This is a genomic window from Adhaeribacter terreus, from assembly GCF_042657365.1.
Lineage (GTDB): Bacteria > Bacteroidota > Bacteroidia > Cytophagales > Hymenobacteraceae > Adhaeribacter_A > Adhaeribacter_A terreus.
Window position 1 is genome coordinate 57,672 of record NZ_JBHSKT010000006.1, and the last position, 57,671, is coordinate 115,342.

Below are 57,671 nucleotides of genomic sequence, written 5' to 3' on the forward strand. Positions count from 1 at the left end.
GCAATAACCAGCCCGGCGGCTAAACTCAGGTACAAATGGATGTCGCGGAAAAAGTTTTTCATGGTAGTTTTTAAGGCAAAAAGGGTAGCGTTTTCAGTGAAAAAACCCGGGCTCTGCCAAGCAAAGGTCCCGGGTTTGTGTGAGAGTAAAAACCGTTAGAATTTATATGAAAGCGTGGTTACGAACTGGCGCGGCACGATCGGGTTTACGCTGTAATTTTCGTGCACCAGGTAATTCAGTTCGTTGGTAATATTCGAAACTTTAGCCAGCAAGGAAATTTGCTTATAAGTATAACCGGCAGTAAGATCGAAAGTTGTGAAGCTGCTAACCGGGATCAGGCGGCTGAATTTCTGTGTCTGCCCAACGGTGTTGTTCCAGCCGGCATTACGTTTGCCGGTGTAGAAGCCAGAAACGCCCACTTTCAGACCTTTTAATTTTTCGTTGCTGAAAGTATAAAATAAGCTGGCGTTACCGGTGTGAGCAGGATTGCTAACCAGGCGTTCGCCTTCTTTGTAACTGCCTTTGGTATCTGGAGTTTTGGTGTAGCGCATGAAGTTATAGCTGTAACCCGCCAGAAAATTCAGGCCCGGCAATAAGGTACCGTTCAGATCGATTTCAGCGCCGTCGGAAGTGGTCTGGCCGGTAAATTCTTTTATGGTAGTAAGTGAATTTTCGTTGCCGTCTTTATCGAAGCGGGCCATTTGTGCCAGATCGTTGTTAATGATGCGGTACAAGGTAAAGTTTGCAGATAAGCGGCCTTTTATCAGGTCATTCTTCACGCCTACTTCGTACTGATCTATGATAGATGGTTTCAGGTTGTTGCCGTAAATATCGGTGCCGGTGTTGGTAGCGAAGTTATTGGAATAGCTGGCGAATAAAGAAGTTGCCGTGCTTGGCTGGTAAACTACTCCTACGCGCGGCGAAAAGGCTTTGTCGTATTTGGCTTTCGCGCCTTCGGTAATGGTATCTTTTTCAAGGTCGTAAATTTTGGCAACTGCTGCTTCCTGGTAAGACCAACGCAGACCGGCCAGCACTTTAAGTTTTTCCGAAACCGAGATCAGGTCCTGGGCAAAAATTCCGAAGCGGGTTGTAGGTGTTTCGGTACGGGTAATATTGTTGGTTTGCGGCAGATCGGTGCGCGGCGTAAATTTATTCGGGTCTAAGGTATTAACGGTATCGTAAACGCCACTTTTGCTCAATCCATCTATCGTAAACGCGTTGGTAATGTTCATATATCGTTCAGCATCGGCGCCGGCCAGGAAAGTATGTTTAAACGAACCGGTATTGAATGCACCGGTCAGATTCAGCTGGCTGTTGTAGTAGTTTTCAGCAAGTTTTGAGCGGGTAAGTTTGCGTCCCCAGTCGCCGTTTGCTAGTGCCTGAATACGTTCGGTAGAGAAATAATTGCGGTCGAAATCCTGGCGGGCTACCAAAAAGTTCAGTTTCCAGGTTTCTGTAATGTGGTGGTTTACTGTTAAGGAAGCGTTAGTTTGATCTACGTTATTATAAGCCCACGGCGTGTTGAAGGTAGCTGAACGCGGAGCCACCGTATTCAGAACGGTATCGGCCAGGGAACCAACGCCAAAATCCGGCGTAAGATCGTGCTTCATATAATCGGCCTGCAATAAAATTTCGGTGCGGTCGCTGAGTTTATAAAGCAGCGACGGATTTACATAGATCTTTTTAGATTCTACATCTTTGCGGAAGCTCTCAGCAGTTTCGTAAGTACCAATTACGCGGAAAGCCAGTTTTTTACTGATCGGACCATAAATATCGGCCATTGGTTTATATAAGCTATAACTGCCGGCACGCATCGAAATTTCACCGCCGTATTCAAATTTAGGCTGCTTAGTAACCATGTTAATTACCGCGCCACCGCTTACGTTGCCATAAAGCAAAGCCGCGCTGCCTTTCAATACTTCTACTTTCTCTAAGGTGCTGGCTTCCGGAATTACGGCTGAATTGGAGCGGGCACCGTTTTTCATGATGTTGTTGGCGCCTAAATTGTAACCACGGGCAAAAAACGTTTCGGAAGTAGTGCCGCGGGAAGTGCCCAAAGCCACACCGTTCACGTTTTTAATTACATCGCTTAGTTTGGAGGCTTGTTGTTCGGTTATTACTTCAGTACCAATTACGGCCATGCTTTGCGGCATATCCATGGGGCGCACCGCCATTTTACCAACCGAAACCGGACGGTCGTTCTGGCTGCGGCGGGCGATGATCTGCACTTCCGATAACTTCTGGCTGTTTTCCGATAAGGTAAAATCGAGCTCCGTTACTTTTCCGGCCTCTACCGCTACCGTTTTTTCCTGGGTTTGTAAACCTACCAGGCTGGTAATAAGCGTGTAGTTACCAGGCTTTACATTTTTGATCGTGTAGGTACCGTTTTCGGCAGAAGCAGTTCCTTTTCCGGCTTCCTTTAAATAGATATTTACAAAACCGGCTGGTTCACCTTCGCTGGTTGCAATGCGGCCCTGAATGCTTCCGGTCTGTGCAAATGCGGAAACAGAGAACAAAAAGAGACAAACCAGCAGGCTGGCAGCAAACGGAAAGAGACGGTTAGATGGGTAAAAGTGCAACATTGGTAAGAGCTTTATATTGATTAATTTTATTTAGACTTATTTTAAATAATGGCAAATCTACACCACTATTTAGATACATTCCAAATAAAATTTCAAATAAAATTTCGGAAAAGCAGCAACATAAACCGTGTCGCCTTATAGCATAGTATATTTAAGTTTCTGAAATTCAGTTAAGCTATAAACCGCTTTTGAAATCCTATGTTTTCAGCCCGAAAAAGTATTGGGTAGAATCCTGTAGGAAACTGATAAGGAAAAAGAGTCTTGGAAAATGAGGAAGGCTGAACAACATTCCCGGCGGAAAACCTTGCGGGGTACAAAAGAGTAAAGAACAACAATCTGCCGGCAGCCCTTGGTTTTTGGGCCTGAAACCCTACCGTTTTCCGGCAATTGCAAATGTATATACCAAAACAATTTTATGAAGACCTTATATTTAATGCGCCACGCCAAATCGAGCTGGGATTTTCCGGAACTGAACGACCACGACCGCCCGTTGAACAAGCGGGGGCGGCAGGATGGGCCTTTAATGGGCCAGCAACTACTTTCCCGCGACACCAGCCCCGATCTTATTTTATCGAGTACGGCGGTACGCGCCATAACTACCGCCACTTTAGTAGCCAAAGAACTCGATTACGACCGCGAAAAAATACAGGCCCAGGAAAGCATTTACAAAGCCGGCCGCAACGAACTGATCAAGATCATACAGCACGTACCCGACGAAATCAACAGTTTGCTGATCATCGGCCATAACCCGATTCTATCGGAAGTAGCCAATAAATTATCGCCGGAAGCTTTGCCTGATATGCCTACTGCCGGCGTGGTGGCGCTGGAATTTAACTGCAACTCGTGGCTCGATATCAGCGGCGATAAAAGCAAACTGCTCTTCAACGATTTTCCGAAAAATTATAAACAAAAGAATAAAGAGAAAGACAAGGATAAGAAAAAGGACAAGGAAGAAAAGGAACAAGCCGGTGAATAGTTTTCTTCCGGAAGCTTCCGAAATGTTTTGAGCCTTCCTGTTTTTTCAGCTTGTGGCAAACCTATTTGCAAAACTCCCAACTCCTCTTTGTAAGGCAGAAGTTGGGAGTTTTGCATAATATACCTGCTAAAATATTTCTTCCTGTTTTCTGAAAACCTGTACCAATGAAAGTAAAAAGAACTCCATGGCGCTTTTACCCAGACGTTTGCCCAACATCATAATCCTGAAAAATTGCAGAACCAGCAAACCCGGATCCGGACAAAAAACCATTGGCTTTGGAGCCGGTTATTAAAATAAATCCGCATATTGCACTTTATTTCATTTCAGGATCCTACGCTTACGCATGCCTTTAAGAGAAGAATTTGAATTGTCGGGAAACTGGCTGTTCCGGAGAAGAAGCTGGTTGCCGCTCGTTCTTTATGTTTTTGCATTGTGCATTATGTTGCTTTACCCGGAAGATACACACCGCAGTATCAGCCATACTAACTGGGGTTTATTCTGCCTGGGCATTTCGTTTCTGGGTTTAGTGGTGCGGGCCATTACCATTGGCTTTACGCCCAAAGGCACTTCGGGCCGCAATACCGAGAAACAGGTTGCCGATACGCTGAACCGCACGGGCATTTACTCGGTAGTGAGGCACCCGCTTTATTTAGGCAATTTTCTGATGTGGCTGGGTTTGTTCCTTTACATTGGTTTGTGGTGGTTTGTACTGATCTGCTGCCTGGCCTACTGGCTTTACTACGAACGCATCATGTATGCCGAAGAAGAATTTCTGCGCAAAACCTACGGCGCCGAATACGAAACCTGGGCCGAACGCACGCCGGCTTTTCTGCCTGCGCTTACGGGTTGGGTTTCCAGCCCGGCCAGTTTTTCTTTTAAAAATGTGCTGAAACGCGAATACAACGGTTTGTTTGCCATGTTCTTTTCGTTTGCGGCGCTTAATGCCATCAGCTATTTTATGTCCGACGGCCTTTTTTACATGGATCCGGTCTGGCAATTGCTTTTGCTGCTTTGCACCGGCCTGTTTGTGTTGCTGCGTTTCCTACGGAAGAATACTAAATTGCTGGATGAGCCGGGACGGTAATTTTGGTTGTTGGTTGTTGGTTGCTGGTTGTTCGTTGTTGGTTTTTCCCTTTAAAACGATAGCGTTTTCTGCTTAAAAACTACTTGATTGAAAAAAGCCGCGCCGGAAAAATTCCGGAGCGGCTTTTTAGTTTTCAGGGCGGAAAGCTTAGCGTTTTTACAGAAGTTACTGATTCATTGCCCATTATTTTAGTTTACAGTTGTTATAAAACTACTATATTTAGATTCAGAAACTAAAGCCGGCTAATATGAAAACTTCTGCCTTCCCGAAGCTGCTTTTCTTATTGCTGACTGGCATTTTATTGCATCTTAATGCCAAGGCCCAGAAAGAAGCCAATGTATGGTATTTTGGGAATAATTTTTCCAGCCCTGCTAACAGTAATGCCAATGTTTGCCCAGGCCTTAGCTTTAACAGCAACCCGCCCCTAGTACTTCATAACGGGCAAGCCAGAGGACAATTCGGATTTGCTTCTATGTGCGATGCCGCCGGCAACTTACTTTTCTATGCAGGAGGATCAACTAACGGCAGCGGTTATAGATTATTCGATCGCCGACACCAGGCTATGCCTAACAGCATTGCTGCTACTGCCGGCGCCTGGACTACTTCACCTATTGTTCCTTGGCCAGGACAGCCACAAAAGTACTTTTACTTTGGGGAAACGGGGGGGAGTTTCCGGCATAAGGCTTGTTTAGTAGTAGATATGACTTTAAACGGAGGCTTTGGCGATGTGAGTTCCTCGAGTACCTCTCTTCCTTATGGTACTAATTATAGCGATCCTTTTGCTGTGCAGCATCGCAACAACCGCGATTTTTGGATTATTTTTTATAATAGCATCAACTTTAATTTTAATGCTCACCTTATTTCACCAACTGGTTTAAATCAAACGCCAGTTATCAGTTCCCCGGTATTCCCGCCAGGAGTTCTTCGGCCCTATGGTCTTATTAAAATTTCTCCGGATGGCAAAACAATTGCTTTGGTGCTTAATAACTCACCGTTGGTATTGCCACACATTTATCAAATACGGCTCTTCAATTTCGATGCAGTTACCGGCAACATAACATATAAAGGTGCGCTACCCGATTCCCTCGCCAAAAGTGTAGAATTCTCACCAGACGGGTCGAAGTTATATTCTGTGCGTGTAAAATCTGGCTTACCAACTGCTCCATATCCTACGTTGGTACAATATGATTTAGATGCCGGCAGCCCTGCAGCTATTTACAACAGTGCCGTCAATCTTTATCAATCTAATTTAACTGCCTTATATAACTTACAGGTTGGTCCCGATGGCAAAATCTATATAACTTCAGGAAACCCTTTAACGCCAACCAGTAGGGTAGGCCGATATATGAGTGTGTTCAACCGCCCTAATTTAAAAGGAATTGCATGTCGGTTTATACCGAACATGTTGGATTTAGATCCCAATAATACCGGAAACTATGATGGAGGCATAGATCCCCCTACTTTTGTACAAAGCTATTTTTACCGCCCCAAGATCACAATGCAGCAAACCTGTTTCGGCGATACGGCTTTCTTTGCCTTAGGCAACCCGGCTTACGTAGATTCGGTGGAATGGAACTTCGGCGATCCGGCTTCGGGCGTGCAGAATACCAGCACCTTGTTCAACCCCAAGCATTTTTACGCCACGCCCGGCCCCAAACAAGTACAGGCCATTGTGCATTTCAACTTCTATTCCGATACGCTCAGCCAAACCATTTACATACCCGCTACTATTGTAAAACCCAACCTGGGCAACGATACTACTTTGTGCATGGGCGATACGTTGAGGTTAAACGCTTACCAACCGGGTGCCAGCTATGAATGGCAGGATTCCATCAACACCGATTCGGTTTACGTGGTTACCAAGCCGGGCACGTACTGGGTTTCGATTTCCAACGGCTGCGGCACTTTAGGCGATTCTATTGTGGTAAACTTTAACAGTCCGCTGAGCTTAAGCTTGCCTGCTGATACTACGCTTTGCCCCGGAGAAATATTGACTTTGCAGGTAAATGCCACCGGCGGGAATTTGCTGTGGTCTGATTCTACTTCGGCCGCTACGTTTACCGTTTCTAAGCCCGGAACCTATTGGGCCGAACTCAGCAATGCCTGCGGCAGCTGGCGCGATTCTATCACGGTAAATTATATTCCGGTAGTAAAAAATAACTGGCTGCCGAAAGATACTATTCTTTGCAGCACCGGGCCATTTGAAATTAAGGGAAGTAACCCGGCCGCTTTGAGTTACCGCTGGCAGGATGGCACTACTGCTCCAACCTTCACCGCACAAACTTCCGGCACGTATTGGCTCGAAATTACCACGACCTGCACCACCGTACGGGATTCCATTCTGGTTACGATCAATAAGCTGCCAACTTCAAGCTTCAGCGATACCACCATCTGCAACGGCGACAGTTTCAGGCTTACCGCACCAAAAGCTTTAAGCTATCGCTGGAGCACCGGCGATATTGCGCAAAGCATTAGCATTTCCAAAGCCGGCATATATAAAGTAGAACTGGAAACCGTACCGAATTGCTTCTTCTCCGATTCTTTAGAAGTAAAAACCGAACGCTGCTTTAAAACCGCTTTCATTCCCAACATCGTTACGCCGAATAACGATAAGCTCAACGATAAATTCGAACCTAAAGGACTGGAAGCCGGCGAATACGAACTCAGTATTTACCACCGTTGGGGAACGTTAATTTACCAGCAACAAAACTACACCAATCAATGGCCGGATAAAAAACTCAGCGATGGCACGTATTACTATTTGCTAAGAAACAAACTAACCGGCAAAACCTATAAAGGCTGGGTGGAAGTAGCGCAGTAGTTGATTGTAAGTAAAACAAAGTCCCCCTTTGGAGGGGTAGGGAGGAATACACATTTCTGATCAACTATTGTAAAATCAGGTAATATAAAGATCCTCCCCCAGCCCCCTCCAAAGGGGACAAAAACTTACTTTGGTTTTTCAATCTAAAACGGTAGCGTTTTCAAAATAAGAACCTTTGCTCCGGAACTTGCAAAATTGTAATATTCCGCTAAAGCCAACAATAAACTGCCTTCGTTTTCCCTTCGGGGTAGGTTCGGTGTTACTTGGGTGTTGTTCGGTGCTCCGGACATAAAAAAAGGGCAGTGCTGCCCTTTTTAAAAATTGTATAAAACCAATAAAACAAATATTAAAAAGCTGCCCAAAAAATTAATCCGGAGCAGCTTTTTAGTTTGTAGCTCAGAAAGCCTAGCGTTTCAGCATAAGTTTTTTGGGCACTACAAAATATAATTCGGCCTGGGCATAAGGAGCACTGCCGGCATCGGTTTCTATGAGGGTAACTTTGCGTTTGCTGCCTTCTTCAAAGGTATCGTAAGAGAGGTTCAGGCGGTAGCCGCCTTCCATGCTGAACCAGATAAAATCGTAGATCTCGCGTTCCCAGCGCAGTTTCAGTTTAATATTCTGGTGGCGCAACTCAACCGTTTTCAGGTCGCGGGCCGCAAACTCAGAATCAGCTCCGGTAAAAGGCGGCTTATCTACTTTAATTACGTAGCTGTAACCTTCCAGATTATAACCGGTGTAGAAATAAGAACTTTCGGAACTGCGGTAGCGGAAATTCACGTTCGCCGGAAAGATCGATTCTACGCCCCAATCCGGATTGTTGAAGGTGCGGTTGTAGAGGATAGCCGGATAAACCGAGAAACGCCCGAACGTGTAGCCCGCCTGCGCCCCGATTCCCCAGCTGAAGTTTTTGCTTTTTTTCCAGCCATACATTAATTCAGCAGTAGTGCGCAAATAATCAGAAACGTTCAGCTCATCGGAAGTATAATCTCCATTCAGCTGCCCTTTCACGCGCACGACCCAGTAATTATTATAATCTACCGGGTGCAATACGGCCAGCTGCGCACTTAAAGATTTCAGGCCTTTGTCCTGCAAGTTCCGGTGAAAAGCGTAATCGGTATTATAGCCTTCCTGGTTTTTAAAATTAAACTCTTCGCGCTCATAGCCTACACCCAGCACCATTTTTAAGTGCGGCCGGTTCCAGACCGGAATGTAGCCTTTTACTTCGGCTATGTTGCTGTGTTTAATCTGGGCATCGCGGTTGCCTACGGGTAACTCGTTGGTGCCTTTGGAGTTGAAATCGTAACCGAATGTGCGGTCGTAGCGGAAAACCAGGAAGCGGCCGCGTGGTGTGCCTTCTACGGAAGGGTTGGCGTATTCTTTATCCTGCCGGCTGGTGTCCTGCGCCATTGGTTCGTCCTGGGCAGAAGTGCCCAGGCTTAAGAACAGGCCCAGCACGGCAAAAAAAACACCGTAAAATTTTTTCATAGTCTTATTAGTTTTTGGGTAAAAAATGCTACCGTTTTTACAAAAAAAAAGCGGCAGGTCCATCAGCATTTGATACTGAACCTGCCGCATAAAGTTTAGGAAAAACCTGTTTGTTTTCGGTTAAAGGGGCAAAAATCAATAAAGGAAACCGAATGTAAGGTTAAACAACCCTTCTTCGCCTCTTGAATACGTGCCCACCACAACGAGTTTTCGCATTACTTCCAGCCACATACCGCCACCATAACCGGTATGCAGGTCGCTCAACAGTTTCTTATTGGTATCTGTATCGGCAAAAACGCGGCCCATATCATACAAACCTACGGCACCAATGCGGCCCGGGAACAGGTAGAAATTAAATTTGAACATTTCCACGCGCAGCTCTACGTTCTGGTAAAGGGCACTACGGCCGGCAAAACGCGTACGACGGTAGCCGCGCAGGTTGGTAGTGCCGCCCAGCGTGTTGGCCTGGTAAAAGTGGTAATCGCCCCAGTTATGCGCGCCGCCCAAACGGTAGGCTGCCGTAAGCTGGAAAGGCAACGTAGGGCTGAAATATGCAACCAGTTCCGAACCATAACGGGTTACGCGGCGTCCGCTTTCATCGAGTTGCCAATTCATGGAAAGGTTGTTCAGCCACCGGATACCCAGGCGCGGATTCACTTCGTTGGTTACCGACTCAATATCGCCGAAGCCACGCCAGCCCAAAAACCGGTTCCGCTGAAAATCGTCAGGGGTGGCCTGCGCTTCAGAATAGGCTGGACTTACAGCTTCCTGCAACACATACTCGCCAGATTTGTCGTCTATCTTGAACAGGTCTATCTGCGGGCCAATACCCACTTTAAAGAAGCTGAAAAGATCGCTGTTAAGGGTTGGCGAGAACAGGAACCGGGAGAAACGCACGCGGTAAAAATCGATGTCGTTATCCTGGTTGAATTCGGTATTGTTGCCGATACCAAAATAATTATAAAGCAATTGCGGGCCGAAATATGCCGCTAAAACCCCGATATCGTATTTATCCATCACTGCCTGCTTAAACTCGCCGGTATAGCGAATATTAAAGCCTCCGGAAGCCGGTGCATAATTAGCCGCAAAAGTTTGTTCGGAAGCAAAAGGCGTTTTCCGGAAGCGGTAATTGCGGTACTTTATCCCACCCCCAATATAAACCCGGTCGTCTTCGTTATATCCCAGAAATAATTTCGGCGCAAATTCCGGGATCTTATAAGTATCGCGGTCCAGGTTGTTCACTTCCTTAAAGGGCTCGGTATTGTCTTTAGTTTCGGAGCCGAAAGCGAACACGTTGTCTTTTTCGGTGTCATACACTACCGTTTTCTTTTTCAGGCCGCCAACTTTAGAATTATCGGTAATGCTATCGGGGTCGTTGCCGCCAATAATGCGCACCATAATGCCTTTACGGGCTTTGCCGGTAACTTCAAAAATATCGCGGCCATCCAGACCATACAACCTGATCTCTTTGGTTTCGCGGCTATGGAACGTACGCTGGTAAATAATGCCGCGCTCGGTGCCCTGCTTGGTTATTTTATGGATTATTACTTCGGTACGCTGGTTATCGAGGCGTTTAACTTCGAATTTCTCGTGTTTATCGGTGCCTACAATATCTACTTCCCGGGCCAGAACTTTATAATAATCCATGGCCACTTTTGGCAGCAGATCGCGGCGCGATTTCAGTTTAGCAGCAATTTCGGGACCGGAAAGCGGGTACACTTCCGGCGGCAGGTCGCGCACCGCTTCTTCTATTTCTGCGTCCGAAATACTGTTCTTCATTTCAGTAGCAATGGCCAGCCATTCTTCTCTGTCCACGCTCGAAAGAAAGTTCCGGTCGTTGTTGAGTGCGCTTAAATTCAGGCCAATATAATCGCCGTAATCGTAGCCAAAATTCTGAATATTACGGATAGCCCATTTGCGACTTACCATATACGGAATAAAACCATCGGCCTTAAAGAAAGCTACGTCACGGTCTTCGGGCACAGGCGTGAAAATGCGAGCCTTATCGGTTTTCTGTTCTTTCCAGCGCCACTGTCCCTGGTGCCGGTCCCAGTCGCCAACCAGCATATCGAACAGGCGGGCACGGGCAAATTCCTTTTCATCTACATAATTGTCGTTATCGTCGCGCAGGCGTTGCAGCACTTTTTCGGTACCCACCAGGTTTTGCGCATAACCCAAACTAGCTACGCTCTCCTGACTTTCGTTCGGGTCTTCTTCCAGGAAAGCAATGGTGTTGCTGAAGTCTGCAATGTAACGTTTCAGAGCCGGATCGGAAGGGATGAAAACCAGTTTCGGATTGGTATGCAATACCCCGGCAGCATCGGCCAGTTTCGGAATTATTAACGAACCGTATGGATGCTGCGCCGAGATCTGATCCTGCACCACATCTTTTATTACCGTTTCGCGCAGATCACCAGGCAAGGCTTTGGCCGGATCTTTATTTACCGAACGCAACTGAAACAACTGTCCTTCTTCGTTGCGCAGTTTTAACGATTTGGTTTGCTTGCCGCCACCGGTTTTGTAAGGCGTTAAGCCACCTTGTTCAGTAGATAAATTCAGCAATGGCATTTTTACGGGCGTAACCCATTCATCGCGGTAGTGCAGGCCAAGCCAGAACGAACGGGTTTTTCCGGCTTCGTAATCGGGGTTGGCAGGCAGGGTAATAACGCTGTCAGAAAAATCGCGGGCGGGCAGATCGAGTTCAGCAATAGTCTGAGTTTTCTTGGCATAAAGCGGGTAACGGAACATGAGTTCGCCGGTATTGCCATCGCCTTTCGGTTCCCAGAATTCGACCCAGACCTCGCCGGTATTGTAATAATTAACCTTGGCCCACCCTTTCTCCTTATGCGAAAATAAAGCATTGCCTTTGGCACGTAAGTGCTGCACTTTGCAACCCGAACCGCTTAAAATGTGGTGGAGGTTTTTATGCTTGTAATACTGAATATTATGTTCGTGGCCGGCGGCGTAAATAATATTATCGTACTTCTCGAAAATATTAAGCAGGTTCTGAATATACGCTTTGTAAGACGGGTGAAAAATATCCTGGCTCACGCCGCCGAAGCGCCGAGCAATAGGGTAAATTGAACCGATTATCGGCAGCGGTATAAGCGCCCATTTATGCACAATGGAAACCGGGAAAATATGATCGAGCAGGGTAAAATAACCGCCATGCACCCCGTCGGAAAACATGGGATGGTGCGCAACAACCAGAATATTGCTGCCCTGATTCTTCTTGATAATATCTTCTATTTGCACATATACGTCGGTTTCGTTCACGGCATTACAACCGGTATTACCGCCGTATGGCCGGTCTTCGTTTTGCAGCCACCACTGCGAGTTAAGCGCTATTATTACAATATCGTCCTGGATCTTAACTTCGAAAGGACCCGGGCAACCGTTATCTGGCACGAAAAAATCGCCACCTGTTACAAACGCAGAGTCCTTCAGGTATTCTTCCACATATTCTTCCTGCCGTTTTACAGCGTCCCAGCCACCTTTTAAACCCTGTTTCCAGTCGTGGTTGCCGGGTATCATGTATTTTTCGCCACGGTAATCTTTCAGAATATCGAGCTGGGTGTTTAAGCGGCGTTCCGAGATTTTACGGTCGTAGGCATCAGGTTCAGGCATACCGTAACTATACACGTTATCGCCCAGAAAAATGGCGGTGCTGTTAGAATCGGCCACTTCCAGTTGCTTGCGCATGAGCGTGAGCGTAGGTTCGCGTGGTTTGTCTTTGGGCGCACCCACATCACCGATCAGGAAAACGGAATGTTTGATCTGCAGACTATCGGGCGGGGTTAAGGTTTTCCAGTTCGAAACTTCAGATTTATAATTAGGCGGGGGATTTAAGCCCGCACAACCGGCTGTAAAAACCAGCACAAAAAAATGGCAAAATAACGCGTAGTATTTATTTTTCATGGAAATGACTTTCGGCGGCAATAAATTCATATCAGGGAATTGGGCGGCAGTTTTGATGCTAAAAAAGATACCGTTTTAAGAATATAGCATATTGGACGTATAAAGGCTCCTAAATGTTTTCGGAAACCAGAGCGAAAACACAAACGAAGACCTGCGCCTGAAGGTTAAGTTAAAAAGCCGTATAGTAGCCAGCTTATTACTTTTCAGGCTTCAAACCATAGCATTTTTTGAATTAAACCTTCACCGGCCTATTAGCGTTGAACGCTGTACGGGAATTTTAAGAACTGCCTTGCTGAACCAAACCCAAAACCGCCGTTTCCCGCCTTTATTCCCTAAAAGTTTACTATGAACGACACCGAAATTCTGAACAGAGCCAGCGCCTTCGTTTTCCAGCTCTTCCAGGAGAAACTTTCGAAAAAACTGGTTTTTCACACCTATAAACACACCTCCGAAACGGTAAACGAAGCCCGCCTGCTAGGCCAGGCGCACAACCTGCCGCCGGACCAAATGGAAATGCTGCTGCTGGCGGCCTGGCTCCACGATACCGGTTATGTAGATACGTACGAAGGGCATGAAGAAAACAGTGCGCGCCTGGCTACTGCATTTTTACGCGAACAAAACTACCCGGAAGATCGCATTGCCAAAATTGCCTCCTGCATCAGAGAATCGCGGATTGAAGATAATGGCACCGAATTGCTGGCCAATATTCTGCTGGATGCCGACCTTGCTCATTTGGGAAAAGAGAGTTTTGAAGGTTCGGCCGAACTACTGCGCGTGGAATGGGAAATTTTTTTGAACCGCTTTTACTCCGATTTTGAATGGGCGCAGCATCAGCTCGAATTTCTGCAGCGCCATGCTTTCCGGACCAAACCGGCGCAGGAACGCTTTGAAGCGCAACGTGAAATAAACATTCAGCGGCAACGCGAAAAGCTGAAGAAAACTTCTAAAAAACAAAAAGAGACCCAGATAAAAAGCCAGGATACATTTGCCCAACCCAAGCGCGGCATTGAAACCATGTTCCGAAGCATGTATACCAACCACATGGAACTGAGCGCCATGGCCGATAATAAAGCCAACATGATGATAAGCCTGAACGCTATTATTATGTCGGTAATTATTACGTATCTGGGTGCCAAAACTTCTATGCTCGGAGCGCAGTTCACCAAAAACCCGATCTTACTGGTACCGGTGGGCAGTTTGCTCTTAGCTACGTTGGGGTCGGTAATTTTTGCTATTATGAGCGCGCAGCCCGAGGTTACCAGCTTTGCCGTGAAACCGCAGAAAGTAATTAACCGCAAAATAAACATGCTTTTCTTCGGCAATTTTACGCGCATTGCCCTGGAAGATTTCCAGAATTCGATCCACGAAATTATGCGCGATAAAAACACGCTCTACAACAACATGATAACTGATATTTATTACCTGGGCGAAGTGCTGAAAAAGAAATACGCGCTGCTCCGGGTTTCGTACACCATTTTCATGTTCGGCCTTATTTTAACCGTACTCTCGTTTATTGTAGCTATGGTTTATAAGATCTGAGGTTTGGAATGCAAGAATAAAAATCGTTTGAAAACGGTAGGGTTTCTGGCTTAAAAAGTCGGGCTGTTTGCAACGAAATTTCCGGAAAACTGAAAAAACCAGCTTGTTGCAGCAAGCTGGTTTTTTCGTTAATTTTGATAGCGTTTTCAAAGCCTGGCTGCGTAGTTCAACGGATAGAATAAGGGTTTCCTAAACTTTAGATGTGGGTTCGATTCCCGCCGCGGCTACAACTAAAAAGCCACTTCGATTAACTTCGGAGCGGCTTTTTTTTGGTTCGTTAACTTTCCCTTCCGGATAACATATCAACTTCTATTATAAACTTTTCGCATCCCCTCATGAAATAATGCCCGGTACGTCGCAACCAGAATCCTATTAGCTTTGCTATTACTTTAGTAAACCTGTTTGCATTGATTGGCTATTATATTAGTTACTGCAATATTTTTAAGAGACACAATTAGCAGGATTTGCTTTACTCATATTCTCAGTAACTTCCTTTAAATACTGCTTATACTTTTCAAACGTCAGCTTTTTATCTTCTTCTGTCATTCTTTTTGCGCCATACGCTATAAACGGCTCCAAAGATTGCATACCGCAAAGCCCGAAAGTACCGATGAATAAATGCTTAAAAGTGTCTTTTATGGTCCAGCGGTTTTCGGGTATCCAGACGAAATCCGGAGCGCCGGTGGTGGTGCTTACCAAAACGCTTTTTCCTGCCAGCGCTTTTCCGCCACCATAAGCCCAACCCATCGAAAACACCCGATCGATATAGCCTTTCATTAAGGCCGGCATACTTTCCCACCAAACAGGGAACTGAAAGATTATCAGGTCGGCTTCGTGTAAAAGCTGGTGTTCTCTTTTAATGTCTTCATTAAAACTGTGATTTTGTAAAGCCATACTTTGCTCTTTTTGCAGGTCGAAGAAATTTTCATTGTAAAGCGAAGTAAAATCGTCGTCGGCAGCTGCCTTGAATTTCATCTGGTGCAGGTCGCTCACTGAAACATTCCAGCCCAGTTCTTCCAGGGTTTGGATGGCAATATTCCGCATCTGTCCGTTAAAAGATTGCAGATTGGGATGCGTAAAAACGATATGTGCGTTCATATTTAAATTACAGAGTCACTTAAAACCGGAAAACTTAGCTCTTTAGCTCTTCCGGACATCTTTGTCCGGAAGTTTCCTGCCGGGGACATCCTTGTCCCCGTACCCATTAACGCGGACGCAGACGTCCGCAGCAGGTTTACTTCCGGACACAGATGTCCGGAACAGCATTTAATTCATTATTCTCAAAAAAGTCCGGAAGGTTAGTTCCGGACTTTTTCAGTATAAAAGGATAGCGTTTTTTAACGGAAATTCCCCGGATAAATTTAGCGGATAATATCATCATAAGTTCCGCCGAAGATCACATTTCTTACATCTTTCGAGCTCAGAAAATCGTGCGGGAAACCTAATTCAATTTTACTGATCTCATCCAGCTCATTCATCAGCAGTTCGGGAATTTCGATATTGGCAGCGTTCAGGCTTTCGGACATTTGCTGCACCGTTCTGGCGCCAACAATTGGTATGGAAGTGAACGGTTTTTGCATGGCCCAACGCACTGCCACCTGCGAAGCGCTTACGTCTAATTTACCTGCTACTTCCACCACTTTTTTAGCAATTTCGGTATTCCGTTCGTTCCGGCGGGCGCTGGTTTCGGAAACTCTTCCGGTATCGCCTTTCAGGTATTTGCCGGTTAAAGCGCCGCCAGCCAGCGGTGCCCAGGGCGTTAAAGCCAAGCCCATTTCAGCAGCCATCGGGATCAGGTCGCGTTCGGGCGTGCGTTGCATTAAACTGTATTCTACCTGCAAGCCAACAAAAGAACGCCAGCCTTTTAGTTCTGCCAAAGTATTGGCACGGGCTACCACCCAGGCAGGCGTATCGGAAATACCAATGTAATGTACCTTGCCTGAGCTGATCAGGTCATCCAGGCCGCGAAGCACTTCTTCAACTGGCGTCACAAAATCCCAGGCGTGAACCCAAAGCAGGTCTATATAATCGGTGTTCAGTCTTTTCAGGCTTTCATTTACAGACCGCATCATGTTCTTGCGATGGTTGCCGGAAAAGTTCGGGTCATTCAGGCGGTCGAACAAGGTATATTTCGTAGCCAGCACAAAATGGTCGCGGTCGGCATTTATAAATTCGCCGAGGAATCTTTCGCTGGAACCTTCGGTGTAGCGATTGGCAGTATCGATAAAATTACCGCCAGCATTGGCATACGCGTCGAAAATTTTCCGGCTTTCCTCTTTATCGGCGCCCCAGCCCCAATCGGTACCAAAAGTCATCGAGCCCAGCGCAATTTCCGAAACGCGTAACCCGGATCTGCCAAATAATCTATATTTCATTTTCGATGTTTTTAAATGTAAGAAGTATGGTCAATTGTTTCACTTGGAGCCTCTTTCTAAATAACTACCAATACGTAACCAGGAGAAAAGTCCCCCTTTGGAGGGGGTTGGGGGAGGATTTTTACGTTAACTGATACTCTCCCCTTGAGGGGAGAATCTTTAATATGCGTAGTCCTCCCCCTACCCCCTCCAAAGGGGGACAAAAAAAATCTTGCGAAGCAGTAGTTATCAAACCAAGATCTCCGGGTTACTTATACTGCTGCATTATATTGTAAATATTGGGAAAATCGTTTATTGCCTTTATGGAAACGATTATCAGTATAATGCTGATCGCCATCGTCAGGTACGATTTCAGAAACGGGAAGATCATTGCGCAATAAAGCAACATCCCTAAGGCAATAATGATACTGATCACGCCGCCGCATTGAATTTTATTGAGCATCATTAACCAGCAAACGAAAACCACCGCGCCGGAAACCATTAAAATATGCCCGTCCATTAACAGGCGAAGCAGCTCCCGGTCGTATTTTCCTTTATGGTTGATCAGCACAAAAACATCGTGCAGTATTCCGTTACCGAAATACCACACCGCTGCTATTAATGCCCAATGTATGGAAAGGAGCCACTTCATTTTATCGTATTCATCAATGATTAATCTATCGCAATTCCGATTTTTCCGGTGATCCCACCTTTTTCCACGCGGGCATGTGCTTCCGGAAGATCTTTCCAGGAATATATCCTATCTATTACCAGTTTTACATGACACGCCCGAATAAGCTGACTTAAATTTTCTAAAACAGCGCCATCCGTTTTTACAAAAAAAGGAACCGTTTTTTTGGATGAAAATAAGTTTGAAAGTTTGATCAACGGGAGTTCCAGGGGGCTGCCTGCTATTACAATTGATTTGCCACCTGGCTTTAGTAGCCTTTTAAGTTTTCCAAATCCAATCCCTCTTACACAATTTAATATTACATCATATCGCTCATTTGTATTCAGGATATTTTCACTTCTGTAATCAACTAATTGGTCTGCTCCTAATTGCCGGGCAAGGTTTATTTTTTCTGAACTACAGACAGCTGTTACCTCTGCGCCAAGATGTTTTGCTATTTGTATAGCATAAGTACCTACACCACCGGTTGCACCTATAATTAAAACTTTCATACCTTTTCTTACCGGGGCATGAACGGTAAAGGCCTCATAAGCCGTCATGCCCACACCCGGAACAACTCCTGCTTCTGTAAGATCAAGATTGTCGGGAACTTTAGCGGCAAATGTTTCGGGGATAGAAATAAATTCTCCATATCCGCCATTATTTGAAATGCCCATGAAAGCATATACCTTATCACCAACGCTAAATTTTCTAACCGCTTTTCCTACTTTAACAACTTCACCGCTGGCGTCAACACCAAGTACAGCAGGTAGCTTTAACCTGACAAAGCTCTTCAGGTAGCCTTTTCTTATGCTGGCATCAACAGGGTTTACACTTGAACCATAAACCTTGACAAGCATTTCATCCTCTTTTAAAATGGGAGGATCAACTTCCCCCCATTCAAACACATCAAGATCGCCATACTTTCTGATCAGCATTGCTTTCATAAATCCATTGCTTAGCTTACCACTTTAAAATTGAACGCCCCGTTTTGAGTTGCGCCGTAAATTCTCAGCCATACCGGCAGCATTGCTTCCGTACCTCTTGCCGTGGTAATATCGCCCAGGTCCAGGATATTTTCAGCTTTCCAGCCAAATTCCTGCATCAGCGCTTTTACTTTGGCTTTGGCTTCGGCATCGTTACCGGAAATAAAGGCGGTGTGGTCGCCGCCGGCAAGCATATTCGGGTTAACCATTAAGCCGCACCACATTGTGTTCAGGGCTTTTACCACTTTTAATTCCGGGAAGGTTTTCTGAATCTCTTCGGCTAAGGAATTGGTGTTGGATAATTCCGGCAACAGGCTTGGCGGCATTCCTTTGCTGAAATCCAGTGGGTTTGCCATATCCATCAGCACTTTACCGTTCAGGTTTTTAGCTTCAGCCAGGTTCAGGGCGTTTATAGAACCAGCTCCCTGGGTGGTATTAAGCACCATTTCCCCGAAAGCAGCAGCTTCGGCAAACGTACCTAACTTTACCTTTTCGTTTTGTTTGATCCATTCGCCAAATGGCGGATTGCCATAAAAATCGGTTTCGGTGCTGGCTAATTTATCGGCTACATTGCGCGTTCCGATCATTACTTCGTGGTTCAGGGAAATAAGTCTTTCGGCGAAAGTTCTGCCAACGGTTCCGGTTCCTAATACTGCAATTTTCATATCGTTTGGTTTTTCTTTTGAAGTTTAAAATTTTAACGATACAAAGATCGGCACGAAAACGCTATGGCTAATGGTTCAAAACTTGGTCTGAATGGTAAATTACTTTTGCCCGGTTTGTTTCCGGAATTCCAAAGGCGTTAGCCCGGTATGTTTTTTAAAGAATTTGCCAAAGTTGGCGGGATCAGAAAAATGAAGCTGGTAAGCAATTTCGGCAATGTCGAAACTGGTGTACTGAATAAGGGATTTTACTTCAGAAATTAACCTGTCGGTGATGAAAGAATGGGCATTTTTGCCCGAAGCAGATTTTACCGTCTGCGACAAATGGTTGGGCGTTACTGCCAGAAGCTCGGCATATTCTTCAATGGTCCGTTTTTCGATGTAGTAGTTATTTACCAGCTGAATGAATTTCTGCAATAATAGTTGCTGCGGCGTAGTACTGCCTGTCTCCCACTGGTTGAAAGCCGTGGTAAATTCTTTTAATTGATAAAGCAAAGCCAGCAATTTTACCGCAGCAATGGTGTGCTGGCTATCTCTGGAGTTCTGATAAGCCTCGAAAACTTCCTCAAAATGCGGCGCAAACTCCTTGAACTTCGCCTGGTTGAGTTTGAAAAAATTGGTATGGAGAATATTGAAAAAAGGGAATTCCTTTTCGAAGTCCGGCCGGAAAAAAGAGAAGCATTCCTTTTTAAAATAGATCAAAAAGCCGTTGGCGGAGTTGTCGCGGTAAAAGCTGTACAAAAGGCCCGGCGACTGAAAAACCAGGAAAGAATTCAGGTTGGTTACGTTTGTATTGTCGTAGGTTATTTTGGTCTGACCGGCGCTGTTGACCAAGGCAATGAAATAAAAATCTTTCCGGAAAGGCGGTTTGTAATTATTGATTGAACCTTCGTTTGGCTTTAACCGCAGGCAATACAAATTCGGATCGGTTGTCCGGTAGTCTGCTGGAATAGAAGCCAGGAAATCGTTTATTTCCTTATACGTTGGAATAATAGGTTCTATTTTCTCCATTTTTAAAAGTAATACTTTCGGGAATACGATTTCTACCATCAATATTAAAATTTTGTAGCTGGAGCTCTAACCACCCACGTAATTAGAAGTTGCAAAAATTTTATATTAATAATATGCTAATAGAATAGTTATTAACTTTAAAATGCTGCTTAAAGGCATCGAGAATATGATCGTCAAAAGTGACATGTGAGTGCAAATGTTCCAAAGATTTATAATCACTTTGTTCAGCATAAACTATTCAAATTACTAAGTCTCTATCTCTACATTCTGTGCTTAATTTGCAACATAAAATGCTAAAGAAACGAAGCGATACAAATAGACAAGGAAGCTTTCTATGCAACGAGGAAGGCCAAATGGCCAAGATGGAAGCCAAAGCACATCGTACTGAAGCAGATTCCCAAGCAAAGAAAGCAGCCAAGGGAACAAAAATTCGAATGATAACTAATTCTTAGTTGGTGGGAAATTAATTTCCAGAAGGAGGAATATTCTTTGCCAAAGTGGCTCATACCCTAAATTTTATAGTGAGAAGTTATTTCAAACACAACTTTGATTATACTGATCCTGCGCCCCTCGAACAAAGACCATGTATATTATAAGCGCGAACTCATGCAAAATGACTTGGATATAAGTAAAACCTAAACCATCCTGACTCATAGAGTATTTGCTAAAGTATCCAAATCCTGGTGGATAAAGTTCGATATTTCACCCCTTTGGTCTACTGTAAGGAATAAGCAGCTCAATTTTTAATTTGAGCTGCTTTTTGGTTTGGTAAGTTTCCTTTTGGTTATCTTTGAGATTTTTACTCTGTTTAATCTGACTCCACTTTATACACTTCATCAATTTAGTCAGCTACATAGCGAGTTTATTGAGGATGATAGCTGCGAGCATACATTTTTCCTGCTTCAAAAAATGCCAGCCATATTACCACAGCGTAAACACCGCAATAACGAAGTTTCAAAACAGGTTATTTTAAATAAAGACGGTTACTTCAGATAATGCTTAATTCTTAATCTTATAATATTGTCGGTTGTCAGAAAACCGGTCTCTATCTGGTTGCGGGAGCGTTGGTGCATAAAAATGGCTTCGAAGCGGAAATTGTAATTGTGCCGGTAACCAATTCCGAAGCGCGTACGGGTACGGTTGGCAAAGCGTTCGTTCAGATCTTTATCTACTACAAAGAAATATTCATAATCAGCAATTGCGTACCACATTTCATCTTCTGAATAATGCGGTTTGTTCAGGGGAATTATTACTTCACCCCGAACACGGCTGCGATGGCTGGTTTCCCAGTTTTCCTCCCCGAAATCGTATAAATGCCGGCGTTCGAACCGCAGGGTAAGACGGGTTTGGATACGTTTTTCAGGCGAAAAATAAAAGCGGGTACCCAACATCAGGCGGCCTTCGAAAGTATCGGTGGTACTGGTTTGATTCGTGTAAGAAAATCCAAAAGCCGAAAGCAAGTCCAGGTGCTTGCTGATGGTGCGTTCGTAGGCCGGCGTAGCATTCAAACTGCGTCACTTGGCATTCTTCGATAAAATGGTCTGGTAACTGAACTCTGTTTCGAAAAGGTTTTTCTTCCAGGGCAAATCCATTATGTAATCGTTCCAAAGCTGCAGATTGTTTTTTTGCTGCGCCAGTCCTGAAAACGGTATCATTCCGAAGCTAAAAACCCACAGCCATATTGTTTTCCAGCGCAGCATTTACTTTTTCAGGGTTAAACCATAGCGTTTTTATACCTGTTTTCAGAACCTCAAATCTTAATCTTAAGTCGTAAACCACCGTACCAGGCATTGTCTGAGCGTTTCCGGAAAGGCTCGATCCATTGCACATTGGCGGTAAGAATAAACCAGGGAATTGGCGCAAAACTGTAATAAGCTTCTGCCCCCTGCTCATTTTGGACAAAAAGCGAAAGCAAAGCCCGGTCTTTTACATCTGAACTTAAGCCGGCTTTAAAATACCCTAAGCCAAACCGGTCGTTTGCACGTTTGCTGAAAGGACAACCGGCAATTCCACCCATAGCCGTCCAGCGAAGCGGGTTCGGGTTGCCGTCGGAAATACCTGCACGGCCGAAAATTCCCCAGCCCGAACGTGGGTTTTCGGCCGGCCCTAGCAAGTTTTGCTCGAAGGTGAAATTCACTACCCAGGAGCCTTTTTCCACGGCCAGCGGTAATTCGGAATTTGGCAAGAATAATTTGGCGCTATTGCTTAAAGACGTTTCTTCCAGGCTGCTCCAGGTACCACCCACAGCGTATTTTCCTTTCCGCCCGCCCCACGCTGTTTTCAAAGCCAGTTCCCCAGTCACCGAAACCCCGTTGTCGAATAAACCGGAAAAGCCGTATTCATTTATCCGTTCACGAGAATCCCAGGCGCCTAAAGTGAGTTCCAGCGGTTCGAGGTCGTAAACCGTCATCAAACCCAGGGTGGTTACGGGCGTGGTTCGGGCATCCAGCGGCGGCGCGGTAAAAATTATATTCTGAAAGCCATCGATGCCGCGACCGCCATAATAGTGGTTCATGGCCAGGAAATCCAGGGTGTTGATGCGCCCAACCATCAGCTTTATTTTCTCGCCGAGCTTTTGTGTGAAAAACAAGCTGCTCAGAGCAACCGCCGTACCTTCTTCTTCCGGGAACAACAGTGCGGTATTGGCCGGAATCAGGTTACCGCCTTCATCAAAAACACTTTTTCCGTAGCGTATTTCACCGTGCGAGATCATGCCAAACCCTTTCCAGAGCCCCAGCTTTTCCCAGTCCAGGATCAGGAATGCATCGCCTTTACCGCCGTATTTAAATTCATGTTCCCCGGAACCCGACAGTAAGCCCTGATAAAAATGGGTAGAGCTCAGCAATAAAATAACGCCATGCGCTACCATTTTTGGAGCAAGTCCGCCGAGGTCGCCGGATAATCTTTGGTGATGCGTTTCTGGTGGCGGCGCGGCAATACTATCGGTCGATTGCTGACTATAGCCGGACCAGGGCAACAGGAAAAGGATAAGGTACAGCGTAAATTTTTTCACGGTTTCAGAGTTAGGGTTTAGTTTTCAGGCTGGAAACCATAGCGTTTTTAACCAGCATTTATTATTCCGGGAAAACTTTCTTCCAGTCGTTTTTCATACTCACAAGGATCCAGTTTCTGGCTTTGGCTTCGGTAAGACCCTCTTTCAATTCGCCCATAACCGGGTGCTTTTCATAAGCCATTTCCCGTTCGCTATCGTCGTGGTGAATGAGAATTACCAGGTTTGGCGTAGCGGAACCGGCAGTGTATTGCAGCATGTTCAGGTCGCCGTCAGAATTGCCGCAAGCCAGCACCGGACGCCGGCCAATGTGCAGGTTGATGTTCGAGACTTTTTCCGCACGATCGTCGAAGCTTTGCAGTTCTGGCGTTTTCTCTAAAACTGCTTTCCCGGCTTTGGTTTCGAGTTTGGTTTTGCTGCTGGTGCCAATGATCTGTTCCGGCGGAATACCGTAAGTTTTCTCCGCAAAAGCCCGCATAAAATCTACGCCGCCGCCAGAAACGATGTAGTTTTTAAAACCATTTTCGCGGAGGTAATTGAGCAGTTCGAGCTGGGGCTGGTACACGCATTTGGTGTAAAGCCGCTTGTAAACCGGGTGCTGCGCTGTATCGAACCATTGGGTAGCGGCGGCCTTGAATTCTTCGGGAGAAATGCCGGTATGCGAAGCCGCTAGTAATAAACCCAGCTCTTTATGGCTGAATTTTTTCATTGTTTCGCGGTCGTTTTCCAGGATGGCTTTGAAAGGTTGCTGCGTTTTCCATTCAGGGTGTTGGGGAGCCAGGTTTTTGATGCGGTCGAAGGTAAAATTCAGCTGAAAAAGCATAGGTGCTTCGTTCCAGAGGGTGCCGTCGTTGTCGAAAACGGCAATGCGTTCGGCCGGCGGAATGTAGCTTTTTGAAGCAGAATCGGTAGCGTTTTTCACAAAATTCAGGATGCGGGTTTTGGCTTCACCGTTGTTCCAGGAAGGAAGTTCGTTCACAGTTTTTCCGGTGGTTTCCATATCGTTTTTTGCTTTTTCTTCAGTTTGTTTGCAGCTATTAAAAAAAGCCGCCAGAAGCAGGCAACCGGTTAAGATATGCAGATAGTTTTGTCGCATTATTTCATATCGTTTTAGAATGACCTTGCTCCCTGAAAACCTCAAGCCGTTGAGGGAAGCCTGAAAAAAGGATTCTGACAACGCTACATTTATTGCCAGAATCCTTCATTATCTGTTCTTCGCGTTTTTGGCCTCTGCTATTGTGGCCGTTGCTACTTCGAGCACATTTTTCAGACGAATATCAGCCGCCGCTTGCACCTTCCTTCATCTTTTCGAGCACCTGTTCCAGACTGAAACTGGCTGCCTTTTGCCGCGGCGGGAACTCCCGGAAGGTTGCAAGAAATTCGGCTACCATGGCTTGGGCGGGCACAAGCAGGAATACCCGCCGGAACATCCAGTCGTAGTAAGTATTCGAAGTAATTTGGGCGTGTTCGTAAGGGTCCGTTCGCAGGTTAAAAATAAAGGGCACCCGTAGCGTAATAAATGGTTCCTGCCAGATCTGAAACGTGCCCTGAACCCGTTGCTCCATGAACAGCAGTTTCCAGTTATCGTATCGAAGCGCCGCTACATCACCATCGTCAGTAAAGTAAATAAAACCCAGTCGCGGACTCTTTTCTTCCTCGCCTGTCAGGTATGGTAACAGATTGTGGCCGTCGAGGTGTACCTTGAAGGTTTTGTTTCCTGCTTTATGCCCTTTCTTCAGCTTTTCGGCAATATCAGGTTCACCGGCCACGGCCAGAATAGTAGGAAACCAATCCAGGTGGCTGACGATCTCATTCGACTCCGAGCCTGCTTCAATTTTGCCCGGGTAGCGCACCATGCAAGGCACGCGGAAAGCGCCCTCCCAACTTGAGTTTTTCTCGTTCCGGAAAGGGGTAGTTCCGGCATCCGGCCAGGTATTCATGTGGGGGCCATTGTCGGTGCTGTACTGCACAAACGTGTTGTCTGCAATACCTAATTCGTCCAGAAAGTCGAGCATTTCTCCGATGCACTTGTCATGGTCGATCATCACATCATGGTACTCAGATTGCCAGCGGCCGGCCTGGCCTTTACTTTCCGGCTTGCCGTGGGTCCAGGCGTGCATGTGCGAAGTGTTGAACCAAACGAAGAAAGGCTCTCCGGCGTCGTGGGCAGCCTGAATGAATTTTTTAGCAGCCGCCAGAAACTCCTCGTCGCAGGTTTCCATGCGCTTTCTGGTTAGCGGGCCGGTGTTTTCTATTTTCTGGCCACCTTTGCCATCGGCCCAGCAATGCAACACGCCCCGGGGACCGTATTTTTTCTTAAATTCCGGAAAGTCGTTTATGTTTGGATAATCCTCTTCCTCTGGTTCCTCCTCGGCGTTCAGGTGATATAGGTTACCAAAGAATTCATCGAAGCCGTGCATGGTTGGCAAATGTTCATCGCGGTCACCAAGGTGGTTTTTGCCAAATTGCCCGGTACGATAACCGAGTGGCTTGAGCGCCTCGGCAATGGTGATATCTTCGGCCTTAAGGCCCAGATCCGCGCCGGGCAGACCTACTTTGGTAAGGCCCGTTCGCAACCCGCACTGGCCGGTAATGAAGGAAGCGCGCCCGGCCGTACAACTTTGTTCCGCATAGGCATCAGTAAAGATCATGCCCTCCTTCGCGATTCGATCAATATTGCGGGTGCGATAGCCCATCAAACCTCTGGTATAGCAACTTAAATTAGACTGTCCGATGTCGTCGCCCCACATTACAAGGATGTTCGGCTTATTCGGACCGTTGCCGGTTTTGGCCTTGCCGTTCTTTTTTGGTGCTGGTTTTTTCATAGGTGTTTATTGATTAAGGTTCATTCATAAAATCTTTCTGAGGAAACAATATGGCTGGAAGCAGATCAGTTTTTGGGGTGAAAAGGATAGCGTTTTGTGGGGCGGGAATAAAGGCGTTGGCAGATATTTCAGGGATTTTTGTTCATCATATCCTTTACTTCCTTCAGTGGTTGCTGGCTTACTTCAAACTTATCCGGCCCGGTTGAGTCCATATCGGCGATCATGACGATGACCAACGCAAAAGCCGCCGCCATTAAAGGCACGCTGATGAGTCGGCGGGTACCAAAAGTGCCGGTCTGATAACCTACTACGAACGTGCCTAAAATGGAAATTACAATGAGCGAGGTCCAGATCACGTCCGGAATCCGGAAGATGAGGCTCACGGTTTTTCTTTCCTGGTAAATGTTAATTACATCGTTCAGCGAGCCAAGGAAGAACGTTCTGATCTCGCCGTCCAGGTTTTCGTTTACCAGCGTGGAAGCTTGTTGCCACATGAGGTCATGCAGTGCTTCCAGCCGGATTATATTTCCATTATCGCCGCGGTTTTTTCTGCTGAATTCAATTTCGCTGCTTTTCAGAAGGATATTGGTATACTCTTTCAGGTATTTCCGGATCGCGGTTTTCTGTTTTACTGGAATTAAATTGCTGCGGAGGTAACAGGTATTTATAGCTTTGGCTTCTTCTATTACCAGCTCTTTCCGGTTCCCGAAACGGGATTCTGTTAATGAAAATGTAAAGCCCAGCATAAAAGCCAGCAAACCTAAAATTGCCCCAACCGCAGTTCCGATTGGTGCGTCAGGTTCCTTTATTCCTTTTTTACTTCTTCTTTGAGCCAGCCAGGCGCCGGCTTCGGCTGCCATTACGCAGATAATAACGATCAGCGCGAATAGAGCCCAGGAAGGTAACCAGGTAAAGAAATGGCCAATATTCATGCTGTTGTCTTACATTTTATTTCTGTTGCTTTTTTACTTTTTCTGTCAGAACAGATACCGTTTTCAACTCATAGCTTTAATAATAGTGAGTTATCATTTTGAAGATTATATAAACCCCAAGCAGGAATAGTAAAATGGCAATTATCAGGGTCATAGAAATCGGGAAAGTATCGCCGGACATAATGAGGTGGTCGGTTTCCATTTTTCCGCGTTCTTTCCGCACCTGAAGCATGAAAGAAATATGGTAGACAATACCCAGGAACAGCATTAAAATTCCGAGGCTCACCAAAGCCAAGCCTAACTGGCCGGCAATTTCAGAGGGGTCTTTCTTCAGGTTTACTTTGATAATTTCTTTAAGCGACCGGAAAAACTGGAAAATGGTAAACCCGAACCCGATAAGCGATAAAGCCGTGCGGATAACGCTCATTAACGTACGGTCGGCCGATAACCGGGTGCGTTGAAAAGATAACGTGGTGCGCTGCCGCGAGAGCCGGGTAGAAACATCTTCAGGCGCAGATCCGGAAGTACTTTTGGGCGGGTTTTCCATAGCGTTTTTAACTGATTGGCTCGTTTCAGTTACCCATTTTAAAGCGCAAGCAGCCTGATAAGCGCTGAACGACCAGAATTAAACAGTTCAGGATCACTAAATTATAATGTAAGAGAACGTATTTAAAGCGGAAGTGACCAAAGGCTTTACTAAGTAAAAAACCTTAGTTACTGGTATATATACGTAGTTAGCTAAAATATCTAAAAAAAGCCGGAACATATTGCTTTTTTGAAGCTTTATAACTTAAATTCAGCAACTTATACAACGATTTAACTGAATCCTGGCTGATAATTCCCGCCTAAATTCATTCTTACCCATTCTAACTTTTGAGTTATGGAAAATAATCCGCTGGCAGAAAAAGAAAATATTGCAGTTCAAACATATCCGGAAGTTGTTTCAGAAAGTATGGTCTGGATTCCGGGCGGTACTTTTAAAATGGGTTCCGATAAACATTACAAAGACGAAGCGCCGGTGCATACGGTAAAAGTTGACGGTTTCTGGATGGATCGCAGCACGGTTACCAATGCAGCATTCCGGAAGTTTGTAGCAGAAACCAATTATGTAACTTACGCAGAGCGGCCACTGAATCCGGATGATTATCCGGGGGCTTTGCCGGAAATGCTGGTGCCGGGTTCTATGGTTTTTCAGAAAGCGAAACAGCCCGTTAACCTGAAAAATATTGCCAACTGGTGGAATTATATTCCGCACGCCAACTGGAAACAGCCTCACGGCCCCGGAAGTACGATAGATGGGAAAGATGATCTTCCGGTGGTTCAGGTTTCCTGGGAAGATGTAGAGGCTTACGCGAAATGGGCTGGCAAGGAAATACCCACCGAAGCCGAATGGGAATTTGCCGCCCGCGGCGGCCTGGAAGAAAAAGAGTTTGCCTGGGGCGATGAAGTTAATCCTGATGGAAAATTCATGGCCAATTACTGGCAGGGCGAATTTCCGTGGCAGAATTTAAGGCTCGATGGATTTGAAGGACTTTCGCCGGCCGGGATTTTTCCGCCAAATGGCTACGGTTTGTACGATATGACCGGCAACGTTTGGGAATGGACCTCCGATTGGTACCGCGACAAACATCCGGAAAACCCGCAGAAAGCCTGCTGCATTCCGCAAAATCCCAGAGGCGGCTTCATGGAAAATAGTTACGATCCGCGCCAGCCAAACATTAAAATTCCGCGCAAAGTGCTGAAAGGTGGTTCATATTTATGCGCCTTGAATTATTGCTACCGTTACCGGCCGGCGGCCCGCATTCCGCAAATGATCGATTCGGCTTCCTGTCATTTAGGCTTCCGGTGTGTGAAACGGATAAAAGTTTAAATGTCAGCCGTAATCAAGGAACAGGTGAATAAAAGCTGTTTTACTTCGGGTAATTATTATTTAATAAGTTTTACTCCCTGGCAGGAAATCATCCCGAAGAAATCCTGCCGTAAAAAGTTCAGTATTTCACTCCTTTGGTCTACTAAAAGGGAATAATCGGTTTTACAACTGGTTATTCCCTTTTTCTTTTCTTCCATACCTACTAAAAACTCGTTTATTAATTTATAAACTGAATCAGACTGCCGGTTCATATAGACTTGTTTATTCCATCTGATTTATCAAGACTGGAAATCATCCGAAGGAAATATTTAGTGGCACTTCTGGCTTCAGGAATTGAGTTATGGCTTTTTTAGCCAAAGAAAATTAATTCATTAAATGCTTTTCAGGACAATTTCAGGAGTTTGGAAATAACAAACCTAGCAAACCATAACACTCAGATTTCAGACAATTAGCATTAGTGAAATATAAAATTTGATTTTATCAACATCTTTAAACAAAATAAACACAATATGTCTATATTTACTATTCACCTTAACTTGGGATAAATAGCTGATTATTTTTTCTTCCGACTTTATCAATGATAACGAATTGCATCGCGAATATAGAAGTTACAAGTATTCTGAGGTCTTTACCCGGCCCGAATATTTTCCTTCTGCCGGATGCTCCAAAATTTACGATCGTTGAAGTTAATGAGGCTTATACTGCTGTATCACAAACCACCAGGGAAGAACTTTTAGGAAAAGGCATTTTTGAAGTATTCACAGATTACCCGGATAATACTACTTCTAAACTGGAAGCTAATTTAAAAAGATCCTTACTAAAAGTTCTTCAGGAAAGAGTAACGCATGAAATGCCTGTTCAGAAATATGATCTGCGGGATAGCGGCACTGGTAAATTAGTTGAACATTACTGGTTTCCCAAAAACACGCCAATTCTGAAAGATGATAATAGCGTGGCCTTTATCATGCACTCCGTAGTGGATGTAACTGACAAAATTCTACTAAACCAAAAGCTAAATAAAACTACTGCCCTACTCGAAAACAACCAACTGCATTATCACTCGCTGTTCCAGCAAAATCCGGATGCGGTATTTTCGTTAGACCTTGAAGGAAGGTTTCTGAGTGTAAACAGCGCTTTTCAAGCCTTGACAGCATGTACGCCGGAAAAAATTCATCAGACGAATTTCCTATCACTTGCTGCACCCGAAGACCTGGATAAAACCATATTCCATTTCAATGAAGCCGTAAACGGCAACCCGCAGTCTTATGAAGCCGGCATCGTTACTGCCAATGGTCAAAAACGGATTGTAAATTTTAACATCTTACCCATTATTATTAATAATAAAGTAGTGGGAATTCATGGAATTTCGAAGGATATTACAGATTTCATTACGCTCCAGGAAGAATTACTTAAAAGCAACAAACGGTTTGAAATGGTATCTAAAGTTACCATTGATGCCATTTGGGATTGGAACCTTGTCACCAATGAAATCAGCAAGGCTGGCAATGCCTTTTATCGATCTTTAGGTTATTCCCCGGCAGTACTACAATCTTTTAATAATTGGGTAGCATTGATCCACCCGGAAGATGCAGACAAAGTAATGAATGGCTTAAAAGAGTCCCTGGATAACCCTGAAATTCAGACTCTAAAAGCAAAATACCGGATCAGGAAAGCGGATGGTTCCTACGCTTATATCTTGGATAAAGGATTTATTGTTCGAATTGAAACCGGTAAAGCCGTGCATATCTACGGCGCTTCAAAAGATATTACCAGCAGCAAAAAAAATAAAGCTGAAAAGGAATTGCTTATTAAAGATCTGACTCAGAGCAATAATTACCTGAAACAATTTTCCTACATAATAACGCACAATCTCAGAACTCCAATTGCCAATTTAATAGGCATAGGTAACCTTATTGATGAGACCAGGGTCGAAGACCCTTTGACCAGGACATTACTACAGAAATACAAGCAGACAACAGAGATTCTGCATGAAAATGTAAAAGAACTGCTTGAGATCCTGATCATAAAAAACAACCTGGAGGTACCTGTAAAAGAGACGAATATCTCCAACGTATTGGCGCAGGTCGTAGACTCAATATCGCATTATGTAGCAGTAAGTGAGGCAAATATCATTACAGACTTTTCCGCCGGAACTTCTGTAAACTTTAACCCGGAATACCTCCAAAGCATTTTATTAAATCTGCTTACCAACGCTATAAAATACCGCAGCCCCGATAGAAGCCTTCAAGTAAAGATCCAGACCGAAAACAGGGAAGGCCACCTGTTTTTACATTTTACTGATAACGGATTGGGAATTGACCTTGAAAAATATGGCGACAAAGTTTTCGGGCTATATCAGAAATTTCATGACCACCCCGATAGCAAAGGTTTAGGGCTACACCTGGTAGCTAACCAGGTAAAAGCCATGGGCGGAGAGATTTCGATTAAAAGTAAAGTAGATAATGGAACAACTTTTTCAATTAAATTCAAGAATTAACAATGCTTAACAAGTTATTATTAATCGATGATGATGATATTAGTTTAATGATTTGCGAAATAGTCATTAAACAGGAAAAGTTTGCCTCCGAAGTTCTTAAGGCTAGAAATGGTCAGGAAGGAATAAATTACCTTAAGTCCTTAGATTCCGGGCAAACCGATAATAAAAAACCCGATCTTATTTTGCTGGATCTGAATATGCCGGTAATGAATGGCTGGGAATTTCTGGAAGAATTTTCGGGCGAACTGGAAGAGAAATTTCCGGAAATGAAAGTCTGCATCCTGACCTCGTCGGTAGATCCCTTCGATTTTTCGCATTCCAAAATTTACGACAACGTGATCGGGTTTATCAGCAAGCCACTTACAATAGAAGCGCTGAATGAACTACGCTCAAACGAAAGGCTGGAAGCAAATTTCAGAAGCTGATCTTAGCTGCTTTAGTTGAAGATCTCATTTGTTCATAAAAACTTTCTTAAAGGCACTTTTTCCCTTAAAACGGTACCGTTTTAGGAGTAAAAAGTAACTGTTCGTTGCTTCTGTTCCCTGCCCCTCTGCCATTCGGAAAAACCTTTACATTTCACCGGTTGCCAATTTTTCTGAAATGCTGATTCCGGTTCCGGTGCAGGATTTTCAAAACTACTCAAATTAAAATAAGCGCTATAGCCTCAACTTTACATGCATTTCTTACGCAACCTTTCCATCAGAAATAAACTGCTGCTTATTTCGTTATTGCCGCTGGCTACTTTATTCTATTTTCTGGCTGTAAATATTGCCGGCGAACTGGAGAATAAGAACCGCATTCAGAAAGTTTATTCCGATGTTGAGAAGGCCGAAGCCCTTTCCAACGTCATTCACCAGATCCAGGAAGAGCGCGGTTATGCGGTAGAATATTTAATAAACCCCAGCGAAGCTTCAAAAAACGATCTTTTCAACCAGCGTACCCAAACCGACAAGGCCATTCACAACCTGAACGCGTTCGCACTGAAAAATAAGACCGAACTAAACCAAGAAGCGCAATTCGATAAACTGCAAAACCTGCGAAGCGCGATCAATTCCGGTAAAACCAATGCCGCCGAAGTCCGCAGCCGCTACTCTGAGATCAATGCGCCGCTCATTGCTGAAATAAACAAAACCGCCCTTTTTTCCGAAAACCCGAAAGTTAAAAGTGCTTTGCATGCCCACATGTACATTCTTTACGGAAAAGAATTTTTCGGGCAGTTGCGCGCCAACGTGAAACAAGCCATTTTAACCGGAGGTTTTAAAGAAAACGGTTTTGCCGAATTCGCTTCTTTGAGTGGAAAATACGAGCTGAACCTGGAAAATTTCCGCAACAATGCTTCCGAAGAATTAGCGGCCTATTACACCAAAAAAATAACGAATCCGGTTACGTTTAAGGTGCGCAAAATGATCGATACGGTAAAGCAGAATCCATCGGCAGCCAACCTCGATTTTTCCCGCGACGACTGGTGGATGAACGGCGCTTCTTACCTGAACACCTTAAAGGAAATTGAAGATCATTCCACCCTAATCATCCGGCAAACCGCTGAAAACGAACTCACTGAGATCACCAATTCTCTGGTCAGAAGCATTATAATTGCGATTACCATTGCACTTGTTTTACTGCTGCTTCTTTACAACACCATCCGCTACATTGTAGCTTCCCTGCAGGAGTTAAAAAATGCCGCCGACCGCATTGCAAGCGGCGATGTGAACAGGCCCGTAACAATAAGCTCTCAGGATGAGATCGGTGATCTGGCCGGTTCTTTCAATAAATTAATTTCGGTTTCCAGGGAATATGCGCAGGCCGCCGATGTAATTGGGCGCGGCGATTATTCGCCGGAAGTTCAGGTAAGAAGCGAAGCCGATACGTTGGGAATTTCGCTAAATAACATGAAGCAGAATCTTCAGAAATTATCGGAAGAAAATGCTCTCCGGAACTGGATGCTTATCGGCAACAGCGAACTGAACGATAAACTGCGCGGCGAAAAAGAAGTACGGGTATTGGCGCAGGAAGTCGTGAACAAACTTACCAATTACCTGAACGCCCAGATCGGAGCCATTTACCTATACGAAAACGGCGTTTTACGCTTAGCTGGCAGCTATGCCTACCATTTCCGGAAAGATAACAACAACGAATTCAAGTTGGGAGAAGGCCTGATCGGTCAGGCGGCGCTGGAGAAAAAATCGATCATTTTCAGCCAGGTTCCGGAAGATTATATCCGCATCAATTCTGGTTTGGGCAATGCAACGCCAAAGAATATTGTGGTTTACCCTTTCCTGCACGACAACGAATTGAAAGGCGTGATCGAGATCGGATCGGCAGAAGCATTTTCAGAGCACGATCTGGATTTTCTGAATATGGTGGCCGAAAATGTTGCCATCGCTTTCCATTCGGCACAATCCAGAACCATTTTAAAGGAACTGCTGGAAGAAACCCAGCGGCAGGCCGAAGAACTGGAAGCTCAGCAGGAAGAATTGCGCCAGATAAACGAAGAACTGCAGGAGAAAACGCATTTGCTTCAAAATTCCGAAGCCGAACTGAAAGCCCAGCAGGAAGAATTGCAGCAAACCAACGAAGAGCTGGAAGAAAAAGCCAATTTGCTGGAAGAGCAGAAAGAAAAGCTGGAAGTTGCCAAAATGGAAGTGGAAACCAAAGCGCGCGAACTGGAGATCAACAGCAAATACAAATCAGAATTCCTGGCCAATATGAGCCACGAATTGCGCACACCGCTAAACAGCATTCTTATTCTGGCGCAGCTGCTCAGCGAAAACAAAAGCAAAGTGCTCGGCGATAAAGAAGTGGAATTTGCCCGCAACATTTTCAGTTCCGGCACCGATCTGCTGAACCTGATAAACGAAATTCTGGACCTTTCTAAAGTAGAATCCGGTAAAATTGAGCTCGATATTTCGGAAGTAAATCTGGCGGAAATTCAGGAAAACCTGCAATCTACTTTTAAGGAAATTGCCAGAAACAAACAGATCGATTTTGAGATCAAATACGACGCGCAAAACTTACCGGAACATTTCAATACCGATAAGCAACGCCTGGAACAGATCCTCCGGAATTTGCTTTCCAACGCGTTCAAGTTCACAGGCAAAAACGGCGAAGTAACGCTCAACATCCGATCCATTTCACCGAACGGCAGCCTCAGAAACCGGAAGCTCCGCAACATGAATGAAGTGCTGGAATTCTCCGTTACCGACACCGGCATTGGCATTCCGGAAAGCAAACAGCACGTTGTTTTCGAAGCATTTCAGCAGGCTGATGGCTCAACCAAACGCAAATATGGTAGCACCGGCCTGGGCCTTTCTATCAGCCGCGAACTGGCCAATGCGCTCGGCGGCGAAATTCATCTGGAAAGCGCCGAAGGCAAAGGCAGCACTTTCACGCTTTATCTGCCGTTAGAATTTGATGCCACATTGGTAATTCCGTCAGAAAAAGAAGTTTCGGTAAAACCACCAACAGAAAAACTTTTACCGCCCGCAAAAACGGTATCCCAAACCGTCGAAAAAGTCAATGCGACTCAATCTGTAACCGACGACCGCGATCATATTCAGGAAAATGACAAGGCCATTCTGATCGTAGAAGATGACGTTGCTTTTGCCAATATTCTGCTTCAATTCATCCGCGAAAAAGGCTACAAAGGCATTCTGGCGCACCAGGGAAATACCGGCTTAAGTCTGGCCCGTTACTACCAGCCCGATGCCATAATTCTGGATATGAAACTGCCGGTAATGGATGGTTCGGAAGTGCTGAAACACCTGAAAAACGATCCGGAACTGCGACATATTCCGGTGCAGGTTATTTCGGGTTTCGACCGCCGGAACGAAGGTTTTGAACTGGGCGCTTTCGATTTTATTAAGAAACCCATTACCCAGCAAGAGCTGGACGCTGCATTCGGCCGCATTGAAGAATTCATAAACCGGAAGCTGAAAAAACTGCTGATCGTGGAAGACAATAAGCTGCAAAACCTGGCCATCCGGGAATTGATAGGTAACGGCGATGTAAAATCTTTTTCGGCCTACACCGGCGAAGAAGCGTACAAACTAATGCACCAGGAAAAATTCGACTGTATAATCGTGGATCTGGGCTTACCGGATATGGGCGGAATTGACCTGCTGGAAAAAGTAAAAGCCGACGAAAACCTGAACAAAATTCCGGTAATTGTTTACACCGGAAAAGAACTGGATAAACAGGAAGCTTCGCGGTTAAACAAACTGGCTAACACGGTGGTGCTGAAAACGGTAGATTCGAACGAAAGATTATTAGATGAAACCATTCTGTTTCTGCACAGCGTAGAAGCCCGGTTACCGAAAGAGAAACAGCAGATCATCCGGAAACTGCACCGCACCGACGAAGTACTGAAAAACAAGAAAGTGCTGATCGTGGATGATGATATGCGTAATATTTTTTCGCTGACCAACGTGCTGGAAGATGAAGGCGTGCGCTGCATAACGGCAGAAAACGGCCGCGAAGCCATAAATGTTTTGAAAGAACACCCGGATACTGATATTATTTTAATGGACGTAATGATGCCGGAAATGGACGGTTACGAAGCTACGCAGGAGATCCGGAAGATGCTAAAATTTGCCAAACTCCCGATCATTGCACTTACGGCCAAAGCTATGAAAGGCGACCGGGAAAGATGCCTCGAAGCCGGTATGTCCGATTATATTTCGAAGCCGGTAAACATTGAAAAACTGCTTTCGCTGATGCGGGTGTGGATGTATAAATAAACTGAAAAGGATGCTACAAACGGAAGAGTTACTGGCAGGAAAAAAAGTCCTGATCGTGGACGATGACGTTCGCAATATTTTTGCCCTTTATTGCTACCTGGAAAGTTTCGGAATGGATATTCATACGGCCGAAAACGGCTTGAAAGCCCTGGAATTTTTAAACCGCAAACCCGAAACCGACCTGGTTTTAATGGACATGATGATGCCCGAAATGGATGGTTACGAAGCCATTGAACATATCCGGGAAAACGAAATACTGCACGATCTGCCGGTAATTGCCGTAACCGCCAAAGCCATGAAAGGCGACCGCGAGAAATGCCTGGAAGCCGGTGCTTCGGAATACGTTGCCAAACCGATAAACCTGGCCGAGCTCTGCGAAAAAATGATAGGCTTAGTAAGCCAAAAACCCGGGTATGATCAATAGCAGCGAATTAAAAGAACTTCTGGAATCGATCCGGTTTGTGTATGGCTACGATTTTACCGAATACGCAGAAGCGTCGGTCATGCGGCGGATCGATCATTTCATGAAGGGAAACAATATTACAACGCTTCAGGAATTAGCTGGCATTTTGCTGCGCGATGAGAATTTCTTTGCGCGCTTTGTGCAGGAATTCACCGTAAACGTTACCGAAATGTTCCGCGACCCGAATTTTTATCAAAGCCTGCGGAAAAATGTGCTCGGTCGCCTGGCCACCTACCCATTCATCAAGATCTGGATAGCAGGTTGTTCTACCGGCGAAGAAGTTTATTCCATTGCTATTTTACTGAAGGAAGAAGGCCTGCTTGACCGCAGCGTGATCTACGCCACCGATATTAATCAGAAAGCATTGCAGGCGGCAAGAGATGGTATTTTCAGCATGGATCTGATGAAGAATTATACGAGCAATTATCAGAAAGCCGGCGGCAAAAGTTCATTTTCGGATTATTACATTGCCAAGTACAATTCTGCCCTGATCGATAAATCGCTGAAACAGAACGTTGTATTTTCCATTCATAACCTGGCCGTAGACCGTTCTTTCAATGAATTTCAGCTGATCTTGTGCCGCAATGTGCTAATTTATTTCAATCAGAGCCTGCAAAACAAAGTAATTAACCTGTTCTATGAAAGCCTTTGTCCGTTTGGTTTCCTGGCGTTAGGCAACAAAGAATCGCTGCTTTTTTCCGATAAACAAAAGAATTTCGAAGACATCGATAAGCGGGAAAAGATCTACATCAAGGCGAATTAATTTGCGTATGCGAACACATGAAATACGAAGCAATCGTGATCGGAACATCGGCGGGCGGTTTACTAGCCTTAACCACCTTGTTAGAAGCTTTGCCGGCAGATTTCCCGCTTCCTATAATTGTGGTGCAGCACCGTTCCAAAGATGAACGCAACCTGCTCGAAGAACTACTTTCGCAGAAATGTAAAATTGCGATAAAACAAGCCGACGAAAAGGAAAAGATCGAAAAAGGAGTGGTTTATTTCGCGCCGCCGGATTATCATTTGCTTATAGAACGCGACCAGACTTTTTCGCTCAGTTATGATACCAAAGTGAATTACAGCCGCCCGGCCATCGATATTTTATTTGAAACTGCGGCATTTGTTTACAAGCAGCATTTGTTAGCCATCATTCTGACCGGCGCCAACGCCGACGGCGCAAACGGTATCAAAACCATTAGAAAAACTGGCGGCACAACCATTGCGCAAAACCCGGCTTCGGCACAATTTCCGGCCATGCCGCAAGCTGCCATAGATACCGGCTGCATCGATAAAATTCTGGAACTCACCGAAATTAAGGATCTGCTGATCGGGCTTGGTAAACGTTAATTTTTATAATGTCGAAGAAAGAGAAGATCAATATTTTAATTGTTGATGATAAACAAGCGAACATCTTTGCCCTGGAACAGATGCTGGCCAAACCCGACCGCAATTTTATCAGCGCAACTACCGGCAACGAAGCGTTAAAAACGGTTCTGAACAAAGATATCTGCCTCATTATTCTGGATGTGCAAATGCCCGAAATGGATGGTTTTGAAGTCGCCCAGATCCTGAAATCGAACAAAAGGACCAAAGATATTCCCATCATTTTTGCTTCCGCCGAAAAGAAAGAGCACCAATTCATGATGAAAGGCTTCGAGGAAGGCGCGATTGATTACCTCTACAAGCCGCTCGATAAGGACATTACGGAGGCCAAAGTTTCGGTGCTTTTAAAGCTGCATCTGCAGAAAAAAGAACTGGTAGAGAAAAATGCCGCGCTCGAAAAATTTGCCCTTCTCATCAACAATTCCGCCGACCTGATCTGTATCATAAACCCGGGAAACCTGAAATTTGAAGAAATAAATCAGGCAGCTTTTCCGTTGCTGGGCTATAAACCCGAAGACATAAAAGACACGACTTTAGACTTTTACCTGCCGGAAGAATACCGTTTTAAACTCCGGAAATTAAGCCGCGAAACCAAAGAAAAATTCTCTTTCGAATCCCAGATCCTGGATAAACAAAGAAGGCTGAAATGGTTTCACTGGAACGTTGTGAACAAGATCGGTTTGTGGTTTGCCAACGCCCGCGACATAACCCAAGCCAAAGAAGTTGAGGAGATCAAGAATTACCTGGCTGCGGTGGTAAAACAATCGAACGATGCGATCTACCTGCACAACCCCGAAGGCAAAATAATTTCCTGGAACCAGGGCGCCGAAAATATTTATGGTTTCTCCGAAAAAGAAGCGCTGGACATGCACATCTGGAACATGGTGCCGAATTTTTTAATGCAGGAAGCGCAGGCCGCGGTAGATTCCATTTTAGAAGGCAGGCAAATTCAGGCGCTGGAAACCAAACGCATAACCAAATTCGGCCGAATCATCGACGTGGTTTTTTCCGCTTCCGTCATTACCGATTCCGATAATAATCTGAAATCCGTAGCTATTACCGAACGCGATATTACGCAGCAGAAAATTGCCGAACAGGAAATCAAACAACTGAACAGCAACCTGAAACGAAACGTGGCGCAGCTGGAAATAACCAACAAAGAACTGGAGTCTTTTTCTTACTCGGTTTCGCACGATCTGCGCGCGCCTTTGCGCGCCATAAACGGTTATTCCGGCATTATCGTCGATGAATTTGGCGGGCAATTCAACGACGAACTGAAACGCTTATTCGGCATTATTCAGAACAACGCAAAAAAAATGGGCTTGCTGATAGATGATCTTTTAGCGTTCTCGAAACTGGGCCGGAAAGAAGTGGTAAAAATGCCGGTAAACACCACCGAAATGGTAAACCAGGTTCTGAAAGAATTGCAAAACGGTATGGTTTCGGGCCTAAAAACTGTGGTGCACGATCTTTTACCTGCCGAAGCTGACCCCGCCCTGCTCCACCAGGTATTTGTGAATCTGCTCTCCAACGCCATTAAATATTCCTCCAAAAAACAAAATCCGGAAGTAGAGGTAAATTCATTTGAAACAGAGGATGAAAATGTTTATCTTGTAAAGGATAATGGCGCCGGCTTCAGTATGGATTATGCGCACAAACTTTTCGGGGTTTTCCAGCGGCTCCATTCCGACGAAGAATTTGAAGGGACCGGTGTTGGCCTGGCCATTGTGCAACGTGTAATTGTGAAACATGGCGGCCGGGTCTGGGCCGAAAGCGAACCTGGAAAAGGCGCCAAGCTTTATTTCTCGCTGCCCAAACCGGCCACAACCTGAACTATGAATAAAGATACCTGCGAAATACTTCTGGTAGAAGATAATGTTGATGATGCGGAACTGACCAAAAGGGCTTTCCGGAAGAATAATTTCAACAATTCGTGGCTGCATTTAAAAGACGGCGAAGAAGCCCTGAATTTTATTTTCTGCGAAGGCAATTTTAAAGAACGCAACATTAACGACGTACCAAAACTGATCTTGCTAGATCTGAAAATGCCGAAAGTTGATGGCATAGAAGTGCTTCGCAAAATAAAGCAGGACGAACGCACCCGCATTATTCCGGTGGTAATTCTGAGCTCTTCGAAAGAGGAAAAAGACATGCTGGAAACTTATAAACTTGGCGCCAACAGCTATTTTGTGAAACCGGTAGAATTCGATGGTTTTGTAACTGCAGTTTCGAACCTTGGCCTGTATTGGCTGCAACTAAATCAATTACCAAATCAGCTTTGAGTATGGAGCCTGCTGCTATTAAAATCCTCATCCTGGAGCACGACCCGAACGATCTGGAATTGCTGCAATATGCGTTGAAGAAAACGGCGTTGCCTTACGTTTCAGAAGTTGTACAAACGCGCGAAGCCTTTATAAAAACCATCCAGGATTTTGGACCGGATATTATACTTTCCGATTTTTCACTTCCAACCTTCGATGGCCTTTCCGCATTTAAAATAAAGCAGGAATTATGTACCAACACGCCTTTTATCATCGTTTCGGGCACTATTGGGGAAGAAAACGCAGTAGACCTTATTAAGCAAGGCGTTACCGATTATGTACTGAAAGAAAGGCTGTACCAGATCGGCCCTAAAATTACCCGCGCCATAAAAGAAGCTGAAGAAAGCCGGAAAAAAGAACTTGCCGAAAAAGAAGTAGCCAGGAAGCGGAAACAGCTAAAGGCATCTTACAAACAAACCCGCAACCTGCTGGAAAGTATTTCGGAAGGCTTTTTTGCCGCCAATAAGAACTGGACTGTAACGTATTGGAACCATGCGGCCGAAAGGTTGCTTCTCACGCCAAAGGAAAAAATTCTGGGCAAAAACCTTTGGGATGTTTTTGAAGCGGCCGTGCACACCCGTTTTTTTGAAGAGTACCACCGGGTAATTACCGAACAGGTACCCATTACTTTCGATGAATACTTCGCGCCTTTAGACCGCTGGTATGAGGTAACTGCCGCACCGGCAAACGACGGCCTGACCGGTTTTTTCAGAGATGTAACCGAAATGAAACTTGCCCAGGAAAAAATAAAGCATAATGAAAAAAGATTCCGGGCACTTTTACAAAACAGCACCGATGGTTTAACCTTATTAAGCGCAGACGGAACGGTAATAGAACGAACGCCTTCGGCAATAAAGATCCTTGAATTAGATTTTTCCGAAGAATCCGGAAAATTCAGGTTAGACTTAGTGCATCCAGATGATCTGTCTGCAATTGCAAACGCATGCGAAGCAGTTAAAATGCAACCCGAGCAAGCACAATTAATTGAGTACCGCATGCTTATGCCTGCAGGAAATTACAAATGGATAGAAGCGAATGTGAATAATCAGTTAGGAAACCCGGCTGTAAACGCTATTGTCATCAATTTCAGAGATATTACAGAAAGAAAATTAGCTGAACTGGCTCTAAGAAAGCATACAATTATGCTTAATAAAGGAGAAGAAATGGCAAAATTGGGAAGTTGGTATGAAGAAATAAATACGGGAATCGGGTACTGGTCAGAAGAAACCTTCCGGATATTCGGATTAATGCCGGGCGAAATTGTTCCTTCCAAAGAAGCATACTTTTCCTTCATTCACCCCGAAGACCTTCCTGAAGTAGAAAAGATAATAGCACAATCATTTGCATACCATAATGGTGTGGCAATGCACCACCGGATCATCCGGAAAGACGGTGAAATAAGAAACGTGTATCTGGAAAGTAAATTTGACTCTAACCATAATACGAAGGAAGATATCTTATTTGGCGTTTTGCAGGACGTTACTGAACAAAAAAAAGCCGAAGAAAATTTAAGAAAAAGCGAAGCACGCTTAAAAGAAGCGCAGGCAATAGGCAAAATTGGTAACTGGGAGATCAGTTACGCGACTGGAAAATCTGAATGGTCGGATGAAATTTACCGGATCTTTGGTGTTGAAAAAGAATCTGTGGAGCCTGCAGCTGAAACATTTACCAGCTTTATTCATCCGGAAGATCTTGAGCTCGTTACAAATACGGTCAATTCAACTAAAGAAAAACTAATGCCTGGTTCGGCAGAATTCCGGTTTTTCCGGCCTGACGGCGAAGCACGATATGGTTATTCAGATTGGCGGTATAAAATTGATAAGCTAGGAAACCCGACTAGTATTTTTGGCATTTTACAGGACATTACCGATAAAAAACTAGCAGAACTTGCGCTTGAACAAAGCGAAGCAAAATACCGCAGTCTGTTCGAATTAAGTCCGATACCGATGTGGGTTTTTGATGTAGAAACCTATCAATTCTTACATGTAAACGAAGCCGCAGTCCGCCATTATGGTTATAATCATGATGAATTTCTTTCGATGACAATTAAAGATATCAGGCCCTCAGAAGATATCGGAACTCTGGAAACAACTGTGCAAACAAATGCTCGCTCGGGCATTTTTCACTTTGGAAACACCGAACATATTCTTAAATCTGGTGATATTATTCAGGTAGAGATACAGAGTAATTTAATAGATTATGAAGGTAGAAAAGCCCGGATCGTGCTGGCCCGGGATATAAGCGAAAGGTTGCGTTATATTGAAGCAATTGAAGATCAAAACGAAAAGCTACGTGAAATTGCCTGGATACAGTCGCATGTAGTGCGCGCTCCTTTAGCCCGAATAATGGGACTGACAGCATTACTAAAATCCAATCATGTACCAGACTCCAATACACTGGAATTACTGAATTACCTGGTAGATTCTGCAAACGAACTGGATGGAGTAATTAAAAATATTGTAAAAGAAACCGAAAACCTACAAAAGATAGCTTAAAGCAAGTTTTACTAATGCGAAAGTCTTCAGGAATATTCATCATTGATAAACCTTCATAGATTTTCACTTCATTAGTTTTCAATAACAAAAATCCCGCTTTACATAAAATGGAGGGGGATTTTTGTTTTAGTAATTTCTCCCTTTGGTTAGGATTTATAAAGTTTAAAAGCTTCCATTACTATTCAAATCAGAAAACGCTACCGAACAGATTATGCGAAAAACAAAAGCATTAAATCTTTCTTATAAATTCTCAATTATACCCCGGTACTCCCGGCCAATTGGAATTGAAATGCCGTTTACTTCCACCATTTCGGCGGTGTAAGATTCTATTTTGGGAATGGAAATGATGAATGACCGGTGGATCCGTTTGAAAAGTTGAACCGGTAAAAGTCGCTCAATTTCCTGTGTACTCATTTTAGTTAAGTATTGCTGTTTTATGGTATTGATCTTAATGTATTCCCGCTGGCTTTCAATATAAACGATCTCGGAAAACAGTATCTTCACTTTCTTTTTCTGTACATTCAGAAAGATGAAATCCTTTTCTTCTACCCTATCATTAGTTTTTAACTTTTCGCTTTGGGCGGTTTTCACCTTATTCACAGCAACTAAAAAACGTTCGAACGCAAAGGGTTTCAGCAGGTAATCAGTTACGTTCAGATCGAAACCTTGTACCGCATACTGGTGATACGCCGTGGTAATAATTACCGCCGGTGGATTCATTAACGTCTTTAAAAAATCCATGCCTTTTAACTGCGGTAAGTGAATATCCAGAAAGATCAGGTCGGTGGCATGGTCGCGGAGAAATTCAATGGCCAGCAAAGCATTTTTAAAAGTAGCCTGCAATTCCAGGAAAGGAACCTGCACAATATATTCCGCTAAAAACTGAACGGCCAGCGGCTCATCTTCTATTACAATGCACCTTATTTTAGACATGGCTTGCCAGGTTTATTTTTAAAGTAGCCGTAAATTCCTTTTCGCGGCGATGAACGGTTAACTGGTAATCGGAATAAAGCAGTTGCAGTTGTCGCCGCAAATTAGAAAGCCCGATGTTTTCTTTTACCGGTTTCTCACCCGCCAGTTCGCCAACGGAATTTTTAACTTCAAACGTTAATTGCTGCTGCTTCACCACCATTTCAATCGTTACGAAAGCCTGCTCACTTGTTTCTGCAACGCCGTGCTTAAACGCATTTTCCACTAACGGAATTAATCAAAGCGGTGGTACAAGCTGCTGAGGGTTTTCAATTTCAAAGTCCAAATTTAGTTGCAACGATTCGTCGTAACGCAGTTTTTCCAAAGCAATGTAATCGCGGATAATTCCAAGTTTCTGCTCCACCGGTATAAACGCCCCTACTTCCGCTTAACAATTAAACGCCGGTTTTATTTCCGGGAAAAGCATTATTATATCTGGTCTGGCAAAAAACTGAAACCCATCGGCAAATTATAACATAAAACGCTATTATTTTTAAGGGAAAAAGTATTGCCGAAACTACAACAGAAAACGGTAGGCAAAAGTGTTTAAAAACTGGTGCATTTTAATTTAGCTGCTGCATCGTATTTTTTAAGTCCTCTTCTCAGAATTTCATAAAAAGCGGAATCCGGGTGATCTGACGGAGGTGCAGCAGTTCCGTTTCTGAAGAGATCTGCAAAAACACATCTGCGCCGCGGCGGGTAATTTTAAAGTTCCCGCCCATCAGTTTCTGAAAAGCATCATCATTTTCAAACAAAACCGCGTGCGAAATATCTTCCGAATGAAAATTCCGGAACAGCACACTTACCTGCTGATGTTGCTGGTAATTTTTTATTCCCATAATAGCATTTCTGGTCAGGTTTGTTTTCTGAGTAGCATTAAGCTGCCATTCGCGGCAATTGCAGGTATTTCATGGCTTCGTTGCGGGAGATCAGTTCAAAAGCGTTGAGCAGATTTTGGTTGCAGCCAGTATTGTATCCTTTCAGGTAAAAGCCATTGGTGGTCTTATACACAATGAAATTATGACGGCCGTAGGGTGCAGAAGCATTACTGGCCAGCGGAGCGGCTTTCCGCAGATCGAAGGGTTTTCCGCAGGCGGTCCGGATGATGGATGCGTTTAGATCTTTCATGCCGTAAAAGTACCTGGGCAATATTACCGGGTCGTAAATACCGCATTAAGCTTTTGAAAAAACGGTATGGTTTTGAAGTGCAAAAACATACCGTTTTAAACCGGAATTTCGAACTTTATAACCATTTCCAGAATTTATATTTCCTTAATACCGCCTTAATTTTCTATTCATACTTCTGGCGTAATTTTGTACTGTATAAAAACAGTTTCATTGAACAGCAAGCTCTGAAAAGTAATTGTGTAAAGGTGATTGAAGCAAAAGCCCCGTTACAAAGCGGGGCTTTTCTATTTTTTGTCAGTTCAGAAAAACCGGCAGCAAAAACGCTATGGTTTCAGGCTAAAAAACTGCTTTACGTTATTTACCGTTTAACCGAACTTAGAAAACCAATTACACTAAAAAACGCGCAGGTTCTGCCAGCGCGTTTTTTCATTTTATTCCAGGAAATTCAGGCTATAAACCGAGCTTAACGCAACGAACTTTTCAGCTCGTTCATTAGCAGTTCTTCCCGGTAAATGTTTTTGAAACGGTCGGTAACCTGCACGGTAATTTTCTGCGCATTGGCACTGGGTTTGGCAAAGAAAAGATGCTCGGTAAACTGCGGTTCCACCCACTTATGTTTGCTTGGTTTGGCAGCGCCTTCATGTAATTCTACAGAAAGCGGATCGAGGCCGGTTTCGCGCTGCATCTCTCCCATTTGCTTACCGTCTTCCAGCCATTCCACTGTCCATTCCGGGTCCCAGTTCCAGACGTTGGCCGCAAAATATTCTGGTTTATCTTTCACTTTCCCTACTGGGTAAACGCGCAACTGGTGCTCTTTCGGCAGGTTGGTGGCTTTGTAATACCACTCAATTTCGCTGCCATTCACTTCGTAAACGCCGTAGCCGCTCGGCGTACCATCGAAGCAGATCGGACCGGTCCACCAGGCGCCGCAAACGGTGCCGTGCACGTGCTCAATGATGTTTTCGCCTTCAAAAATTTTCTCGTTAAAATGCGTGTGCCCGGAATTGATATGCGCTTTAAAAGGCTGCAATAAACGGTAAAGTTCTTTGCGGTTGGCTACCACCCCACCAATGGCTTCTTCTTTGGCTTTATCGCGGATATGTTGGCGCGTGTAAACCGGAATATGCACGTTTACTACCACCGTACTTCCCGGTTTTACGTGCGAAAGATCCTGTTCCAGCCAGGCCAGTTGATTCTCGGTAATGTAGCCGATGTATTTTTTTGCCGTTCCGATAAAGAACACGTCGTCAAGCACCACGTAATGAATTTCGCCGCGGTTGAAGGAATAATACGTCGGGCCGAAAAGTTTTTTGAACGTTTCCGCCGAAAACTCATCGGTGCGTGCTGCAAGGTCCATGTCGTGGTTACCGATCACCTGGAAAAACGGAATACCGGTTATATTCAGAGCTTCCTGATAATCGTCGAACAATTCAAATTTATCCCAGACCAGATCGCCGCAGCCAATGCCGTGGAAAAGTGCATTTTCGCCGTAGCTGCTTACCAGTTTTTTCAGGTCCGGCGCCGGTTCACTTTTCAGTTGCGCCGCATCGCTTTCCGAAATTATCTGCGGATCGGCCCACACCACAAAATTGTGCTTCGTATCGTCCTGGGTAAGTTTTTTCAGCTCAAAATCTGCTTTGAATTTTCCGCGTTCGGCTGCTATTTTTTTATAGAAACGGGTTATGCTTTTTTCATTGGTAAATTCGTAGCCGCGCGGTATGGAAATGTACACAAATTCGGCGGTGGCATTGCTGTCTAATTCGTAGCGGCCTTTGGCATCGGTCAGCACTACGTTGTAACCATCGGTTACCGCCACGTTGGCAATTCCGCTGCCGTTGGCCTGCACTTTTCCGCTCAGTTTTATAATGGAAAGATCTTTGCCTTTTACAGGCGCTTTGTAAACCGGACCAGCCTGCACCAAACCCGGCGCCAGCGATAAACCAATACCGGCAATGCCTAGATTTTTCAGGAAATCTCTTCTTTGTATGCTCATGAAATTTTAATGAAAAGGATGTTATGTTTTTTGAGTGAGTTTGATTTTGCGCTTCGTAAGGAGTTTTTTATGCTAAAAGCATAGCGTTTTCAACCACCCCCAACCCCTCCTTTTCAAGGAGGGGTTGGGGGTGGTTGACTTTTTCAGCTCTAAACCATAGCGTTTTTCCAGCATTATTTTTCCCACCAGACTTTGGTATTGATGTTGTCGCCGCCCATATTTGCCACTGCCTGCTGGTAATTTGCGCCGTTGTTGGTTTGCTGGGTGGTCGGGTATTGCAGGCGCGAAGGCAGCGTTTTGTTGTTCAGCATGCCGTCGCCTTTGGGCAGAACCGGGAAACCGGTGCGGCGTACTTCAAACCACTGCTGGTTATCGTTGAAGAAAAGTGCGTAATATTTCTGCAGCATAATGCGTTCCAGGGTATTGTTGTAAGCGGCTTTCGGGTTGGTAAAATACGTAGCCGGTAACGTTGCGCCCCACTGATCAATAGCAGCTTTCACCCCGTTTTCATAATGCGTTTGCGCAGCCCCGGCCGTAATGCCTTTTTGCGCCAATTCAGCTTTCATAAATTCCACTTCGGCGTAAGTCATGATCACGGAAACCATCGGGGCGGTAGCCAAGGCAATATTCAGGTTAGAGGGCGTGTAAGCAAACTGCGCATCGGAACCGGCATAACCGCTCGGAATACCTTTGTAACCCAGATCGGTACCGTCTTTGGCTTTCGCTTTGGTAACCCATTTGGCCAGGCGCGGATCGCTCAGATCGTTCAGGTTTTCAACAAAAAACCCGGAAGCAGCGCGGAAAGTAGTAAAGTCGATTGCCCGGCCCCAGGGCGAAACATTTGGCGTTACGCCCGTAATTTTCAGAATAGCTGCTTCATCGTTCTTCGCAAAAACCGGATATTTTGCCGGATCTGCAACCATTTCCGCCAGCTTCGCATTCGCATTCATTTCCGAACGTTTGGAAACGCGCAAAAGCAGGCGCATGCGCAGCGAATTGGTGAATTTTCTCCAGTTCGCAATATTGTTGTTGTAGAGAATATCGGTGCCGTACAGCATCGGTTTGGTAGCATCGTACAAGCCGTTGGCTTTTTCCAGATCGGCTAAAATTCTGGTATAAATTTCCTGCTGCGTGTTGTATTTCGGGTAGTAAATTTTATCGGCTGCGCGGCTGGCTTCATCCATCGGCACATCGCCAAAAATATCGGTGAGCATGGAATATACCCAGGCGTTCAGGGTTAAGGAAATGGCCTGGTAATTAGGGTCATTGGCTTTTTCGGCAGCCGCCTGCATTTCTTTGATATTGGCCAGCCAGCGGTAATACGTATTCCAGGTAGAATTTCCGGTGCTTTCGGTAAGGTTATAGCGGTGAATGCCGCCCGAAGAACTCGGAAAAGGTAAGGCATCCTGCATCAGATCGAAGGTAAAACCGCTGCTGCGGTTGGTATTAAAGGCAGCCACTTCGTAAATGATCGGGTTCAGCAACGTGCCCGGATTAATGCTTTCGATGCGGTTCGGATCGATGTTGTTCTTCTCGAAATCGTCGGTACAGGAAGTGCTGATGGTACTCAACGTTATCGCAAAAAGGAAAAATCTTTTTAATGATCTCATGATTTTTTTATCGGTTTTGGAAAAACCCGGAAACATTTCGGTTTCGGGTTTTTCACATAAAAAGGATATCGTTTTTGAAAAAATAACCGGCTTAGAAATTCAGGGTCAGGTTCATGCCGTAGGTTCTGGTGGATGGCAACTGCCCCATTTCAATGCCCGGCAAAATAGTAGAACCGTTCAGTGCGGCTGTTTCCGGATCGAACATCGGGAAGTTGGTGATCATGGCTAAGTCACGGCCGTAAAGCGCGAAGCTGGCGCCCTGCACAACTTTGGTTTTGGCCAGGAAAGCTTTAGGCAAGGTATATTCCAGACGCATTTCGCGCAGTTTTAAATAAGAAGCATCAAAGGAATTGGATTCCACGTTGGCGCGGCGGTAGTAATCGGCGTAGTAATCGGCCAGGTTCACTTGCTTGGTGTTCGGCGAATAGGTACCATCACCATTTTCAACTACGCCTTCGCCTACAATAAAACCATCTTCGCGGCCTTTAAGCGTATGTTTCAGTTTGCCTTGCTCGCTCATTTTGTGGTGCGTCTGCGAGTAAACCATGCCGCCATACTGACCATCGAGCAACACGCTGAACTTGAAATTTTTAAACGATACTTCGTTCAGGAAACCACCTCTCCAATCGGCATACACATTGCCAATGTGCTGAATTTCAGCGGGGCGGGCCGGTAAACCATCTTTGGTATAAATGATCTGGCCATCCGGCGTACGCTTAAAGCCGAAACCGTAAATATCGCCGGTTGAGCCGCCTACTTTGGCAATTAAAGTAGCATTTCCGCCCACACCAATTACCTGCTGATCGGTTAAGCCTTCGGCCAATTCCAGCACTTCGTTGTCGTTTTTAGCCCAGGTAGCGGTAGTTTTCCATTTGAAATTTGATTTATCGATCGGCATGAAATTCAGGGCAACTTCCACCCCTTGGTTCTGCACTTCGCCGGCGTTTAAAACGGCACTGTTTACCCCGGTTACCCAATCGAAAGGTACTTCCAGGATCTGGTTTTTGGTGCGGTTCCGATAAACCGCTACATCTGCGCCAATGCGGCCGTTAAAGAGCATAAATTCCAGGCCGGCTTCGTAGCTGGTAGTAATTTCGGGTTTAAAACTATTGTTGAACAGCGTAGTAGAAACGGTTGCCGAGCCTGGAAATTCGCTTTTATCGTAATACAACTGCGTTTTGTAAGGCTCGGTATCGTTACCAACCTGCGCGGCGGATAATCTGGCTTTAGCATAAGAGATCTGGTGCGGCAACGGCAGCAATTCGTTCAGAATAAAGCTGGTGCTTACCGATGGGTAGAAGAACGAATTATTCTGCACCGGAAGCGTGCTCGACCAGTCGTTGCGGCCGGTAATATCCAGGAAGATCTTTTCATCGAAAGTAAGCGAGGTGAAGGCGTATAAACTGTTCACATTTTTCAGGCTGTGGTAGGTGCTCATCATCGGGTTATTAATACCGTTGGAAAGTTTATACACGCCCGGAATTCCCAAACCTTCTACATAGCCGCTAACGCTCCGATACTTAGCTGTCATTTTATTTCCACCTACCGAGAAACGCAGATCGAACAATTCTGAAAGCCGCTCGCGGTAAGTAAGCAAAGCGTCGTTGTTCACCTGATAATCGAAAATACTTTGTTCTTTATAATAACCGCGCTGGAAGTTGGCGGTGCTGTACGGGCGGCGCGTTTCGCGGTCTTCATCGCCCATATCCACGCTGGAGCGTACCATCAGGTCAAATTTCGGGGATATCTGGTACGTTGCGGCTAAATTCCCCACGGTGCTGTAACTGTTCATACCGTTGGTCATTTCATAGGCGATCAGGTACGGGTTATCGATAAAGGAACTGAACGGGTGGATCTGATCGATCTGTTCTTTGCCGTTTTTCCAGATCGGTTCGTACCAGCCCAAGTCCACGTTCGGGTTCTGGAAGATCATGAAATAAGCAATGGACTGGTTGTTGTAGCCGGTGGCCGGCAAGTTGTCGCTTTGCTTGTGCGTGAAGTTCAGTTTGGAGCTAAGTTTCAGCTTGTCGCTTACATTGTAGTTCAGGCTTAAAGCAGCGGTCATGCGTTCAAAACCGGTATTTGGCATGATCCATTCGTTTTTGGAATGCGTTACCGAAGCCCGAACCGAGCCTTTATCGTTGCCGCCTTCCAGCGCTACGCTGTTGGTAACCGTAGAGCCGGTGCGCCAGAAACCTTTGATATTATCTTTGTATGGCCGCCATAGCTGGCGTTCAGCCGATTGTCCCTGAATATTCGGGTCGTACTGGTAATAAGATTGTCCTTCGAATTTCGGACCGAAAGCGCTGGAAGTTCCGCCGGTGCTCGGTCCATCGTCGGAAGCGCCGTAAGAGTAATACAGGTCGCCGTCTTTGTTGAACGCGCGGCCGGTTCCCTGGCCGTATTCGTACTGGTAATCCGGCCATTTCAAAACATCCTGAAAGCTCACATTGGTATTAACCGTTACGCCAATGCCTTTCTTCTTCCGTGAGCCCGATTTGGTGGTGATGATCATAGCCCCGTTGCCGGCGCGGCTCCCGTAAAGCGCCGCCGCCGCCGGACCTTTCAGTACCGTAATGCTTTCAATATCTTCGGGATTTATATCGGAAATACCATTGCCGAAATCTATGGGAACATCGTTGCCGGAACCGGCGCCATACGCGTTGCTTACACCCGAACTGGAAATATTGCTGCTAACCGGCACGCCGTCTACCACGATCAGGGCATTGTTCTTATTCGGATCTAAAGAGTTGTCGCCGCGCAGGTTTATGCGGGTAGAATTTACCGGCCCGGAACCGGAAGAAGTCAGGTTTAAACCGGCAACTTTTCCCGAAAGCGCACTTACAAAGTTGTTGGAACGGGCACCGGTTATCTGATCGCCGCTTACTTCGGTTACGGCATAACCCAGGGCTTTTTTCTCGCGCTCAATACCCAAAGCCGTTACTACTACTTCGTTTAATTGTTTGGTATTGGGAGCAAGTTCCAGATTTACAAAATCGCGGTTGCCTACTGTTGTTTCCTGCTGCTGGTAACCCATAAAACTAATAGCAATCACATCATCTGGATTGGCTGCCGATAAGGTGTAATTCCCGTTGGCATCGGTAATGGTGCCGTTGGAAGTACCTTTTACCACCACGCTGGCCCCGGGCAATCCCTGCCCGGTTTCGTCGGTAATTTTTCCTTTGATCTGAAGACTTTGTGCCAGCGCCGTGCTCCAGCCAACGCTTGCCAGCAAACCCGTGGCCGCCAGTGTTCTTAAAAATCGAGTAACTGTTTTTGATCGCATAACTTTGCCAGATTATTTTCCTGCAAAGCTATTCCGGGGCAGTTAAGCCATTATTATCAGAATTAGATATAAAGGTTAAGAGTAAGGCTGCAACTACCGCAGTGCTTAATATTGCTGTAAAGTTCCGGTTATATTATTTGGGTTTTGGGCTGTAAAAGCATACCGTTTTTAAGAAAATCCTGTAGTTATACAGCTCCTTTTCAGCTTGGCTTTACTACTTTTCAAGCAAAATAGCAAGGCACTTTTTGGGCCGGAAACCCTACCGTTTGCATTGCCAGATTGCCTTTCTATAGCTTACCTTCACGTAAAATACCAAAACCAGGAAACCGAACTAAAAATCCAGAATAACCATGAGTTTACATATAGGCGCCAAACCCGGCGAAATTGCTGAAACGGTATTAATTTCCGGCGACCCGATACGGGCCCGCAACATTGCCGAAAACATGCTTAGCGATGCGATCTGTTTTAACGAGGTGCGGGGTATGCTGGGTTTTACCGGCTTCTATAAAGGCAAATGCATTTCAGTTATGGGTACGGGTATGGGCATACCTTCTACGGCCATTTACGTGCACGAATTTATTCATAGCTACGGCGTGAAAAAGATAATCAGGGTGGGTACCTGCGGCGCTATACAGCCGGAACTGGAACTGGGACAGCTTATTCTGGCCGAGGCCGCTTATACTGATTCTGCCACCCACCGGCTTTATTACCAGGACCCGGACCTGGCGGTTCCGGCCCATGCGCAATTGCTGGAACAAGCTAAAGAAACCGCCGTGCGGCTGCAAATTCAGGTAAGAATAGGCCCTATTTTTACTTCCGATATTTTTTACAGCGAAGACGCAAACCGCTGGGACCATTGGATAAAAAAAGGCGTTTTAGCCGTAGAAATGGAAACCAGCATTCTCTATTCCCTGGCGGCCCGCAACCAGATAGAAGCGCTTACTTTGCTGAGCGTGAGCGATAATATTATTACCGAGAAACTTACTACCGCGCAGGAACGGGAACACGCCAGCCGCGAAATGATGCACCTGGCCCTGGAAATTGCCTGAAAAGGGGTTTAAAAGCAAAACACCCGCCAGAGTGCAGATCTGCGGGTGTTTGGTGGCTAATTATTCCGAAGTATTCTGATCGGTTTCTTCGCCGTTATTCTCAGATTCATCCTGAAAATCGGCTTTGCGTTTCTTTTCTTTCCAGGGTTTGGGTTTATGCTTTACTACTTTGGCATCTACATAGAACACAATTTCTTCGGCAATGTTGGTAACGTGGTCGCCAACGCGTTCCAGCTTCCGGATAATGCCGCCAACTTTTAAGCTCTGGTCTATATTTTCCGGGTGCAACTTCATGTATTCGATGATCATCTGATCGGTATTGCGGTGGATCTTGTTAAGCGTTTTATCCTGGCGCATAACCAGTTTGGCCAGCTGCGTATCTTCCTCCACAAACGCCCGCTTTACTTCCGAAAGCATCAGCAAAGCACCTTCGTACATTTCCAGCACACGGCTCATTTCCAACAGGTCTTTTTCTACCGGCGCATTGGCATCCAGAATTAAACCAGCAATGCCTTCGGCGGTATCGCCAATCCGCTCCAGGTTAGAATTTATTTTCAGAATAGCCAGAATTAAGCGCAGATCTACCGCCAGCGGATTGAACAAAGCCAGCAAATTCTCGCAAAGCTGATCGATCTTCAGGTCGTAGTTATTTACTTTTTTGCCGCGCTTTATTATTTTTCCGGCCAGGGCTTTATCACCGTTTACCAGGGCCTGCTGCCCGCTCTGCACCTGAAACTCCACCAGTTCCCACATCTCGGTAACCTTGGTTTTTATGCGCTTCAGCTCGTTATCTAAATGGCTCATATCTTTATTTTAATTATTGAATGCGGGAAGGATTGCATGAGAGAATAGTTAATGGTTAATGTTTAATGATCAACGGTGAGAGTGAATTCCCGGGGAAAACGGTATCAGCTTCTACCTAAAAAGTCAGTTAATCAATATAGAGAAAAACGCTAAAAGCGAATGAATTTCCCTCATGATCTGCAACTACTTTTTAACCTCAAAACGGTAGCGTTTTAACCTGAAAAACTCCTTCCGAAAAAATTGCTCATTGATTATTATTCATTAACCATTATTCCTTACCCAAACCGGCCCGTTACATAATTCTGCGTACGTTCATCTTTGGGGCTGGTAAACAGGTTTTTGGTTTTACCGAATTCTACTAATTCGCCCAGGTAAAAGAACGCAGTGTAATCGCTCACGCGGCCGGCCTGCTGCATGTTGTGCGTTACAATTACAATGGTATAATTTTCCTTCAGCTGGTAGATAAGCTCTTCAATTTTTGCCGTCGAGATCGGATCCAGCGCAGAAGCTGGTTCATCCATTAATAGTACCGAAGGTTCAATGGCCAAGGCACGCGCAATGCACAAACGCTGCTGCTGGCCGCCGGAAAGTTCAAAAGCTGATTTTTTGAGTTTGTCTTTTACTTCGTCCCAGAGGGCGGCTTGTCTGAGGGAAGTTTCTACGCGCTCTTCGATCAGCTTTTTATCTTTGGTGCCGTTCACGCGCAGGCCGTAAGCCACGTTCTCAAAGATCGATTTCGGGAACGGATTCGGTTTCTGGAAAACCATACCCACGTGCTTGCGCAGGTCATCTACCAGGATATTTTTCTGATAAATATCCACGCCGTCTACCAGCACTTCGCCTTCTATCCGCACGTTATCGATCAGGTCGTTCATGCGGTTAAAGCAACGCAGGTACGTAGATTTACCGCAACCCGAAGGCCCAATAAACGCTGTTACTTCGTTTTTCTTCATGCCCATGGTTATGTTTTTCAGGGCATGAAAATTGCCGTAATATAAATTAAGGTCTTTAGACTCTAAACTATTCATTCTGAAATTTCAGTTAAAAAAATACTTCCTGCCTTTTGCGGTTTTCTGTTTCCGTTTGGAGGGAAGGATTTTCACGATACCCGGTCAATATCATGTCATTCTGAGCAACGTCGAGGAAACTTATGGAGCCGATTTCTGATACTGGCTTTATAAGTTCCCTCGGCTAACGCTCGGGATGACGCAATAAATTTGGACGCAATAAATCTCCTGTCCTCCCCCTACCCCCTCCAAAGAGGGACTTTTCTCCTGCTTTGCCTTGCAAATAAATGCAAGCTTTACATTAATTCATTTTCACTTTCCGTCCGAAATAACCGCGCAGCCAATTGGCCAGCAAATTCGCAATCAGCACGATCAGGATCAAAATAAAAGCCGTGCCGTAGGCCATGGCCCGCGATGCTTCGATGTTGGTGCCGCTGGTGGAAATTACGTACAAATGATACGGCAAGGCCATCACCTGGTCAAAAATGCTGGTTGGCAATTTCGGTAAAAAATAAGCCGCTACGGTAAATAAAATGGGCGCCGTTTCGCCGGAAACGCGGCCGATGGAAAGTATGATACCGGTAATGATATTCGGGAACGCAATGGGCAACACAACTTTATACGTGGTCTGCCATTTGGTAGCGCCCAAAGCTAAACTGCCAATCCGGAAACTGTTGTCAATGGCTTTCAGCGCTTCTTCAGTGGTACGGATCACGACCGGTAAGGCCAGCAAACCCAGGGTCAAGGAACCCGCCAGAATACTATCGCCGAAACCGAATTTATTTACGAACAAAGCCATACCAAACAAACCGAAAACAATGGAAGGCACACCCGCCAGGTTGTTCGTCATCAATTTTATAAAGCGCTTGAGCCAGCCATCTTTGGCGTATTCGTTAATGTAAATGCCGGAAAGGATGCCGATGGGACAGGCAAAAAGTAAGCTGCCGGCAACCAGTAAAAGTGTACCGACAATGGCCGGAAAAATACCGCCTTTAGTCATGCCTTCCTTCGGCATTTCGGTCAGGAAATCCCAGCTGATAACCGAGATACCGTTGATGATGATGAAGGCTAAAATTACGACCAGAATGGCAACTACCAGTAAGCTGAGCCCACGGAACACATTGAATGCAAAACTTTCGCTTCGGCGCTTCGATCGGTTTAATTTCGGATTGCTGGTAAACTCCATGGCTTAGCGGTTTTCTTTCTTTTTGGCAGAAACAAAATCTACCGAAAGGTTGATGAATAAGGTCATTAAAAACAGGATGCAGCCGAGCGCAAAAAGAGCCTGGTAATGAATACCGCCCTGCGGCGCTTCTCCTAATTCTGCGGCAATGGTGGCCGGAATGGTACGTACCGGTTCCAGGAATGTATGCGGAATTACGGAGGCATTACCGGTTACCATTAATACCGCCATGGTTTCGCCGATGGCCCGGCCGATGCCTAAAATGGCCGCCGTAGAAATACCGGAAATGGAATACGGAATTACTACTTTGTAAATAGTTTGCCACTTGGTAGCACCTAAGGCTAAACTGGCTTCTTTCATGGCGCGCGGCGTGGTACGCATGGCATCGTCGGATACGGAAATAATGGTGGGCAGGGCCATAATCCCCAGAATAATGCTACCGGCCAGACCGGTTTCGCCAACCGGCAAGCCGAAGGTTTTCTGAATAAGTGGCACCAAAACTACCAGACCAAAGAAACCATATACTACCGACGGAATTCCTGCCAGCAATTCAATTACGGGTTTCATGGCATTTCGAACACGTTTGCTGGCAATTTCGGCGAGGTAAATGGAAGTGGCTAAACCGAGTGGCAAGGCAATTAAAATGGCACCTAAACTTACCCAAAGCGTACCTAAAATCAGCGGTAAAACGCCCATCTGCACGGCCGGCGAAATGGTAGGGTACCATTCCTTGCCCAGCAGAAAATCGCCAACCGAAATATTTTTCAGCTTGATCTGGTGGCCCTGGAAGTTTTTACTTAAATATTCGTCCGGGAAAAAGGCAATGAGGTTGGGATTTTTGCTTACCAACTCGCTGAGGCGCTGTGGCAGGAATTTAAAATCTTCACCCAGCTGCTCTTCGGAATAATAATCGGTGATATCATCTACCCGGAAAATTTTGATGGGAGCATTGGGGCCGCCAACTTCGTTCCAGTTCTTAATATTCTGGTCGAAGATCTCTTTTACTTCTTTGGCCGAAAGTTCTTTGACCGGGTTTTGGTTGTTTACCGCAATTACGCCGCCTTCGGCCACGGGCTGCTGCGAAAAAATGCCCAGGCCTTCTTTAAAGAGGAACACCACGATGAGCAGCACGGTTAAACTGGTAACCGCGCCGCTCAGCGTAAGAATTCCTTCTATAATGCGTTCGCCAAAATTATGGAAGTAACGTTTCAAGTTTTCGGGCTTAAAAGGATAGCGTTTTTATTTTAAAGGCACGTAACCGGTTTCCAGCACAATTTTCTGGCCTTCTTCCGACATTACGTAATCGATGAACGGTTTCACTTTGCTCTCCGAAGTAGCATCGTAGAAGAAATACAGCGGACGGGAGATCGGGTAAGTTTTGTCTTTGGCGGCATCTACGCCGGGCGCTACAAATGTTTTGCCCTGGTCGTAAGAAACTTTCAGCGCTTTTACTTCTTTGGTTTCGTAAGCTAAACCGATGTAACCGATGGCGCCTTTGGTCTGGCCAACCGACTGCACGATAGAACCGGTAGCCGGCATCATTAAAATATTATTGGCGTAGTTTTTCTTATCCAGCACGTGCTCTTTGAAGAATTCGTAAGTTCCGGAGCTGGTTTCGCGGGAATAAGCTACGATCTTTTCATCGGCGCCGCCTACTTCTTTCCAGTTCGTAATTTTACCGGTGAAAATACCTTCGAGTTGTTCGCGGGTAAGCTCGTTTACTTTGTTGGCCGGGTTTACAACTACGGAAAGGGCATCGTAAGCAATCAGGGCTTCTTTAATGTCCTTTTTAGCGGTTTTGAACTTCAGTTTCTCTTCGGTTTTAAGGTCGCGCGAAGCCATAGCCATATCAGTAGTACCTTCTTCCAAAGCCGAAAGCCCAACGCCGGTTCCGCCGCCTACAATAGTAATGGCGGCGTCTTTGTGCTTCTGCATGTACTTTTCGGCTTCCTGCTGCGCGAGCGGCAACACGGTATCGGAGCCTTTAACGGTTAAAGTTACCGCCGCCGAAGTTTCCGCGCC

The 57,671-nt window shown here is 45.3% G+C and carries 43 protein-coding genes and 1 tRNA gene (2 of these 44 cut by a window edge); 16 read left to right on the forward strand and 28 right to left on the reverse strand.

Annotated features, from left to right (window positions below; translation table 11 throughout):
* Both ACFPIB_RS11150 and ACFPIB_RS11155 read right to left on the reverse strand, forming a co-directional pair.
* Positions 1–62 carry the start of a PepSY-associated TM helix domain-containing protein gene (locus tag ACFPIB_RS11150; RefSeq protein WP_378017537.1) on the reverse strand. The gene continues 1,189 nt to the left of window position 1, outside the view, so only the first 62 of its 1,251 coding nucleotides appear in the window; the start codon lies at positions 60–62; the stop codon falls past the left edge of the window.
* Positions 63–155: 93 nt separating this feature from the next.
* Positions 156–2,582, reverse strand: coding sequence for a TonB-dependent siderophore receptor (locus ACFPIB_RS11155; protein ID WP_378017538.1), 2,427 nt, complete (start codon positions 2,580–2,582; stop codon positions 156–158).
* Between the two features lie 415 nt (positions 2,583–2,997).
* Here ACFPIB_RS11155 and ACFPIB_RS11160 point away from each other — a divergent pair, with 415 nt between their 5' ends.
* From ACFPIB_RS11160 to ACFPIB_RS11170, 3 genes are all read left to right on the forward strand, one after another.
* On the forward strand, positions 2,998–3,558 hold the full coding sequence (locus tag ACFPIB_RS11160) for a SixA phosphatase family protein (protein ID WP_378017539.1): 561 nt from the start codon (positions 2,998–3,000) through the stop codon (positions 3,556–3,558).
* 343 nt (positions 3,559–3,901) lie between these two features.
* Complete coding sequence (locus ACFPIB_RS11165; protein WP_378017540.1) at positions 3,902–4,642, forward strand: methyltransferase family protein; 741 nt, start codon at positions 3,902–3,904, stop codon at positions 4,640–4,642.
* A gap of 247 nt (positions 4,643–4,889) precedes the next feature.
* Positions 4,890–7,463 (forward strand): T9SS type B sorting domain-containing protein, encoded by a 2,574-nt coding sequence (locus ACFPIB_RS11170; protein WP_378017541.1) that lies wholly within the window; start codon positions 4,890–4,892, stop codon positions 7,461–7,463.
* Positions 7,464–7,868: 405 nt separating this feature from the next.
* Here ACFPIB_RS11170 and ACFPIB_RS11175 read toward each other — a convergent pair whose 3' ends face one another.
* Both ACFPIB_RS11175 and ACFPIB_RS11180 read right to left on the reverse strand, forming a co-directional pair.
* Complete coding sequence (locus ACFPIB_RS11175) at positions 7,869–8,948, reverse strand: DUF6268 family outer membrane beta-barrel protein (RefSeq protein WP_378017542.1); 1,080 nt, start codon at positions 8,946–8,948, stop codon at positions 7,869–7,871.
* Between the two features lie 135 nt (positions 8,949–9,083).
* Positions 9,084–12,866, reverse strand: coding sequence for a metallophosphoesterase (locus tag ACFPIB_RS11180; protein WP_378017543.1), 3,783 nt, complete (start codon positions 12,864–12,866; stop codon positions 9,084–9,086).
* 345 nt (positions 12,867–13,211) lie between these two features.
* Between ACFPIB_RS11180 and ACFPIB_RS11185 the strand changes: the two genes are divergently transcribed.
* Together ACFPIB_RS11185 and ACFPIB_RS11190 are read left to right on the forward strand one after the other, a co-directional pair.
* Positions 13,212–14,405: a Pycsar system effector family protein gene (locus ACFPIB_RS11185; protein WP_378017544.1), complete on the forward strand. Its 1,194-nt coding sequence runs from the start codon at positions 13,212–13,214 to the stop codon at positions 14,403–14,405.
* A 155-nt stretch (positions 14,406–14,560) separates the two neighbouring features.
* Positions 14,561–14,632: transfer RNA gene (locus ACFPIB_RS11190), tRNA-Arg, on the forward strand.
* A gap of 214 nt (positions 14,633–14,846) precedes the next feature.
* On the opposite strand, the gene ACFPIB_RS11195 is transcribed toward ACFPIB_RS11190, so the two are convergent.
* The 12 genes from ACFPIB_RS11195 to ACFPIB_RS11250 form a co-directional block, all read right to left on the reverse strand.
* Entirely contained in the window at positions 14,847–15,503 is a 657-nt protein-coding gene (locus ACFPIB_RS11195) for an NAD(P)H-dependent oxidoreductase (RefSeq protein ID WP_378017545.1), read from the reverse strand.
* Between the two features lie 263 nt (positions 15,504–15,766).
* On the reverse strand, positions 15,767–16,780 hold the full coding sequence (locus ACFPIB_RS11200; protein ID WP_378017546.1) for an aldo/keto reductase: 1,014 nt from the start codon (positions 16,778–16,780) through the stop codon (positions 15,767–15,769).
* 247 nt (positions 16,781–17,027) lie between these two features.
* Positions 17,028–17,411 carry a hypothetical protein gene (locus tag ACFPIB_RS11205; RefSeq protein ID WP_378017547.1) on the reverse strand — a complete coding sequence of 128 codons (384 nt, stop codon included), beginning with the start codon at positions 17,409–17,411 and terminating at the stop codon, positions 17,028–17,030.
* Between the two features lie 20 nt (positions 17,412–17,431).
* Complete coding sequence (locus ACFPIB_RS11210) at positions 17,432–18,376, reverse strand: NADP-dependent oxidoreductase (protein ID WP_378017548.1); 945 nt, start codon at positions 18,374–18,376, stop codon at positions 17,432–17,434.
* Positions 18,377–18,387: 11 nt separating this feature from the next.
* Positions 18,388–19,080 (reverse strand): NADPH-dependent F420 reductase, encoded by a 693-nt coding sequence (locus tag ACFPIB_RS11215; RefSeq protein ID WP_378017549.1) that lies wholly within the window; start codon positions 19,078–19,080, stop codon positions 18,388–18,390.
* Positions 19,081–19,179: 99 nt separating this feature from the next.
* The gene (locus tag ACFPIB_RS11220; protein WP_378017550.1) at positions 19,180–20,127 is read right to left on the reverse strand and encodes a helix-turn-helix domain-containing protein; all 948 of its coding nucleotides are present in this window, start codon (positions 20,125–20,127) and stop codon (positions 19,180–19,182) included.
* 944 nt (positions 20,128–21,071) lie between these two features.
* On the reverse strand, positions 21,072–21,596 hold the full coding sequence (locus ACFPIB_RS11225; RefSeq protein ID WP_378017551.1) for a DUF2490 domain-containing protein: 525 nt from the start codon (positions 21,594–21,596) through the stop codon (positions 21,072–21,074).
* Positions 21,597–21,838: 242 nt separating this feature from the next.
* Complete coding sequence (locus ACFPIB_RS11230; RefSeq protein ID WP_378017552.1) at positions 21,839–23,101, reverse strand: carbohydrate porin; 1,263 nt, start codon at positions 23,099–23,101, stop codon at positions 21,839–21,841.
* A gap of 61 nt (positions 23,102–23,162) precedes the next feature.
* On the reverse strand, positions 23,163–24,098 hold the full coding sequence (locus ACFPIB_RS11235) for an HAD family hydrolase (RefSeq protein ID WP_378017553.1): 936 nt from the start codon (positions 24,096–24,098) through the stop codon (positions 23,163–23,165).
* A gap of 277 nt (positions 24,099–24,375) precedes the next feature.
* Positions 24,376–25,923 (reverse strand): arylsulfatase, encoded by a 1,548-nt coding sequence (locus tag ACFPIB_RS11240; protein ID WP_378017554.1) that lies wholly within the window; start codon positions 25,921–25,923, stop codon positions 24,376–24,378.
* A gap of 128 nt (positions 25,924–26,051) precedes the next feature.
* Positions 26,052–26,855, reverse strand: a complete 804-nt coding sequence (locus ACFPIB_RS11245) for a bestrophin-like domain (protein ID WP_378017555.1) — start codon at positions 26,853–26,855, stop codon at positions 26,052–26,054.
* A 76-nt stretch (positions 26,856–26,931) separates the two neighbouring features.
* Complete coding sequence (locus ACFPIB_RS11250; protein ID WP_378017556.1) at positions 26,932–27,402, reverse strand: YidH family protein; 471 nt, start codon at positions 27,400–27,402, stop codon at positions 26,932–26,934.
* Positions 27,403–27,735: 333 nt separating this feature from the next.
* Between ACFPIB_RS11250 and ACFPIB_RS11255 the strand changes: the two genes are divergently transcribed.
* From ACFPIB_RS11255 to ACFPIB_RS11300, 10 genes are all read left to right on the forward strand, one after another.
* Positions 27,736–28,725, forward strand: a complete 990-nt coding sequence (locus ACFPIB_RS11255) for a formylglycine-generating enzyme family protein (protein ID WP_378017557.1) — start codon at positions 27,736–27,738, stop codon at positions 28,723–28,725.
* 577 nt (positions 28,726–29,302) lie between these two features.
* A complete protein-coding gene (locus ACFPIB_RS11260; RefSeq protein ID WP_378017558.1) occupies positions 29,303–31,222 on the forward strand; it encodes a PAS domain-containing sensor histidine kinase in 1,920 nt (639 codons plus the stop codon).
* 2 nt (positions 31,223–31,224) lie between these two features.
* Entirely contained in the window at positions 31,225–31,647 is a 423-nt protein-coding gene (locus ACFPIB_RS11265) for a response regulator (protein ID WP_378017559.1), read from the forward strand.
* 249 nt (positions 31,648–31,896) lie between these two features.
* Positions 31,897–35,958 (forward strand): response regulator, encoded by a 4,062-nt coding sequence (locus ACFPIB_RS11270; protein ID WP_378017560.1) that lies wholly within the window; start codon positions 31,897–31,899, stop codon positions 35,956–35,958.
* A 10-nt stretch (positions 35,959–35,968) separates the two neighbouring features.
* Positions 35,969–36,382 carry a response regulator gene (locus tag ACFPIB_RS11275; protein WP_378017561.1) on the forward strand — a complete coding sequence of 138 codons (414 nt, stop codon included), beginning with the start codon at positions 35,969–35,971 and terminating at the stop codon, positions 36,380–36,382.
* Complete coding sequence (locus ACFPIB_RS11280; protein WP_378017562.1) at positions 36,372–37,184, forward strand: CheR family methyltransferase; 813 nt, start codon at positions 36,372–36,374, stop codon at positions 37,182–37,184. Before ACFPIB_RS11275 ends, ACFPIB_RS11280 begins: the two co-directional genes overlap by 11 nt.
* 17 nt (positions 37,185–37,201) lie before the next feature.
* Positions 37,202–37,768, forward strand: coding sequence for a chemotaxis protein CheB (locus tag ACFPIB_RS11285; protein ID WP_378017563.1), 567 nt, complete (start codon positions 37,202–37,204; stop codon positions 37,766–37,768).
* Positions 37,769–37,776: 8 nt separating this feature from the next.
* On the forward strand, positions 37,777–39,636 hold the full coding sequence (locus tag ACFPIB_RS11290) for a hybrid sensor histidine kinase/response regulator (RefSeq protein WP_378017564.1): 1,860 nt from the start codon (positions 37,777–37,779) through the stop codon (positions 39,634–39,636).
* Positions 39,637–39,639: 3 nt separating this feature from the next.
* On the forward strand, positions 39,640–40,086 hold the full coding sequence (locus ACFPIB_RS11295; protein WP_378017565.1) for a response regulator: 447 nt from the start codon (positions 39,640–39,642) through the stop codon (positions 40,084–40,086).
* Between the two features lie 2 nt (positions 40,087–40,088).
* A complete protein-coding gene (locus ACFPIB_RS11300; protein WP_378017566.1) occupies positions 40,089–42,620 on the forward strand; it encodes a PAS domain S-box protein in 2,532 nt (843 codons plus the stop codon).
* 240 nt (positions 42,621–42,860) lie between these two features.
* Here ACFPIB_RS11300 and ACFPIB_RS11305 read toward each other — a convergent pair whose 3' ends face one another.
* The 7 genes from ACFPIB_RS11305 to ACFPIB_RS11335 all read right to left on the reverse strand — a co-directional run bounded on the left by ACFPIB_RS11305 (position 42,861) and on the right by ACFPIB_RS11335 (position 51,606).
* Positions 42,861–43,553, reverse strand: a complete 693-nt coding sequence (locus tag ACFPIB_RS11305; RefSeq protein WP_378017567.1) for a LytR/AlgR family response regulator transcription factor — start codon at positions 43,551–43,553, stop codon at positions 42,861–42,863.
* Positions 43,546–43,815 (reverse strand): LytS family sensor histidine kinase, encoded by a 270-nt coding sequence (locus ACFPIB_RS11310; protein ID WP_378017568.1) that lies wholly within the window; start codon positions 43,813–43,815, stop codon positions 43,546–43,548. Before ACFPIB_RS11310 ends, ACFPIB_RS11305 begins: the two co-directional genes overlap by 8 nt.
* Positions 43,816–44,191: 376 nt before the next feature.
* The gene (locus ACFPIB_RS11315) at positions 44,192–44,428 is read right to left on the reverse strand and encodes a hypothetical protein (protein WP_378017569.1); all 237 of its coding nucleotides are present in this window, start codon (positions 44,426–44,428) and stop codon (positions 44,192–44,194) included.
* A gap of 37 nt (positions 44,429–44,465) precedes the next feature.
* A complete protein-coding gene (locus tag ACFPIB_RS11320) occupies positions 44,466–44,717 on the reverse strand; it encodes a hypothetical protein (RefSeq protein ID WP_378017570.1) in 252 nt (83 codons plus the stop codon).
* Positions 44,718–45,180: 463 nt separating this feature from the next.
* Positions 45,181–46,710 (reverse strand): calcineurin-like phosphoesterase C-terminal domain-containing protein, encoded by a 1,530-nt coding sequence (locus ACFPIB_RS11325; RefSeq protein ID WP_378017571.1) that lies wholly within the window; start codon positions 46,708–46,710, stop codon positions 45,181–45,183.
* Between the two features lie 173 nt (positions 46,711–46,883).
* Complete coding sequence (locus ACFPIB_RS11330) at positions 46,884–48,320, reverse strand: SusD/RagB family nutrient-binding outer membrane lipoprotein (protein ID WP_378017572.1); 1,437 nt, start codon at positions 48,318–48,320, stop codon at positions 46,884–46,886.
* A gap of 91 nt (positions 48,321–48,411) precedes the next feature.
* Complete coding sequence (locus ACFPIB_RS11335) at positions 48,412–51,606, reverse strand: SusC/RagA family TonB-linked outer membrane protein (RefSeq protein WP_378017573.1); 3,195 nt, start codon at positions 51,604–51,606, stop codon at positions 48,412–48,414.
* A 350-nt stretch (positions 51,607–51,956) separates the two neighbouring features.
* On the opposite strand from ACFPIB_RS11335, the gene deoD reads away from it, so the two are divergent.
* Positions 51,957–52,655, forward strand: coding sequence for a purine-nucleoside phosphorylase (deoD, locus tag ACFPIB_RS11340; RefSeq protein ID WP_378017574.1), 699 nt, complete (start codon positions 51,957–51,959; stop codon positions 52,653–52,655).
* A gap of 60 nt (positions 52,656–52,715) precedes the next feature.
* On the opposite strand, the gene phoU is transcribed toward deoD, so the two are convergent.
* The 5 genes from phoU to ACFPIB_RS11365 all read right to left on the reverse strand — a co-directional run.
* Positions 52,716–53,459, reverse strand: a complete 744-nt coding sequence (gene phoU / locus ACFPIB_RS11345) for a phosphate signaling complex protein PhoU (protein WP_378017575.1) — start codon at positions 53,457–53,459, stop codon at positions 52,716–52,718.
* Positions 53,460–53,734: 275 nt separating this feature from the next.
* Positions 53,735–54,487, reverse strand: coding sequence for a phosphate ABC transporter ATP-binding protein PstB (pstB, locus tag ACFPIB_RS11350; protein ID WP_378017576.1), 753 nt, complete (start codon positions 54,485–54,487; stop codon positions 53,735–53,737).
* Between the two features lie 280 nt (positions 54,488–54,767).
* Complete coding sequence (pstA, locus tag ACFPIB_RS11355; RefSeq protein WP_378017577.1) at positions 54,768–55,652, reverse strand: phosphate ABC transporter permease PstA; 885 nt, start codon at positions 55,650–55,652, stop codon at positions 54,768–54,770.
* Positions 55,653–55,655: 3 nt separating this feature from the next.
* Positions 55,656–56,861: a phosphate ABC transporter permease subunit PstC gene (gene pstC / locus ACFPIB_RS11360; protein ID WP_378017578.1), complete on the reverse strand. Its 1,206-nt coding sequence runs from the start codon at positions 56,859–56,861 to the stop codon at positions 55,656–55,658.
* A 27-nt stretch (positions 56,862–56,888) separates the two neighbouring features.
* Positions 56,889–57,671: the 3' portion of a phosphate ABC transporter substrate-binding protein gene (locus ACFPIB_RS11365; RefSeq protein WP_378017579.1), read on the reverse strand. Its footprint extends 108 nt past the window's final position; 783 of the gene's 891 nt are visible here — the last part of the coding sequence; the start codon falls outside the window, past its right edge — the gene reads right to left on this strand; the stop codon is at positions 56,889–56,891.

Bases quoted from the DNA above. Each gene is read 5' to 3' on its own strand.
- pstB (WP_378017576.1), bottom strand. From the start codon at position 54,487: ATGAATAGTTTAGAGTCTAAAGACCTTAATTTATATTACGGCAATTTT.
- ACFPIB_RS11155 (WP_378017538.1), bottom strand. From the start codon at position 2,582: ATGTTGCACTTTTACCCATCTAACCGTCTCTTTCCGTTTGCTGCCAGC.
- ACFPIB_RS11265 (WP_378017559.1), top strand. From the start codon at position 31,225: ATGCTTAACAAGTTATTATTAATCGATGATGATGATATTAGTTTAATG.
- ACFPIB_RS11255 (WP_378017557.1), top strand. From the start codon at position 27,736: ATGGAAAATAATCCGCTGGCAGAAAAAGAAAATATTGCAGTTCAAACA.
- ACFPIB_RS11195 (WP_378017545.1), bottom strand. From the start codon at position 15,503: ATGAACGCACATATCGTTTTTACGCATCCCAATCTGCAATCTTTTAAC.
- ACFPIB_RS11180 (WP_378017543.1), bottom strand. From the start codon at position 12,866: ATGAAAAATAAATACTACGCGTTATTTTGCCATTTTTTTGTGCTGGTT.
- ACFPIB_RS11245 (WP_378017555.1), bottom strand. From the start codon at position 26,855: ATGAATATTGGCCATTTCTTTACCTGGTTACCTTCCTGGGCTCTATTC.
- ACFPIB_RS11200 (WP_378017546.1), bottom strand. From the start codon at position 16,780: ATGAAATATAGATTATTTGGCAGATCCGGGTTACGCGTTTCGGAAATT.
- ACFPIB_RS11285 (WP_378017563.1), top strand. From the start codon at position 37,202: ATGAAATACGAAGCAATCGTGATCGGAACATCGGCGGGCGGTTTACTA.
- ACFPIB_RS11300 (WP_378017566.1), top strand. From the start codon at position 40,089: ATGGAGCCTGCTGCTATTAAAATCCTCATCCTGGAGCACGACCCGAAC.
- pstA (WP_378017577.1), bottom strand. From the start codon at position 55,652: ATGGAGTTTACCAGCAATCCGAAATTAAACCGATCGAAGCGCCGAAGC.
- ACFPIB_RS11235 (WP_378017553.1), bottom strand. From the start codon at position 24,098: ATGGAAACCACCGGAAAAACTGTGAACGAACTTCCTTCCTGGAACAAC.
- ACFPIB_RS11205 (WP_378017547.1), bottom strand. From the start codon at position 17,411: ATGAAGTGGCTCCTTTCCATACATTGGGCATTAATAGCAGCGGTGTGG.
- ACFPIB_RS11210 (WP_378017548.1), bottom strand. From the start codon at position 18,376: ATGAAAGCAATGCTGATCAGAAAGTATGGCGATCTTGATGTGTTTGAA.
- ACFPIB_RS11315 (WP_378017569.1), bottom strand. From the start codon at position 44,428: ATGGGAATAAAAAATTACCAGCAACATCAGCAGGTAAGTGTGCTGTTC.
- ACFPIB_RS11215 (WP_378017549.1), bottom strand. From the start codon at position 19,080: ATGAAAATTGCAGTATTAGGAACCGGAACCGTTGGCAGAACTTTCGCC.
- ACFPIB_RS11220 (WP_378017550.1), bottom strand. From the start codon at position 20,127: ATGGTAGAAATCGTATTCCCGAAAGTATTACTTTTAAAAATGGAGAAA.
- ACFPIB_RS11260 (WP_378017558.1), top strand. From the start codon at position 29,303: ATGATAACGAATTGCATCGCGAATATAGAAGTTACAAGTATTCTGAGG.
- ACFPIB_RS11170 (WP_378017541.1), top strand. From the start codon at position 4,890: ATGAAAACTTCTGCCTTCCCGAAGCTGCTTTTCTTATTGCTGACTGGC.
- ACFPIB_RS11330 (WP_378017572.1), bottom strand. From the start codon at position 48,320: ATGAGATCATTAAAAAGATTTTTCCTTTTTGCGATAACGTTGAGTACC.
- ACFPIB_RS11275 (WP_378017561.1), top strand. From the start codon at position 35,969: ATGCTACAAACGGAAGAGTTACTGGCAGGAAAAAAAGTCCTGATCGTG.
- ACFPIB_RS11290 (WP_378017564.1), top strand. From the start codon at position 37,777: ATGTCGAAGAAAGAGAAGATCAATATTTTAATTGTTGATGATAAACAA.
- ACFPIB_RS11280 (WP_378017562.1), top strand. From the start codon at position 36,372: ATGATCAATAGCAGCGAATTAAAAGAACTTCTGGAATCGATCCGGTTT.
- ACFPIB_RS11250 (WP_378017556.1), bottom strand. From the start codon at position 27,402: ATGGAAAACCCGCCCAAAAGTACTTCCGGATCTGCGCCTGAAGATGTT.
- deoD (WP_378017574.1), top strand. From the start codon at position 51,957: ATGAGTTTACATATAGGCGCCAAACCCGGCGAAATTGCTGAAACGGTA.
- ACFPIB_RS11305 (WP_378017567.1), bottom strand. From the start codon at position 43,553: ATGTCTAAAATAAGGTGCATTGTAATAGAAGATGAGCCGCTGGCCGTT.
- ACFPIB_RS11270 (WP_378017560.1), top strand. From the start codon at position 31,897: ATGCATTTCTTACGCAACCTTTCCATCAGAAATAAACTGCTGCTTATT.
- ACFPIB_RS11185 (WP_378017544.1), top strand. From the start codon at position 13,212: ATGAACGACACCGAAATTCTGAACAGAGCCAGCGCCTTCGTTTTCCAG.
- ACFPIB_RS11325 (WP_378017571.1), bottom strand. From the start codon at position 46,710: ATGAGCATACAAAGAAGAGATTTCCTGAAAAATCTAGGCATTGCCGGT.
- phoU (WP_378017575.1), bottom strand. From the start codon at position 53,459: ATGAGCCATTTAGATAACGAGCTGAAGCGCATAAAAACCAAGGTTACC.
- ACFPIB_RS11240 (WP_378017554.1), bottom strand. From the start codon at position 25,923: ATGAAAAAACCAGCACCAAAAAAGAACGGCAAGGCCAAAACCGGCAAC.
- ACFPIB_RS11165 (WP_378017540.1), top strand. From the start codon at position 3,902: ATGCCTTTAAGAGAAGAATTTGAATTGTCGGGAAACTGGCTGTTCCGG.
- ACFPIB_RS11160 (WP_378017539.1), top strand. From the start codon at position 2,998: ATGAAGACCTTATATTTAATGCGCCACGCCAAATCGAGCTGGGATTTT.
- ACFPIB_RS11320 (WP_378017570.1), bottom strand. From the start codon at position 44,717: ATGAAAGATCTAAACGCATCCATCATCCGGACCGCCTGCGGAAAACCC.
- ACFPIB_RS11175 (WP_378017542.1), bottom strand. From the start codon at position 8,948: ATGAAAAAATTTTACGGTGTTTTTTTTGCCGTGCTGGGCCTGTTCTTA.
- ACFPIB_RS11335 (WP_378017573.1), bottom strand. From the start codon at position 51,606: ATGCGATCAAAAACAGTTACTCGATTTTTAAGAACACTGGCGGCCACG.
- ACFPIB_RS11295 (WP_378017565.1), top strand. From the start codon at position 39,640: ATGAATAAAGATACCTGCGAAATACTTCTGGTAGAAGATAATGTTGAT.